Origin of the sequence: Limosilactobacillus gorillae, assembly GCF_001293735.1 — a bacterium.
GTDB lineage: Bacteria > Bacillota > Bacilli > Lactobacillales > Lactobacillaceae > Limosilactobacillus > Limosilactobacillus gorillae.
Genome location: NZ_BCAH01000005.1, coordinates 1 through 57446 on the forward strand (window position 1 = coordinate 1; position 57446 = coordinate 57446).

Annotated in this window: 55 protein-coding genes and 1 riboswitch (1 of these 56 running past the window's edge); of the genes, 26 read left to right on the forward strand and 29 right to left on the reverse strand. The window is 48.3% G+C overall.

What is annotated here, in order from left to right; all coding sequences use genetic code 11:
• Positions 1-13: 13 nt before the first annotated feature.
• Positions 14-868 (reverse strand): SDR family oxidoreductase, encoded by an 855-nt coding sequence (locus tag AOQ57_RS00520; RefSeq protein ID WP_093624150.1) that lies wholly within the window; start codon positions 866-868, stop codon positions 14-16.
• Between the two features lie 232 nt (positions 869-1100).
• The gene (locus AOQ57_RS00525) at positions 1101-1754 is read right to left on the reverse strand and encodes a histidine phosphatase family protein (RefSeq protein ID WP_093624152.1); all 654 of its coding nucleotides are present in this window, start codon (positions 1752-1754) and stop codon (positions 1101-1103) included.
• Positions 1755-1975: 221 nt separating this feature from the next.
• Between AOQ57_RS00525 and AOQ57_RS00530 the strand changes: the two genes are divergently transcribed.
• Positions 1976-4105 carry an LTA synthase family protein gene (locus tag AOQ57_RS00530; protein WP_093624154.1) on the forward strand — a complete coding sequence of 710 codons (2130 nt, stop codon included), beginning with the start codon at positions 1976-1978 and terminating at the stop codon, positions 4103-4105.
• A gap of 75 nt (positions 4106-4180) precedes the next feature.
• Positions 4181-4666 (forward strand): DUF7679 family protein, encoded by a 486-nt coding sequence (locus tag AOQ57_RS00535; RefSeq protein WP_093624156.1) that lies wholly within the window; start codon positions 4181-4183, stop codon positions 4664-4666.
• A 48-nt stretch (positions 4667-4714) separates the two neighbouring features.
• Here AOQ57_RS00535 and AOQ57_RS00540 read toward each other — a convergent pair whose 3' ends face one another.
• The 5 genes from AOQ57_RS00540 to AOQ57_RS00560 all read right to left on the reverse strand — a co-directional run bounded on the left by AOQ57_RS00540 (position 4715) and on the right by AOQ57_RS00560 (position 9346).
• Positions 4715-5365 (reverse strand): Crp/Fnr family transcriptional regulator, encoded by a 651-nt coding sequence (locus tag AOQ57_RS00540; RefSeq protein WP_093624158.1) that lies wholly within the window; start codon positions 5363-5365, stop codon positions 4715-4717.
• Positions 5343-5891 carry a ferritin family protein gene (locus AOQ57_RS00545; RefSeq protein ID WP_093624160.1) on the reverse strand — a complete coding sequence of 183 codons (549 nt, stop codon included), beginning with the start codon at positions 5889-5891 and terminating at the stop codon, positions 5343-5345. Before AOQ57_RS00545 ends, AOQ57_RS00540 begins: the two co-directional genes overlap by 23 nt.
• Positions 5891-6124 (reverse strand): heavy-metal-associated domain-containing protein, encoded by a 234-nt coding sequence (locus AOQ57_RS00550; protein ID WP_093624162.1) that lies wholly within the window; start codon positions 6122-6124, stop codon positions 5891-5893. Before AOQ57_RS00550 ends, AOQ57_RS00545 begins: the two co-directional genes overlap by 1 nt.
• A 66-nt stretch (positions 6125-6190) precedes the next feature.
• Positions 6191-8035 (reverse strand): heavy metal translocating P-type ATPase, encoded by a 1845-nt coding sequence (locus AOQ57_RS00555; RefSeq protein ID WP_093624164.1) that lies wholly within the window; start codon positions 8033-8035, stop codon positions 6191-6193.
• 312 nt (positions 8036-8347) lie between these two features.
• The gene (locus tag AOQ57_RS00560; protein ID WP_093624166.1) at positions 8348-9346 is read right to left on the reverse strand and encodes an NAD(P)/FAD-dependent oxidoreductase; all 999 of its coding nucleotides are present in this window, start codon (positions 9344-9346) and stop codon (positions 8348-8350) included.
• Between the two features lie 163 nt (positions 9347-9509).
• On the opposite strand from AOQ57_RS00560, the gene AOQ57_RS00565 reads away from it, so the two are divergent.
• The 6 genes from AOQ57_RS00565 to AOQ57_RS00590 all read left to right on the forward strand — a co-directional run bounded on the left by AOQ57_RS00565 (position 9510) and on the right by AOQ57_RS00590 (position 15984).
• Positions 9510-10469: a nucleoside hydrolase gene (locus AOQ57_RS00565; RefSeq protein WP_093624168.1), complete on the forward strand. Its 960-nt coding sequence runs from the start codon at positions 9510-9512 to the stop codon at positions 10467-10469.
• 323 nt (positions 10470-10792) lie between these two features.
• Positions 10793-10882, forward strand: a riboswitch (TPP riboswitch).
• A gap of 80 nt (positions 10883-10962) precedes the next feature.
• Positions 10963-11532: an ECF transporter S component gene (locus AOQ57_RS00570; RefSeq protein WP_093624170.1), complete on the forward strand. Its 570-nt coding sequence runs from the start codon at positions 10963-10965 to the stop codon at positions 11530-11532.
• Positions 11533-11536: 4 nt separating this feature from the next.
• Complete coding sequence (locus tag AOQ57_RS00575; RefSeq protein WP_093624172.1) at positions 11537-12919, forward strand: ATP-binding cassette domain-containing protein; 1383 nt, start codon at positions 11537-11539, stop codon at positions 12917-12919.
• Positions 12909-13562, forward strand: a complete 654-nt coding sequence (locus tag AOQ57_RS00580; protein WP_093624174.1) for an energy-coupling factor transporter transmembrane component T family protein — start codon at positions 12909-12911, stop codon at positions 13560-13562. The genes AOQ57_RS00575 and AOQ57_RS00580 overlap by 11 nt, the downstream gene beginning before the upstream one ends.
• 45 nt (positions 13563-13607) lie before the next feature.
• The gene (locus AOQ57_RS00585; RefSeq protein ID WP_093624176.1) at positions 13608-13955 is read left to right on the forward strand and encodes a magnetosome magnetite crystal formation protein family; all 348 of its coding nucleotides are present in this window, start codon (positions 13608-13610) and stop codon (positions 13953-13955) included.
• Between the two features lie 67 nt (positions 13956-14022).
• The gene (locus tag AOQ57_RS00590; RefSeq protein WP_093624178.1) at positions 14023-15984 is read left to right on the forward strand and encodes a cation:proton antiporter; all 1962 of its coding nucleotides are present in this window, start codon (positions 14023-14025) and stop codon (positions 15982-15984) included.
• A 64-nt stretch (positions 15985-16048) separates the two neighbouring features.
• On the opposite strand, the gene AOQ57_RS00595 is transcribed toward AOQ57_RS00590, so the two are convergent.
• A complete protein-coding gene (locus tag AOQ57_RS00595; RefSeq protein WP_093624180.1) occupies positions 16049-17011 on the reverse strand; it encodes an alpha/beta hydrolase in 963 nt (320 codons plus the stop codon).
• Positions 17012-17143: 132 nt separating this feature from the next.
• On the opposite strand from AOQ57_RS00595, the gene AOQ57_RS00600 reads away from it, so the two are divergent.
• The gene (locus tag AOQ57_RS00600; RefSeq protein WP_093624182.1) at positions 17144-17563 is read left to right on the forward strand and encodes a helix-turn-helix domain-containing protein; all 420 of its coding nucleotides are present in this window, start codon (positions 17144-17146) and stop codon (positions 17561-17563) included.
• A 2-nt stretch (positions 17564-17565) separates the two neighbouring features.
• Complete coding sequence (locus AOQ57_RS00605; protein ID WP_093624184.1) at positions 17566-18417, forward strand: SAM-dependent methyltransferase; 852 nt, start codon at positions 17566-17568, stop codon at positions 18415-18417.
• A gap of 272 nt (positions 18418-18689) precedes the next feature.
• On the opposite strand, the gene AOQ57_RS00610 is transcribed toward AOQ57_RS00605, so the two are convergent.
• Together AOQ57_RS00610 and AOQ57_RS00615 are read right to left on the reverse strand one after the other, a co-directional pair.
• Positions 18690-19154: a hypothetical protein gene (locus AOQ57_RS00610; protein WP_093624186.1), complete on the reverse strand. Its 465-nt coding sequence runs from the start codon at positions 19152-19154 to the stop codon at positions 18690-18692.
• A gap of 6 nt (positions 19155-19160) precedes the next feature.
• On the reverse strand, positions 19161-19559 hold the full coding sequence (locus AOQ57_RS00615) for a hypothetical protein (RefSeq protein ID WP_093624188.1): 399 nt from the start codon (positions 19557-19559) through the stop codon (positions 19161-19163).
• A 116-nt stretch (positions 19560-19675) separates the two neighbouring features.
• Between AOQ57_RS00615 and AOQ57_RS00620 the strand changes: the two genes are divergently transcribed.
• Positions 19676-20128 carry a universal stress protein gene (locus AOQ57_RS00620; protein ID WP_167336619.1) on the forward strand — a complete coding sequence of 151 codons (453 nt, stop codon included), beginning with the start codon at positions 19676-19678 and terminating at the stop codon, positions 20126-20128.
• Positions 20129-20295: 167 nt separating this feature from the next.
• Here the strand turns inward: AOQ57_RS00620 and AOQ57_RS00625 are convergent, their stop codons facing one another.
• The 5 genes from AOQ57_RS00625 to AOQ57_RS00645 form a co-directional block, all read right to left on the reverse strand.
• Entirely contained in the window at positions 20296-21657 is a 1362-nt protein-coding gene (locus AOQ57_RS00625; RefSeq protein WP_093624192.1) for an MFS transporter, read from the reverse strand.
• Between the two features lie 363 nt (positions 21658-22020).
• The gene (aroD, locus tag AOQ57_RS00630; protein ID WP_093624194.1) at positions 22021-22779 is read right to left on the reverse strand and encodes a type I 3-dehydroquinate dehydratase; all 759 of its coding nucleotides are present in this window, start codon (positions 22777-22779) and stop codon (positions 22021-22023) included.
• Positions 22779-23657: a shikimate dehydrogenase gene (locus AOQ57_RS00635; protein ID WP_093624196.1), complete on the reverse strand. Its 879-nt coding sequence runs from the start codon at positions 23655-23657 to the stop codon at positions 22779-22781. Before AOQ57_RS00635 ends, aroD begins: the two co-directional genes overlap by 1 nt.
• Before the next feature lie 28 nt (positions 23658-23685).
• Positions 23686-25380: an FAD-dependent oxidoreductase gene (locus AOQ57_RS00640; protein WP_093624198.1), complete on the reverse strand. Its 1695-nt coding sequence runs from the start codon at positions 25378-25380 to the stop codon at positions 23686-23688.
• A 149-nt stretch (positions 25381-25529) separates the two neighbouring features.
• Complete coding sequence (locus AOQ57_RS00645) at positions 25530-26417, reverse strand: LysR family transcriptional regulator (protein ID WP_093624200.1); 888 nt, start codon at positions 26415-26417, stop codon at positions 25530-25532.
• Positions 26418-26578: 161 nt separating this feature from the next.
• Between AOQ57_RS00645 and AOQ57_RS00650 the strand changes: the two genes are divergently transcribed.
• The 3 genes from AOQ57_RS00650 (at position 26579) to AOQ57_RS00660 (ending at position 29522) form a co-directional block, all read left to right on the forward strand.
• A complete protein-coding gene (locus tag AOQ57_RS00650; protein WP_093624202.1) occupies positions 26579-27418 on the forward strand; it encodes a sugar phosphate isomerase/epimerase family protein in 840 nt (279 codons plus the stop codon).
• 16 nt (positions 27419-27434) lie between these two features.
• Positions 27435-28262, forward strand: a complete 828-nt coding sequence (locus tag AOQ57_RS00655; RefSeq protein ID WP_093624204.1) for an SDR family NAD(P)-dependent oxidoreductase — start codon at positions 27435-27437, stop codon at positions 28260-28262.
• A gap of 63 nt (positions 28263-28325) precedes the next feature.
• Entirely contained in the window at positions 28326-29522 is a 1197-nt protein-coding gene (locus AOQ57_RS00660; protein ID WP_093624206.1) for an MFS transporter, read from the forward strand.
• A gap of 144 nt (positions 29523-29666) precedes the next feature.
• Here the strand turns inward: AOQ57_RS00660 and ptsP are convergent, their stop codons facing one another.
• The 5 genes from ptsP to AOQ57_RS00685 all read right to left on the reverse strand — a co-directional run bounded on the left by ptsP (position 29667) and on the right by AOQ57_RS00685 (position 35455).
• Positions 29667-31388 (reverse strand): phosphoenolpyruvate--protein phosphotransferase, encoded by a 1722-nt coding sequence (gene ptsP, locus AOQ57_RS00665; RefSeq protein ID WP_093624208.1) that lies wholly within the window; start codon positions 31386-31388, stop codon positions 29667-29669.
• A gap of 187 nt (positions 31389-31575) precedes the next feature.
• Positions 31576-32904, reverse strand: a complete 1329-nt coding sequence (fucP, locus tag AOQ57_RS00670) for an L-fucose:H+ symporter permease (protein ID WP_093624210.1) — start codon at positions 32902-32904, stop codon at positions 31576-31578.
• A gap of 11 nt (positions 32905-32915) precedes the next feature.
• Positions 32916-33311 (reverse strand): D-ribose pyranase, encoded by a 396-nt coding sequence (gene rbsD / locus AOQ57_RS00675; protein WP_093624212.1) that lies wholly within the window; start codon positions 33309-33311, stop codon positions 32916-32918.
• A gap of 20 nt (positions 33312-33331) precedes the next feature.
• Positions 33332-34255, reverse strand: coding sequence for a ribokinase (rbsK, locus tag AOQ57_RS00680; protein ID WP_093624214.1), 924 nt, complete (start codon positions 34253-34255; stop codon positions 33332-33334).
• 246 nt (positions 34256-34501) lie between these two features.
• Positions 34502-35455: a sugar-binding transcriptional regulator gene (locus AOQ57_RS00685; RefSeq protein WP_093624216.1), complete on the reverse strand. Its 954-nt coding sequence runs from the start codon at positions 35453-35455 to the stop codon at positions 34502-34504.
• Between the two features lie 110 nt (positions 35456-35565).
• Here AOQ57_RS00685 and deoC point away from each other — a divergent pair, with 110 nt between their 5' ends.
• Genes deoC through rbsK (AOQ57_RS00700) form a run of 3 tightly spaced genes read left to right on the forward strand, consistent with a single transcriptional unit; the run spans position 35566 to position 38228 of the window.
• Positions 35566-36219: a deoxyribose-phosphate aldolase gene (gene deoC, locus AOQ57_RS00690; RefSeq protein ID WP_093624218.1), complete on the forward strand. Its 654-nt coding sequence runs from the start codon at positions 35566-35568 to the stop codon at positions 36217-36219.
• Positions 36220-36232: 13 nt separating this feature from the next.
• Entirely contained in the window at positions 36233-37249 is a 1017-nt protein-coding gene (locus tag AOQ57_RS00695; protein WP_093624220.1) for an aldose 1-epimerase family protein, read from the forward strand.
• Positions 37250-37298: 49 nt separating this feature from the next.
• Positions 37299-38228: a ribokinase gene (gene rbsK / locus AOQ57_RS00700; protein WP_093624222.1), complete on the forward strand. Its 930-nt coding sequence runs from the start codon at positions 37299-37301 to the stop codon at positions 38226-38228.
• A 93-nt stretch (positions 38229-38321) separates the two neighbouring features.
• Here the strand turns inward: rbsK (AOQ57_RS00700) and AOQ57_RS00705 are convergent, their stop codons facing one another.
• From AOQ57_RS00705 to AOQ57_RS00720, 4 genes are all read right to left on the reverse strand, one after another.
• The gene (locus AOQ57_RS00705; RefSeq protein WP_093624224.1) at positions 38322-39746 is read right to left on the reverse strand and encodes a PTS galactitol transporter subunit IIC; all 1425 of its coding nucleotides are present in this window, start codon (positions 39744-39746) and stop codon (positions 38322-38324) included.
• Between the two features lie 277 nt (positions 39747-40023).
• The gene (locus tag AOQ57_RS00710; protein WP_093624226.1) at positions 40024-42417 is read right to left on the reverse strand and encodes a phosphoketolase family protein; all 2394 of its coding nucleotides are present in this window, start codon (positions 42415-42417) and stop codon (positions 40024-40026) included.
• A 198-nt stretch (positions 42418-42615) separates the two neighbouring features.
• Positions 42616-43416, reverse strand: coding sequence for a Cof-type HAD-IIB family hydrolase (locus tag AOQ57_RS00715; RefSeq protein ID WP_235788977.1), 801 nt, complete (start codon positions 43414-43416; stop codon positions 42616-42618).
• Positions 43417-44145, reverse strand: a complete 729-nt coding sequence (locus tag AOQ57_RS00720; RefSeq protein WP_093624230.1) for a GntR family transcriptional regulator — start codon at positions 44143-44145, stop codon at positions 43417-43419. It abuts the gene before it with no gap.
• Between the two features lie 150 nt (positions 44146-44295).
• Here AOQ57_RS00720 and ybaK point away from each other — a divergent pair, with 150 nt between their 5' ends.
• The 3 genes from ybaK (at position 44296) to AOQ57_RS00735 (ending at position 47052) form a co-directional block, all read left to right on the forward strand.
• Positions 44296-44796 (forward strand): Cys-tRNA(Pro) deacylase, encoded by a 501-nt coding sequence (gene ybaK / locus AOQ57_RS00725; RefSeq protein WP_093624232.1) that lies wholly within the window; start codon positions 44296-44298, stop codon positions 44794-44796.
• Between the two features lie 13 nt (positions 44797-44809).
• Positions 44810-45541 carry a hypothetical protein gene (locus AOQ57_RS00730; protein WP_235788978.1) on the forward strand — a complete coding sequence of 244 codons (732 nt, stop codon included), beginning with the start codon at positions 44810-44812 and terminating at the stop codon, positions 45539-45541.
• Between the two features lie 74 nt (positions 45542-45615).
• Positions 45616-47052, forward strand: coding sequence for a C69 family dipeptidase (locus tag AOQ57_RS00735; RefSeq protein WP_093624236.1), 1437 nt, complete (start codon positions 45616-45618; stop codon positions 47050-47052).
• A gap of 81 nt (positions 47053-47133) precedes the next feature.
• Here the strand turns inward: AOQ57_RS00735 and AOQ57_RS00740 are convergent, their stop codons facing one another.
• Positions 47134-47670: a DUF1836 domain-containing protein gene (locus tag AOQ57_RS00740; protein WP_093624238.1), complete on the reverse strand. Its 537-nt coding sequence runs from the start codon at positions 47668-47670 to the stop codon at positions 47134-47136.
• A gap of 9 nt (positions 47671-47679) precedes the next feature.
• The gene (locus AOQ57_RS00745) at positions 47680-48195 is read right to left on the reverse strand and encodes a hypothetical protein (protein ID WP_235788979.1); all 516 of its coding nucleotides are present in this window, start codon (positions 48193-48195) and stop codon (positions 47680-47682) included.
• Positions 48196-48322: 127 nt separating this feature from the next.
• Between AOQ57_RS00745 and AOQ57_RS00750 the strand changes: the two genes are divergently transcribed.
• Together AOQ57_RS00750 and nrdI are read left to right on the forward strand one after the other, a co-directional pair.
• Positions 48323-49696, forward strand: coding sequence for a hemolysin family protein (locus AOQ57_RS00750; protein WP_093624242.1), 1374 nt, complete (start codon positions 48323-48325; stop codon positions 49694-49696).
• A gap of 85 nt (positions 49697-49781) precedes the next feature.
• On the forward strand, positions 49782-50252 hold the full coding sequence (gene nrdI, locus AOQ57_RS00755) for a class Ib ribonucleoside-diphosphate reductase assembly flavoprotein NrdI (RefSeq protein ID WP_093624244.1): 471 nt from the start codon (positions 49782-49784) through the stop codon (positions 50250-50252).
• Positions 50253-50294: 42 nt separating this feature from the next.
• On the opposite strand, the gene AOQ57_RS00760 is transcribed toward nrdI, so the two are convergent.
• Positions 50295-50723: a VOC family protein gene (locus AOQ57_RS00760; protein ID WP_093624246.1), complete on the reverse strand. Its 429-nt coding sequence runs from the start codon at positions 50721-50723 to the stop codon at positions 50295-50297.
• A 192-nt stretch (positions 50724-50915) separates the two neighbouring features.
• Between AOQ57_RS00760 and AOQ57_RS00765 the strand changes: the two genes are divergently transcribed.
• The 3 genes from AOQ57_RS00765 to gnd all read left to right on the forward strand — a co-directional run bounded on the left by AOQ57_RS00765 (position 50916) and on the right by gnd (position 55368).
• Positions 50916-52085 carry a CynX/NimT family MFS transporter gene (locus AOQ57_RS00765; RefSeq protein WP_093624248.1) on the forward strand — a complete coding sequence of 390 codons (1170 nt, stop codon included), beginning with the start codon at positions 50916-50918 and terminating at the stop codon, positions 52083-52085.
• A 225-nt stretch (positions 52086-52310) separates the two neighbouring features.
• Positions 52311-53792, forward strand: a complete 1482-nt coding sequence (zwf, locus tag AOQ57_RS00770; RefSeq protein ID WP_093624250.1) for a glucose-6-phosphate dehydrogenase — start codon at positions 52311-52313, stop codon at positions 53790-53792.
• A 136-nt stretch (positions 53793-53928) separates the two neighbouring features.
• Positions 53929-55368, forward strand: a complete 1440-nt coding sequence (gnd, locus tag AOQ57_RS00775; RefSeq protein ID WP_093624252.1) for an NADP-dependent phosphogluconate dehydrogenase — start codon at positions 53929-53931, stop codon at positions 55366-55368.
• 110 nt (positions 55369-55478) lie between these two features.
• Here gnd and AOQ57_RS00780 read toward each other — a convergent pair whose 3' ends face one another.
• Complete coding sequence (locus AOQ57_RS00780; RefSeq protein WP_093624254.1) at positions 55479-55952, reverse strand: universal stress protein; 474 nt, start codon at positions 55950-55952, stop codon at positions 55479-55481.
• A gap of 428 nt (positions 55953-56380) precedes the next feature.
• Between AOQ57_RS00780 and AOQ57_RS00785 the strand changes: the two genes are divergently transcribed.
• Complete coding sequence (locus tag AOQ57_RS00785; protein WP_093624256.1) at positions 56381-56836, forward strand: Lrp/AsnC family transcriptional regulator; 456 nt, start codon at positions 56381-56383, stop codon at positions 56834-56836.
• Between the two features lie 167 nt (positions 56837-57003).
• On the opposite strand, the gene pepF is transcribed toward AOQ57_RS00785, so the two are convergent.
• A protein-coding gene (gene pepF, locus AOQ57_RS00790) for an oligoendopeptidase F (RefSeq protein WP_093624258.1) crosses the window boundary here: on the reverse strand, positions 57004-57446 show its 3' portion. It continues 1363 nt past the right edge of the window; 443 of the gene's 1806 nt are visible here — the last part of the coding sequence; its start codon lies off the right edge, out of view; it ends in the stop codon at positions 57004-57006.

Here is a 57446-nt window from a genome sequence, read left to right on the forward strand (position 1 = left end):
GCCTTTTTGATATTTAGTTATTCAATAATTGTTTAATACTCTCAACTAGGCTCGGCAGCGGGTAGCCCAAGACGGTCGCAAGGTCGTTACTTGAAACATCCAGGTCACCGTGTTGGTGAGGCTCTTCAAAGGAGGCAAACTGGCTTGCCGTTTGCTCGTCCATACCCGATGCTACCAGTGCAGCTTCGTACTCGGGCCGACTCAACTTGGTGATCTTTACCTTCTTACCCAGGGCCTCTTCTAAGGCTGCCCCGAGTTCCTTGTAGCTAACCGGCTGGCCACCAAACTCGTAAACCTCCTTGGGAGCACTGGTGATCAGAACCTTAGCGGCGGCCGTGGCGTAGAGAGCTTCTGGCGCCCACGCGGCCTTACCGTCGGTCCAGTAAATGGCTGGCTGTCCCGCCTGGCCGGCCAAAAGGAAACTGAGATCATTTTCCAAGTACCAGTTGTCGCGCAAGAAGACATGAGCTAACCCGCTTTTCTTAAGCGCCTCTTCAGTCGCCTGATGGTCGTGGGCTAACGGCGCCGTGGCCTGGTCGGCGTTCGGATAACTGGTGTAGGCAACCAAGCTGACCCCGGCTGCCTTAGCAGCTTTGACCACGTTACAATGTTGAATTTCCCGGTTAACCGCCCCACCCGGCTGCGAAGAGATAAAGAGCAAGCGGTCGATTCCAGCTAGGGCCTCTTGCATCCCGGCTGGGTCGGTGTAATCCCCTTGGCGAATCTCCACGCCTGCCGGCAGGATCTCTTCACCCTTAGCGACGTTACGCACGATAGCAACCACTTGTTCCTTGCCAACCAAATTAGTCAGTTGTTTAACGGCTACCCGGCCAAAGTGACCGGTCGCAGCGGTAACGGCATACTTCATTATTTAACCCCCTCATTCTTGTTACTTTATATATCACATAGTTAATTATACCAACTGTTATTTTATTATCAACAGGCATAGCCAAAAAAAGCGCCCGGTAACGGCATACTTCATTATTTAACCCCCTCATTCTTGTTACTTTATATATCACATAGTTAATTATACCAACTGTTATTTTATTATCAACAGGCATAGCCAAAAAAAGCGCCCGGTAACGGCGCTATAATGATCATTAATGGTTATAAAACTCGACCGTTACCTGGTCGCCGTCCATCACTAATTTAGACAAACTACCGTTGGCTGGACGCTCAGTGATGTCATACTTACCAGCTCCAAAACGTTCGATTAGGGACAGGCAGGTATTGCCGTGCGACACCAACAAGACGTTAGCACCATCCGGCAAACCAGCGTTTTGAATCAAAGCCAGACCCTGGTTCATCCGCGCCCAGTATTCCTGACTATTTTCGGCATCGTGAAAAGGATCAGCATCCTTGAGCCAATCCTTGGCCGTATCGATGCTATGCTCAGTAACAATGTCCTTAAAGCTCTTCAGACCGTGGGGTGCTCCGGCGTTGTACCAGGCCTGATCCATGAAGGTTCCCTCGTAGGAGCCGTAAAATTCCTCGCGGAAGTAAGCGGCCGTCACCGGCTTTTCAACCGAGGCGGCCTGATTTTCATCTAGGATTACCTGGGCAGTTTCCACTGCCCGGGTTAGATCGGAACAAAAGGCAGCATCAAAGTGGATATCCTTGAGGCGTACGCCAGCCTGTTTTGCGTCTTCTACCCCCTTAGCAGTCAAAGGCGAATTACTCCAGCCCTGAAGCTTGTTGTAAATGTTATAGTAGGTTTGTCCATGGCGAACGAGGTAAATGTTAATCTTAGTCATCATTATCCCTCCAATGTTGGTTCTTTCAATTTCCCCCATTGTACCCCATCTTCCGTTTAATACGGCAGCATCTAACTATCTATTCCGTTAAGTTTCTTCAACGATTCTTCAAATTGCCCCGGTCACCCGGTATCTTGTGATAAAATGTTGTGCATTACCGGCTAATTTATTAGCCCTTCGTTTATACAAAATTATTCTATGTCTGCGAGGATCACTCTACGATGAAACGACTCGGAAAATTCGTGAACACCCGGATTGGCTTTTTCACCCTTCTGGTGGTTCTTTTTTGGTTAAAGACCCTGGTGGCCTACTTTACCGACTTTAAATTGGGTGCCGAAGGGATTATTCAGTACGCAATTTTACTGTTTAACCCACTAGGGACGACCCTACTCTTATTTGGGATCGCCTTTTACTTCAAGCGTTCGCGCTTCTTCTACCCAATTTTGATAGGGATTGACGTTTTAAATACGGTCCTCTTGTACCTAAACGTTATCTACTACCGAGAATTCACTGACTTCATGACAATCGCTACCATGACGGGTTACTCCAAGGTTAATCAGGGGTTGTCGGGAAGCTCAATCGCCTTGACCGCCCCTCACGACGTCATTTACTGGCTTGACATCGTGGTTATCCTGATTCTAATGCTCTTTCGTAAGATTAGGTTTGACCCCCGCGCGCTCAGCCACCGAGTTGCCTTTGCGTTCACCTCAGTGGCCCTGGTTGTCTTCGGGGTTAATCTGGCGGTAGCGGAAATGGACCGGCCCCAATTGCTCGGCCGGACGTTTGATCGGACCTACATCGTTAAGTACCTGGGCTTAGATACCTTCACGGCTTACGACCTAATCAAGACAGAGCACGTTAACGACATGCGTAAGTCCGCTACTAAATCGGAGCTAGAAAAGGTTAAGGAGTTTACTGACTCCCACTACGCCGCCCCTAACGTTAAAATGTACGGGATCGCCAAGGGACGCAACGTGATCGTAATTCACCTAGAGAGCTTCCAGCAGTTCTTGATCAACTTAAAGGTCAACGGCCAGGAGGTAACGCCGTTCTTAAACTCCCTGTACAGAAGCAAGGATACCTACGCTTTTGACAATTTCTTCCACCAGGTTGGCCAAGGGAAGACCTCAGATGCCGAAAACATGCTGGAAACTTCTACTTTCGGTCTGTCGCAAGGATCTTTGTTTGCTACCCTGGGGAGCGACAACACCTTTGAAGCGGCGCCGGCCATTTTGGCACAGCGGGCCGGCTATTCATCAGCCGTCTTCCACGGTAACGTCGCCTCATTTTGGAACCGTAACAACGTCTACAAAAACATGGGCTACCAGTACTTCTTTGATGCCTCTTATTACGACACCTCCGGCGACAAGTCGACTGGCTACGGCTTAAAGGATAAACTGCTTTTCAATGATTCAATTAAGTACCTAGAAAACCTGCAGCAGCCGTTTTACGTTAAGTACATCACGGTTACTAACCACTTCCCGTTCGACCTCGATAGTGAAGACACCGATCCTAACTTTACTGCCCCTAATACCGACAACACCACGGTTAACAACTACTTTGTGACCGCCCACTACCTCGACCAGGCAGTCCAGGAATTCTTCAATTACCTGAATAAGTCGGGACTGGCTAAAAAGTCGATCATCGTCTTGTACGGGGACCACTACGGAATCTCCAACAGTGAAAACCCAGACCTGGCCTCTGTTCTAGGCAAGAACAGTGATGACTGGACCGACTTCGACAATGCCCAACTCCAGCGGGTACCGCTGATGTTTGTCATTCCAGGGACCAACAAGGGTGGTGTTTATCATACCTACGGAGGGGAGATTGACGTCCTACCAACTCTCTTGCACCTACTGGGGATCTCAACCAAACGTTACATCATGTTTGGAACCGACCTTTTCTCCAGCCAGCACAGTCAAGTGGTGGCCTTCCGTAACCGTGACTTCGTGACGCCAAATTACACTTCACTCTCTGGGACGGTCTACAGTAATAAGACTGGTAAAGTTGCTAAGTTGACCAAGGCCGAACAAAAAAAGGTAGATGCCGACAGCGAATTGGTCAACGAGGAGCTATCCCTGTCCGATTCGCTCAATCAAAAGAACCTCCTGCGCTTTTACACGCCGAAGGGCTTCACCAAGGTCAACCCAAGCAAATATAACTATGCCAACGGATTGAAGAAGGAAAAAGAAATCGAGAAGAAGCTTGGTAACAAGTCCACCTCTTTGATCAGCGAGAACGGGGGTAAGACGACCGCCGACGTCTTCAGTACCGACGCACCTGAATTGAACCACTCTTCAACAACTTCCAACCGAATCAAGATTACCAATCCAGACGCCAACAACAACTAACAGTTAAGCGGGTCAGCATATGCTGACCCGCTTTTGTTGTATAATCAAATTAATAAAAAAAGGGGGGTGAATCAAATGTCAACCGTTTTTATCGCTCACGTCAAGCTAAGCTGGGGAAAAGCGGCCGATTACTTAATCGCTAACGATGTTGAACCTGGCCTTGCCGAGCGCTGGGACCAGGGGGATCAAAATTGGAACGCCGTTATGGTCCGAGCTTTGATCAACGTTCCGGTTGCCCCCTACCTCAAAAGTAACCGGGTAACGCCGCCGATTGCCACGGGGATTATTACCAGCCTAACCGCTGTGGAGGCCGGCCCGGCCACCGATCAACTTTTACGGACCAGGAGCCAGTTCATCATGGCTGAAATATGGCAAAGACAAGACGTTACCGTCAACACAACTTTCCTGCACCACGACCACCCCAAGTGGAGCCAACGCCAGATCCACGCCGATGTCGACTACTGGGTTAATCACCGCCGCCATCCACTGATTACTTTGATTACCAAGTGGCGGATTCAACTGCAACTGGCCCGAATTCGTAAGGAGTCCAGGCAGAAGTAAGTTCACCTGCTGAAATAAAAAAGCTGTGACGGTTTTGTCACAGCTTTTTTATTTCATAATCGTCACCACCCGGCGGTGACGCACAATTCGTCCGGTAGCCTGGAGACGCCGAAACTTACGCGATAAGGTTTCTGGCGTTGTCCCCAGGTAGGCAGCCAAATCCTTCATCTTCATTGGCAGGGTGAACCTTTTTTGTCCGCCGTGCTCAGCCTGGCGAGTCAAATAAGACCACAAGCGCTCTTCAACCGAATCCATCACCAAGTACTGGTTCTGAACCGTTAACTCTTGGACCTTGGCCATTGTTAGCTGTAAAAGCCGGGATGCCAACTCTGGGTAGTCAGCCAAGAGATTAGTGAAGTCCTCATAGCTGATTGTACAGATGGCGGCGTCTTTTTGAACCACAGCAAAGGTTGTTTCATTTTCGGTCCCGTAAAGCCACTGCTCGCCAACGTAATCACCAGTGTTCATCACAGAAAGGACCTGCTCTTCACCCTCCGCGCTAAGCTGGTAGAGCTTCACCTGACCATCCTCTACAATTACTAAGCGTCCACTGTCACCTGGGGCCAAAATAACTTGGCCGCGCTGATAACGATGATGAACCACTACCGACTCAATTCGCCGCTGGTCTTGCAATGGTAGCTGGTTAAAGAGGGGCACTAGCGAAACACAAAGATGCTCACCATTCGTCGTCTTCATCATCCTCTTGATACCTTCCCGTCATCAAATCATTACCCAGGAAATTTTGACCGGCTAAAATCTGAGCACGCATCCATTCGTCCAAATCAACCAAGGTGTGCACTAATTTCATCAGTCCTTCCTGCTTTCCTAGTGCAATTGCCTTTTGGATAAAGAGCAGTTGGGTATCAAAGTCCTTAATCAGGTCAAAGAGCTGATCCTTTCCCGGGAAATACTTAGCCGCACCGTCTTCCTTTAGCATCGTGTACTCTGTGAACTGAGCGGTTACGGTTGGTACCGCCTCACCACGCTGGACCAAGAGGTCATTGATCCGATCAAAGTAGCGGCGTTCCATTGTCAACCAATCACCTGCGTACTGAGTCAAAAACAGGCTGGCACACCCCTTAGCAAAAAGACGGGCTTGGTTAATCTTTTGTTGGTGTAACCACAGGTTGGCCAGAATGTGGCCAGTCATCGCCCCGGCTGTCGGAGTATGGTGATCGACATCAGCCTGCTTGAGTTCCGCTTGGTAGCATTCTTCGGGCGTCATTACTGAGTGACCTCCTTTTCCTTAACGTTTTTAACTTGGTATCCCAAGTTTTCAATGACCTGTTTTAAGACCGGTGCCGTCACTTGATTCGTATCCAGAGTGGCCTTGAGTTTGCCAGCGTTGAAGAGGACTTTGACCTCACTGACCCCGGCTTGGTGCTCGACCGCTGTTTTAATCTTTTCCAAGCAGGACGGACAAGACAGCCCGCCCAGTTCCATCATTATCTTCTTCATGTTTCATCCTCCTTTTTCCTTCAGTATAAACGTCTCAAATGATAAAATAATTGACCACCGTCAAGATTAACGAACTTTTAGTAACCGCATCCCATTTAAAATTACGATCAAAATGCTCAGCTCATGAATCAACATCCCCAAGGCTATATGAACGTAGCCGGCAAGGAGGCCGCCAAACAAGAGGGCAACGGTCAAAAGGGCGATCGTGATGTTTTGAGTCATGTTGGCGGACGTCTTCTTGGCAATCGTAAGTGCCAGCGGTAGCTTGGTCAAATCGGAATGAAGTAAAACGATGTCGGAAACGTCTAGGGCCACGTCGGTCCCATTGCCCATCGCAATTCCAACCTCGGCCAGTGCCAGGGCTGGGCTGTCATTAATTCCATCCCCTAAAAGGGCGACCACATGCCCACGGGCCTGTAGCTCCTTAATGATTTCAGCCTTATCAGCTGGTAGAAGGTCTCCTCTCACCTCTGTCATTCCCACCGCTCGGCCAACCTGCTCGGCGGTCGTCTGGTTGTCCCCGCTCAACATGATCAGGTTGGTGTAGCCAAGCGTCCGAAGCTTTTTAAACGTAGCCTGGGCCCCATCTTTGAGTGGATCGGTAATGGCAAGACTCCCCCTCAACACTCCGTCGACAGCCAGGTAAACCAGGGAGTAGCCCGCCGTTTGCCAGGCCTGGGTAACTTCCTTTACCGCTCCCAGACTAATTTGAAACTCACCTAGTAGCTTGGCATTGCCGACTAAGACCTGATGGCCAGCAACTTCAGCTACCATCCCCTGCCCAAGGCGCACTCTGCTTTTATCCACCGGCTGGGGGGTGGCAGCCACACCATTGAGCACTGCCTTGGCCAGCGGATGATTGGCAATTGTTTCCACGCTGACCAGCAGCTGACGATCTTCTTCACTAGCTCCGGGAGCCCACCACTGGTCAACCACTTCCGGCTGACCCTTAGTAACCGTACCGGTCTTGTCAAAAACCAGGGTATCGACCCGGTTTAAGGCGCTCAGGCTGGCACTCCCCTTGGCCAGGATTCCACGCCGGGCCGCCTGGCCAATCCCAGCAACGGTCGAAACCGGCACCCCGATCACCAGGGCCCCAGGGCAGCCCAACACCAGGATCGTGATCGCAAACGCCAAATCCCGAGTAACCAGGCCAACCAAGAGAGCTAGCACTAACACCAAGGGGGTGTAATACTTTGCAAACCGGTCAATCACCCGCTGGGCCTTGGACTTGCTATCCTGGGCCTCTTCAACCAGCTCAATAATCCGGCCGAAAGTGGTGTCTTCCCCAACCCGGCTGGCCGCAACCACTAGTAGACCATCCTCTAGAATTGTGCCGGCGCTGACGGTTTGCTCAACCATCTTTTGAATTGGCCGGGCTTCCCCGGTTAGGCTGGCCTCATTGACCACTCCGGTCCCCTTCTTGACTGTCCCGTCAACTGGGATCCGGTCACCGGCCCTAACCAAGACCAAATCACCTTGTTCAACAAAGTCAATCTCCTCAACCTCCCCGACGGTATCGTTAATGTCAGCAAGCACTTCCGCGGTTTGGGGCGCCAATTCGGTCAGTGATTTGACGGCCGCCCGGGTCTTCTTTAAGGTCACCTCCTCCAAGACGTCGCCAAGGTTAAAGAGCCACACGACGATGGCGGCTTCGTTAAACTCGCCAATAATGGCGGCACCTATGATCGCTACGGCTACCAGTAGCTCAATTGAAACCACCCGGTAGGCCAAAGCGCTCGCTGCCCGTAAGATGATCGGCACACCCCCGATAACGGCGGCGGCAATCATAAGCGGAGTGACTACCTCAAAGCTTGTCAAGCGGCTAAGCTCGGCAAGTATGATTAATAACGTCATCGCCCCAACGTTAACCCGCTGGTGGCGGCTAAAGAATGTTTGAAGCTTTCCCATCGATTATCACTGCTATATAAAATGTGAACCAAGGTAAAATTTCATAAGTCCTACCCTGTCAAAAAGAAATATAGCTTCTCCTTTCTAAATTTTATGTTCAACGACGACCTAGTCCTCGCTTCACATTATTTGACCTTCCTGACGAAAATTAGGTCTCACTAGTTGATATCTTCATATCATTCCACGTTCTTGATAACAATTACCTTCTCCCTTACCCTCCTTAGCATATCCGACAAGGCCCCACTTTAAATTGATCCATATCAAGAATCTAAAAAAACCGCCCCGGTGTTACGGAGCGGTTTTAGCCCAATATTACTGCTGGTTGATCTTCATCGAGGAACTGTGGGTGGCCATCTTTTTCTTAGGATAGAGTTCTTTAGCCAGGTTGGTGATCGCTGTTGGCGCCTCACCGAAACCAGTTGCGATCAAGTCCACCTTCCCCTCGTAAGTGGCCCCATCACCAATCGCATAAACCCCCGGCACCGAGGTCTGCATGGTAGCGTCAACCTTAATCTGTCCTCGTTCACTGGCCAAATCCAGGGACCACTCCTTTAGGGCGGCGTTGTTGGAAGTAAAGCCGTAGTTGACCAGGACCTTGTCAACTTCAAGCGGCCGTTCCTCATCGGTACGCATCTTCTTGAGGTTTAAGGTTACTGACTGATCCGCGTTAACCACCAGGTCCTTTGGCAGGAAAGGGGTCAGCTTCTCAACCGTTGATTCCTCCAGTTGCTCGACAGTTAGCGGTAAGGCGCGGAACTCATTGCGGCGGTGGACTAGGTAAACCTGCTTAGCAACGTCCTCTAGCATCAGGGCCATATCAATGGCGGCGTCCCCACCACCTAAGACGGCCACTCGTTGATCCTTGAAGTCCTTCTTGTGGTTGACAAAGTAGCGTACCTGGCGGCCTTCCAGTTCTTTGGACCCCGCTAGGGCCAGCTGACGCGGACTAAAGGCCCCATTGCCCATTGCGATCACCACTGCCTTAGACGAGGAGGTCCGCTGTTTGCTTTGGATCGTGAAAGTTCCATCTACTTCTTTGATCACGTTGGTCACCTTCTCACCCAAAAACTGGTCAACTGGAGCAACCGCAAGCTGGGCAATCAAGTCGTCAACCAGCTCTTGGCCGGTAACCCCAGCCTTCCCGGCCACATCCCAGACCCGTTTTTCTGGGTAGAGGGCGGCTGGCTGGCCCCCTAGCTGAGGGAGCGCCTCAATTAACTGAGCCTTAAGCTGGTGTAAGCCACAATAAAAGGCCGCAAACATCCCGGTGGGGCCCCCACCGATAATTGTCACGTCGTAGCATTCTTCCATGAATAATTCCTCCTCGTTTAGCTTGTTCCGCATTATACCACGTTCCCTTCAAAGCACCGTTTTCCGAACGTTCGTCCTATTTGGAATTTCGTTTGTGTTTACCCCTTGATTCAAGTATTATTGAAAACGGAATCACAAAATGTACATTACGGAGGGTTTTATAATGGCACAAAAGAAAATGATTTTGGACTTGGATACTGGGGTTGATGATGCATTGGCAATTGCTTATGCGGTTGCCGCCCCTGACGTTGACTTGATCGGGATTGTCTCCTCTTACGGGAATAACTTGATGGACGTCTGCGCTAAAAACAGCCTTAAGTTACTGGAACTGCTCGGTCAGACCGATGTTCCTGTTTACAAGGGTTTACCTCACTCCAGTACCAGTGATCATTTCGATGTAATGCAGGTTTCTAAGGATATCCATGGTAATAACGGGATCGGTGATGTTAACCTGCCAGAACCAAACCGGGCCTTAGAAGAAATGTCTGGGGTTGACTTTTACATTGAAGCCGCTCATAAATACGGTCAAGATCTAATCATCATCCCAACCGGCCCAATGACCAACCTGGCAGCCGCCCTTGAAAAGGACCCGGCAATTGCCCACTTGATTGGCAACGTTACCTTCATGGGTGGAGCCTTAACCGTTGAAGGTAACGTTACCGATGTGGCCGAAGCCAACATCAACCAGGACGCCAAAGCTGCCGACGTGGTCTTGAGAAGCGACCTGCCGCTGACGATGGTTGGTTTGGACGTAACCCTAAGAACCCTCCTAACCAAGAAGGAAACCCAACAGTGGCGTGACCTAGGCACCAAGTCTGGGATCGCCTTTGCCGATATCACCGACTTTTACATCGATGCCTATTACAACTTAGACATCGACAAGAACGGCTGTGCCTTACACGACCCGCTGGCCGTTGGGGTATCTTTGGACCCATCCTTTGTAACCACGATCTCCTTATTCATGAAGGTCATCTACGACGAACACAATTACGGCCGTACAGTTGGCGACAAGGATCGCTTAAATGACCCAAATCCGAACACCAAGGTTGCTGTGGACGTGGATAAAGATCGTTACCTCGCCACCTTCATGAACTACCTGACCAACTTGTTCAAGGAACACTAAACCTAACCTTCCCGGGTGCTCCCATCGTGGAGCACTTTTTTTATCCATTGCACCACGGATCGTTACCCTCTAATGTAACGTTAATTCCGAACACCACGGAACGTGGTCAAGATTAATTAACCCTTGGCCTTTAGTTTTCCACTTTTACCCAAGGTCTTGTGGATAAATCATGATTTATCCACAAGATATGGGAATCCCTCTTCAAGACTAGATCAAAGTCCTTTCATTTTGAACAAGGCGTGGTACCACAAACCGTTTAGACCAAGCAATCATCCCCCATTTCTTGCCCTTATCTCCAAAAACGGGTATGATGGTTACAAATCATATCTTGTCTGGGGTGCCATTGGCTGAGAAATACCCATTGAACCTGCTTTGGTTAGTACCAACGAAGGGAGCGACAGGTTAAATCCGTCAAAAATCAGCCACCCCAAAACCAGGGGTGGCTTTTTCTTTGGGCAAGGATGGTAAATACTTTTTTGGAGGATTGTTTCTCATGAACAAATCACACTTTGGTTTACGCGATGTTATCTTACTTGCCCTTATTGGAATCATCTTCGGGGTGATTTACTTTGCCGGTGACTTCGTTTATAACGCCGTCACGTTACTCTTAACCCCACTGGGTCTTGGGGCAGCCGGCAATGACTTCACCATGGGCCTGTGGTGCATGGCCGGTCCCTTAGCCGGCTTTATGCTCAAGCGACCGGGATCTGCCTTCCTAGGTGAATTTCTCGGCGCAGCCGGCGAAATGTTTTTGGGTGGCCAGTGGGGGGCAGCCAACTTGATCTCCGGGGCTGTTCAAGGGGTCGCCACTGAGCTGGGATTTACCCTGGTTGGCTATCGCTTTTACAACTGGGTAACGATCCTGTCAACCACGCTCACCACCACCATCGTAACCTTTGCCTGGGATTGGTTTAGGAACGGTTACAGCCACTTTGCCCTGCCAATCCTCTTGGCCTGCTTTGCAATTCGCTTAATCTCGATGTTTCTCTTCTGCGGGGTCTTAGTCAAGTTGATCACCAGACTCTTGGAGCGGGCCCACGTCATCCCAAACGCCCAGGTTTAAGCCCATGGAATACCGCATTCACCAACTGACCTTTACCTACCAAGAGCAGCCGGTCTTGGTTGACCTAGAACTCACCCTTAATTCCGGTACACTCTACCTCTTTTCCGGCCGTTCAGGTAGTGGTAAGTCAACCCTCTTGAAAATCCTGGCTGGCCTCTTGCCCCGCTACGGGGGAAACCTGCACGGGGAGATAACCGGAGCAGTTCCCGGAAGTGCCGCGTTGATGTTTCAAGACCCAAGCCTTCAGTTTGCCTTGGACACCCCGCGCCACGAGATTGAATTTGCTTTAGAAAACCTGGCCACTCCGCCAGATAAAATCCCGCAAAGAGTTGCCGACGCCCTAAATTTCTGTCAGGCCACCCACCTAGCCGACCGGCGACTGGTAACCCTGTCCGGGGGAGAGCAACAGCTCGTCGCCCTTGCGATCATCGTCGCCATGGACAGTCAATTGATCCTTTTAGATGAACCCTTCGCCTCCTTGGATCACAACCACCGGGCCCAGTTACTAGCTCGCCTGGTTGAGCTCAAGAATCAGGGAAAGACCATTATCATCGCTGACCACGACCTACAGGGCTATCGCCAGTACAAGCCGACCGTGATTGCCTTTGAAAAGGGGCACTGCCACGTCCTTACCGACCAAGAAGCCAATCGGCGTTTTGATCAGGCCGATGAATTAGCCAAACCACTTCTCGCCCACCTTCCGGACGAAAATGGAGCCCCCCTCTTTTCATTTGACGCCTTTGAGCTAACCACAAACGGCGCTACACTGTTAACCATCGACAAGCTCAAGCTCTTTAAGGACCGGATCACCCTCCTGACTGGAGAATCTGGTAGCGGTAAGACGACCCTCTTTAAGGCCCTAACTAAGCTACACCCCTACGTCGGTTCGGTCACCCACCAAGGCCAGGAAGTTCGAACAATTAAGGCGGCCCCTTACGCCCGTCAGGTTGGTCTAGTCTTTCAGCGAGCCAGCAACCAATACTTAAACGTAACCGTCAATGAGGAACTAGAACTCAGTCAAAAACAGGGACAAAACCCCTTCTTTACTCCCGTCCGGGTGCAAATGGCTCTGGAGAAGCTGGGCCTGGCCAAAATGGGCGAGCGGGTTGTCTATTCGCTTTCTGGCGGTCAACAAAAGAAGCTTCAGCTACTGGTGATGCTAATGATGGGCCAAGCAACCCTTCTGTTGGACGAACCCTTCGCCGGGCTGGATAACCAGTCAATCGACGTTGTTTGGCAATTAATTGAACAAAGCCGGGCAGTTTGCCCTCAGACTTTGATTATCATCAGCCACCAGTCGGCCGGGCTAGCCAGTCACATTGACTACCGCCTCCACCTCGCTGATCACCACCTCACTTACCAAGGGGAGCAACGCCATGAATCCTAGTCTACAACTACTATTAGTCCTTTGGATCTCCTTTGAGGTCTCCTTCACCAGTCGCTTAACTGCTAACCTGGTTTTCTTAATTCTCGCCATTATCGTCTTATTATTCCACCACCTCCGCTTTCGCCAGTGGCTGTGGCTAATCTGTGGTCCCTTCTTACCGGCCCTAGCCCTCTTCGTCACGATTGTTGCCTATAGCCCGGGCCACGATCTACACTTCGGCTTGGTCCTGGTTTCCCGGATCTACCTCTATGTGATGGCCGGAGCGACGGTAACCTTCACCACCACCCCACTCAAGCTCGCTCAATCCTTAGAGCAAACCGCTCACTTGCCAGCTAAGTTTGCCTACGGGACTCTTTCGGCGGTTAACCTATTACCAAAAATCAAGCAAGAGGTCACCCAGATTAAAGCAGCCGCCTTGATGCGCGGCGTCACCCTTCACTTGTGGTCACCAACCCTGTACTTTAAGGCGATCCTGGTGGCGATTAACTGGTCCGACCAGCTGGCCCAAGCCATTGAATCACACGGTTTTGTCGAGGGGCATCCCCGTACGGCAGCCCACCCGATCACCGTTCACTGGTACGACTGGGTGCTCCTTACTTCGGGAATTATAATTTTACAAGTACTCTTGATCGCCTTTCCCTAAGCTTTTCGGTATACTAGAAGAAAAGCGTTTGGGAGGAGATTTTCAATGAACGAGCAAGCCCTTACGACCCGCTTTATGGGCGGCCTTAGCTACCTGAGCATTATGTTTTTACCGGTCCTATTCCCACTAATTGTCTGGATCGTAGCCCGAAGTGACAATCCGAACCTTGCCTCCCACGCCAGAATGGCCTTTTGGACGCAGCTTGTCCCCCTAATCATGGTCCTCGTTCTCCTACTGGGCTATGGTATCCTCGGGGTAGCGAACATGATCAGCTTAAATGCCTCATCTAGCTGGTTCGTGGTTCTTTGGATCACCCTACTGTGCCTGGTCAGCCTGGTCCTCTACATTTATAACATTGCCATGGCCGTCCTGGTCTTTTTAGGACGGCGCTAGGCCCTGACGCTTCTGAACCTTGGTCCAGGAGCGTTTTTTACATAAATCACAGAAAGGATGATCATTTTTGTCGACGGTTTTTGGAATCTTACTGCTCCTAATCGCCGTGGTGGCCGCTAATATTTTGCACCTGCTCTGGCCCCGGTTACCACTGGCCATCTACCAAATTTTAGCCGGGGTTATTTTAGCCCTAATTCCGGTCCAGTCGCATACCTTTGAACTGGAGCCGGAAACCTTCTTACTCTTAATCATCGCCCCCTTACTCTTCAATGACGGGCAATCCACCGCCCTGCGCGAGCTTTCTCACGGAATCAGGCAGATGCTTTCAATGGCTGTCTTCCTGGCGGTTGTTTCAGTCCTGGTCGTTGGGGTTGGCTTACACCTAACGATGGCGGCGACCTTCTCCTTACCCCTGGCCTTTATGCTGGGATCAATCATTGCCCCGACCGATGCAGTTGCCGTTAAGTCACTATCAGCCACGGTTGCCATGCCCGAAAACGTCAACCGGACCCTGGAGCACGAGGCCCTCTTCAACGATGCCTCCGGGCTGGTCTTGTTTGGTCTAGCCACTAGTACCCTTTCCTCGGGCCACTTTTCGCTCAGCCAGGGGATCTTCACCTTCCTCTATGTCTTTTTGGGCGGGATTATCTTTGGGGCAATCATTGGCTTCTTGGTCATCAATCTGCGAACAACATTAATGCGCTCCCACGTTGACATCGGCCGGATTGTCATCCCGATCAACCTGATGACCCCGATCGTCACCTACTGGTTTGCTGAAGAACTGCATCTTTCTGGTATTCTGGCCGTGGTAGCCGCTGGACTCGTCCACGCTCTCCTGTACACCCGGTTACGACTAACCTCAGCCAAAGTCCAAATCGCCTCTACTACGATCTGGTCAATGGCCTCAGACATCTTAAACGGACTGGTTTTCGTCTTCTTGGGGGTTACCCTCCCCGGGGTCTTGGGTCACACCGCCATCGGCCATTTAGCTGAGATTTTCGTGGTCGCCGTTGTCCTCTACCTGGTAATGGGGCTCTTACGCTACTTGTGGAGTCAGCTCAAGTTCGTCGACTTAAACTCTAAACCCAAGCGCAGAAAAAAGGACAGCTTCCTCTTAGCCTTAGGGGGAATCCACGGGACAATCACTTTGGCAATGGCCTTTTCAATTCCACATACTATCAACGGGCAGCCCCTGGCCGCTCGTACCACCATGATCTTAATCGCTGCCTTTGTGATCATCATTAGTATTACCGTTGGAACGCTGGCCTTTCCCCGTGTCCTACCTAAAAAGAAGAAGAGCTACCGGCAGAGTGACTTCCAAGACCAGCTCAATAAGACCGTCCACTACGCCATTGACCAGCTAGCCGACGAACCCGGCGGGGCGGCCGAAAAGGCGGTTGTCATCAACGGGCTAGCCAGCCAAAATACCTTAACCTTCAAGACCCACCAGGCCCTCTTTCAAAAAATTTACGACCAGGCCCATGAAGTTGAGCTTGAAGCGATCGCCAAACTCAACGAAGAGGGCAAGGTGACCGACAAGATTGCCCGCCTCTACGTAGGATTAATTTCCCGGGAATTAGCCGGTCGCGGTGAGGGCCTGTTCAGTCTGTGGCGGGCGGCCTACTACCGCTTCAAGTGGCACCGGGTTCGCCACAAGGTCTCCCGGATTCCCCCAGCTCAGGCCGAGTACTTTAAGCATGAAGTTGCTTCAATCCAGCAGCAGATTGCCCAAGTCTTTGATCTGGTCTATCCCCAAGTGAACACCTACCTAAAGGAGATCCAGACCACAAAAAACATTCACGAAGTCACGATGGTCAGGCGGTCCTACTTTAACCGTCAGCGCCTCTTCCGTCGGCATGAACATCTCGACAACGAGCAGATCGATACCCTCTTCGTTGCGGCCTTCCAGTTTGAACATTCCTATATTCAGCAGGCGGCCGCCAATGGCGTGATCTCAATTGAACTGGCCAACGCCCTTAATGAACATATCTCCACCGACCAACTGGTTTACATCCAGTCTTCAAACTAACCGTGGCCCTCTTGAATATTTAATGAAAAAGCTTCCGCCTGTAAACAGGGCGGAAGCTTTTTAGTTACTTAACATACTTGGCTAAGAAGTCTTTAATGTGTGCTTGGTAAGCGGCTGGGGCGGTCGCAAACGACTTAGCGTGCACGGCCCCCTTGACCAGCCATAACTGTTTTGCCCCCCGGGTAGCGGCGTAGTTTTGGTAGACCATCGCCGTTGGAACAAAGGTGTCCTTAGTACCATGGATAAAGAGCATTGGGCGCTTATTATGGTGCAGGGCGTTGACCGCACTGGCCTGGCCGATGAAAAAGCCGTTAGCTATCCGGTTAATCCCGCTCATCGTCTTAATTAACGGCCAGGCAACCCAGCCAGGCAGGTGGTAAAGATCCTTGGCCTCGTGCATTAGTTCAGCGTTGACACTGATATAGCCACAGTCTTCCACAAAGGCCTTGACCTGACGCGGGAGTTTAAGGCCCGACGTCATCATTGTCGTAGCGCCCCCCATTGAAACTCCAAACATCACAATTTGACTATTTTGACCGTTCTTTTCAATCAGCCGGTCAATCCACTTGCGCTCGTCAAAACGTTCCGGCCAGCCATAGCCAATGTATTTCCCCTGGCTCTTGCCGTGAGCCCGGGCATCAGGGATCAAGACGTTGTAGCCTAGTTGATGGAACATGGCTGCGTAGGCTCCCATCGATTCCTTATTGTTCATATAGCCGTGAGCAATTAGGACCGATTTGGTGGTCTTCTTTGCCGCCGGGATGTAGTCAGCGTCCAGCTTCAGATGATCACTAGCTGATTCCATCGTCCACACCTGCTTAGTGGCCGTCTTAAACCACCGCTTCTGAGTGTAAAGCGGGTCGGACTTCTCCAGACGGACGTTGTTGTTAATAAAGGACTTGTGTCCGGCGACCATTGCCACATTAAAAAAGTAGACTGCCGCCCCTAAAAAGCCCCCCACCAAGAGGAAGGCAATGACACCGACCACTAAGGGCCAGTGTCGCTTTTTGGTTATTGTTTTCTTCATCAATTTCTCTCCTCAATCATTGCGCCTATCAATTCTACCACGCTCGGTGGGGCAACGCCATTTGCTTTTCCTGGGCCACGAGGCGTGGTGTGAATGGTATAATGTTCTTGAATTGAGGAAGGAAGTGTTGAAATGTTTCCAGAACGTCTCCGGGCCCTACGCACCGGACAAAAAATTACCCTCCAAGAACTTGCCAACGGCTTAAGCCAGCACCTGGCCCCGGGCGAAAAGCCCAATACCCCTTCTCAGTTGGGAAACTGGGAACGAGGAATCCGGACTCCATCATACGTGGAGGTCCGTAAGTTAGCCGAGTATTTTAACGTCAGCCTCGACTACCTAACTGGGCGCGCTGACCATGACGAGACCGACCTGGCGAAGCTCTTTTTCGATACCAAAAAAGAATTAACCTTCAACCAACGCACCCTAACCGGCGAGGATCGTTACGAAATCTTCCAACTGATCGACGGTTACTTTAAGGGTCGCGACAACCGTCATGAAACGGCCACCTTCTACGGTCAACAAGAGGAACTAAACTTAAACTTTAAGGACTAATTATGAACCCCAAAAAACTACGCCAATTAAAAAAGGCCACTAAAAAGGCCCACTCCAATTCTCCCGCCCCCTATATCGAGCAACTAACCCACTATCGAGACCTATTTGATGCTGTACCTCAGGTTAAATACCTACTCAACGCCGCTTTGTTAGACGATCAACTATTAAAATCGGGTCTCTTACCCCAGCCATTGCCTAAGTTACTGTTACCCGATGACATTCAGACCACGATTTACAACCAGCTGGCGGCTAAGTACCCGCAGGGCGATGTCAAAGGAGACCGTTTGTGGGATCAGTATACGGCTGCCCTCCCCAAGGTCGACCACCTCTTGCGCGATTATCGTGATTACCTGGAGGAAACTTACGGGCTGTGGTCCTTCACCAACGTTGCCTTTGTGGCCAGCCTGAGTGATTACTTAAAGGGTGCACCGGTCTTGGAAGTGATGGCCGGCAACGGTTACCTATCCAAGGGTCTAAAGGACAAACGCCCCACCCAAACCGTAATTACCACCGATAGTACCGCCTGGGTTAAGGAAAACCAGACGGGGCGCCGACCAGTCACCCAGATTGAGCCCCTGGATGCCATTGCTGCTGTCGACAAGTATGCCAGTAAGGTTAAGTACGTACTAATGTCATGGGCCCCAGACAAGGGCGAGGCCGATTGGGATTTACTCAACCACCTACGCACCAACTACCCCGATGTCAAGTTGTTAGTGATTGGTGAAAAGAACGGCGCCACTAATTCCAAGCGCTTTTGGAAGGAAGCTCGGTTAACCCAAGTTGGACTGGAAAAAGTTAACGCCGATCTAAGGTCCTTTGACTTGATTGACGAACAAGTTTACCTTGTTGAGTAATAAGAAACGCCCCCTGAATGTGGATTCAGGGGGCGTTTTGTTTGGCAAAGCGTAGCTTAATAGCTACGCCGGTGTGTATTGATACTATCTCAGGTCGTACCGGTCGTCCACTACCAGTTTGACCAGGCACCCTACAATCCGGTAGGTTAACGTGCCCCACTCGAGAATCATTACCGCTCGCGCGGGGTAACCAAATTAGGGTCGGTTACCAGACCTCTCGACTCATCGCAATGTTTACCATACCACGGCTTAACAACTTAATCAAGAACGGGCTAACCTTTTTGTTCCTGACTGCGGTTTTCGATCAGGGCGCTGAGCTGTTGAGTAACCCATTCGCTTAGCTTACCAGTGTCTTGTTCGCTTACGTCATCGGCGTCGGCCAGGTAATCAATTCGTAAGTTCGACTTATTGAGATCTTCTCCTTCCGCAACCATGTACACCTTAACCGGGTAAGGTTGCTCCCGTTCCAACATCTTAGGATCTAACCGCTCGGCCTCAGCCATTGGTACATTGATCAGATTCATCTCCAAACGGACACTGACCGAGTCACCAATTGGTACCTTGACCTCCCAGTTATACTGACACAAGTGGCCGGTGGCAATCTGTTCGGCCATGGAGGTTAGACCAGCCTTCAAGGTAGCTACTTGTTGCAGGGTCGCAGCATCAACTTGGCCGCTTGTTACCTGTACCCGTTCACTAGTTAGTTCCCCCAAGTATTGTTCATAGGTCATTTCCATTGCTCGTTACTTCCCTTCTAAACGCGAATACGTGTAGTCCATCCGTTGGTGGATCCCTTGAATTAACCCGGCTAAGGCGATCACCACCCCAACAGTAGCAATTAGTTGAATAACCAGCCCACTGATCGTCATCCGGTTATGAACTTGTAGGAGGCCACCGAGGCTGATGATCCCCATGTACAAGTTAACCAGGATCGTCACGTAACTGGATAGCCGGACCCGCAGGGCAACAAAGATTACTACCAAGACTGTTAAGACGACTAAAAAGCCCACCCGGCCCAAGACAGCTAGCGAGGTTAACGACCGCCCCACCTGGTAAAACATACAAAATTCGATAATCACCGCGGCCACCATTGCTAAGATTGTGTAGGCAATGATTTTATTCGCGTTCGTTGTTTTTTTCATGTTGACCCCCTTTTGATAATCTCCCTCTATTCTAACTGATCAGTTTGTAAAGCTCAATTTCCCTTCCCCTTCTAAAAAGGTATAATCAAACCAAAAGCATAAATGGAGGAATCACTATGACAAACGGAACTTACCAATGCATCCTGGCCCCAGTTGATGGTTCCCGAGCCACCCCAGTAGTAATCGAAAAGGCGATCGCGGTTGCTAAGAAGCACCAGGCCCACTTAGACATCTTAAACGTCGCTCAGGTTAACCAACTGACCGATAACTATGCAATTGCCAGCTCGCTGAGTGCTAGTCAGACCTTTGATCTGGTTAAGACAACCCAGGAACGGCTTAACGACTTGAAAAAGCACGCCGAAGAGAGCGGTGTCGAATCAGTCGCCATCCACATCCGCTTCGGCAATCCCAAGCAAGTGATTGCCCACGATTTTGTTGCCAACCACCACAACGATTTGATCGTGATTGGGACCACTGGGCTGTCAATGGTTGAACGCCTAATTGTCGGATCGGTTACCGACTATGTAGTCCGCAACGCAACGTGCGACGTACAGGTTGTTCGCGTCTAGCCTTCAGTCAACTAAGTAGGTGAGCTCTTAGCCTGAGTAAGGTTTTGATAGTAAAGCAAAGGATTTTGGGGTTATTAACTAAGATTAAGCAACTAAGGGGCTGTGACAGTTTTTTTGTCACAGCCCCTTTTGAATTATTAATTAGATTTCTGTCACATTTTCGAAGATTAGTTGCCGTTGGTAATGTTGGCCTTGGCTTCCATTTGCATGATCTTACGTTCCTTGAAGACGAGGTAAATCAAGAGCAGGAAGGCTGCCGCCGCGGCAACGTAGATAGTCGTGGCCGAAGCATGCCAACCAAAACGGTCAACTAGTTGTCCGATCAAAGCCGTGGCAGCCGTTTCACCGAAGACGTACTGGAAAAAGCCCATAAATCCTGTCGATAACCCGACAGCATAGTTCGGTACTGCTTCGTTGACCATTAGCCCAACTAAAGATAGCGGAGCATAGATCAGACTCCCCATGATGAAGAGGACCACGGTAATTACAGCTTGGTTAGTGCTGGTAAAGTAGGTTACTAAACAGACAATCAGGCCAATCACACAGACGAAACAAACTAAGGAACGACGGCCCTTCAAGAAGTCAGACACCAACCCGAGGATAATCACCCCTGGTACGGCCGACAGTTCAAAAATTCCGACTAACCACTTGGCCCAGTCAGTAGAGAAGCCTTTGGTCGGTAGGTAACTTGGGATCCAACTCATAACCCCATAACGAACGATATAGATCGACATCGAAGTTAAAGTAACAGCCCAAACAACTTTATTGGTTAAGATATCTTGGATAAGAATTTGGGTAAAGGACTTGTGGGAAAGTTCTTGAAAAGTCGCCTCCCCCTTTTCATCCAGTTCCACGTAACCGGAATATTCAGCCATGTTTGGCAAGCCAACCGCTTCTGGCCGTTCGGAATTAATAAGCAACATCAAAGTTGCGATAATGGCTGAGATTACGGATGCAGTTAGGAAGACCGCCGTTAATGAGCCAGAGAACAGTAGGGTAGCCATTTGAATACAGGCAACACAGGCGAAGGCCCCAGCGTTGTGCGCAGAAGACCAGATTGAGAACATCGTCCCCCGGTTTTTCTTAGCAAACCATAGGGAGATTTCCCGTTGACAGGCCGGCGCCCCCATTGCTTGGGTTACAGCCACCAAGAGCATCAAAAATAGGATAACGTAGAAGTTTTTGGTAAAGCCTAGAAGGGCGTTAAAGATACAGGACAAGTATAAACCGAACGCCAAGAAGCGCTTAGTGTTGGACTTATCGGCTAGTCCGCCCATGAATAGCTTAGCAATCCCATAACCAATCCCGAAGGTCGATAGGATTAGCCCAATTTGCCCAATTGAGAAGCCGTACGCTTCCATAATTGGCTTTTGCTCGGTAGTGAAAATTAAACGAATAATGTAGTAAGCAAGGTAGGTAATACAGGTGGCAACCAAAACCCCCACTTGTCGTCTTCGGTATGTCTCGGTTACCTTTTCCTTGGGAACTAGGTTTTTAGCATCCGGTGACGGCTTTAGAAAATTAAACACAATATCACTCCCTTATCCCGCAAAATGGTACTTTGGGTAAACCATTTCTTAGGTCACTAGTTGAACCAGTTTAACGTCCCTCCTTAACCTTAAATTTATCTATGTATTTCCCGGGAAATGATCCCGGGACCATAAATATAGCGGTTAAATAAGTTACCCTAATAAATTGGTCTACCTTTGGTAGCGCTTTCGTTAACCGCATTATATCCAACTAATCAAGTGACTACAACCCCATTTATCAATTAACTAGTTTTCTAATCGTGACAAATTATGTTCTCATTCAACCAATTGGACTAGCTAATAATCTATTTCGGTGTGAAGGCAAGGATCACCATAACTTACTTTTCAACGCTCTTTCTGCAACTAATTCAATTTGAGGTCCTCTAGGTCGTGGCGAAGGTCCACCAAGCCAATCTGCCCCGGAGCTGAAGTCTTACCAACCGCAGCGAAGGTTAACGCTGAACCGAAGACCTGGCCACTAACCCGACTGACCTTCCCCAAGTCCCCCATCGACATGGTGATGATCGGCAGGTTCAACTTGGTATTTGCTTCAATTGTGGTGGCAAGAACCGTTAAGACATCGATGGATGATTGCGGCATTGAAGCAATCTTCGCCACGTCAGCACCAAGGCTGGCCATTGCTGTCAGTCGCTTGACCTGCTCTTCTTTGCTTGGTGTCTTAGCAAAGTCGTGATTACTCATAACCACCTTAACCCCGTTTTGATGGGCGGTTTCCACCACGGCTTGTACCGCTGCTTGATCATGACCTAACTCCACATCGACTAGGTCACCCATTTTCTGTTTAGCGACCGTCTTTAAAAGGGCGAAGTATTTATCATCAACCAAAGCTAATTCGCCCCCCTCGCCCTCCGTTCGGAAGGTAACCAGCAGAGCAATATCACCAATGACTTGACGAATGACCCGGGCAGTTTGGGCTAGCTTATCTTCGTCCAGGACGTCTTGGTAAAAGTCAATGCGCCATTCAATCACGTCCGGGGCTAAGGCGGCCACTTTTTTAGCCTGGGCAATCAACTCATCCGCCGAGGCATCAACTAAAGGAACCGCTACTTTAGGCAGACCACTGCCAAGGGTTACATTACGAACGGTTACTGTCTTCATCATTAATCCTCATCCTTAAAAAGTAGGTCCCGAATGTAGTCAACTGGCATGTCTTCGCCGGTCCAAAGCTTAAAGGCTTCGGCTCCCTGTTCCAGCATCATCCCCAGCCCATTAAAGACATGCTCAACACCTGCACTCTTAGCAATCTTCATCAACTTGGTTTCTCGTGGGGAGTAAACCGTGTCAAAGACAATCATATCCTTATGGAACCAGGTTGGATCGTTGACCAAGGACAGGTCGGCCAATTCACCCATCCCAACTGAAGTGGCATCACAGTAGATATCACAGTTAGCTAAGCTTTCCCGAAATTCGTCTTGGTCTGCCAGGCGGTGAAGGGTGGCCTTACAACTAGTTTCGCTATTAATAATATCGACGTTCTTTTTGGCTTGTTCCCATTGGGGGTCGGTATCACGGTTAAAGATATCGATCTCCGCAACCCCATCCAACGCGGCCTGAATGGCGATTGGCGTACCAGCGCCACCGCCACCGGTGATTGTCATCTTCTTGCCGATAATGTTCAAGTTCTCATCTTCTAAGGCCTTCATGAAGCCAGTTCCGTCGGTGGTATAGCCCGTTAAAACCCCGTTATCATTAACAACTGTATTAACGGCACCAGTTAGCCTAGAAGCCGGGGAAAGCTTGTCCAAGTATGGCAGGATCTTTTGCTTGTTCGGCATCGAAATATTTGAACCCCGCATATCCAGCGTCCGAATTGCGTCAACTGCCTTTTCCAGCTTATCATTATCGATTTCAAAAGCTAAGTAAGCGTAGTTCAAGCCCAACTTAGCAAAGGCGTTATTGTGCATCGTTGGTGACATTGAGTGCCGAATTGGATAAGCCATTAATCCAATTAGCAAGGTGTGTCCGTCAATTCTTTCCATGATTGATTCCTCCTGAAGATTGTAAAAACTAGACTTTAGCGGCACTGGTCCCAGCCACGTAACCGGACGCAAAACTCCACGAATTCATCATACTTGGCATCGAATCCCGGCCGTTGGCCCCCCCAACAATTTCACCAGCCCCGTAAAGATGGGTTACCGGCTGATTATCTTTGTTTAGTAGGTGCATATTATCGTCGGCCATGTAGCCTCCAAGCGAAGTGGCAAACCGGTCACGTTGTTCAACCAAGTAGTAGGTGTCGCCCTCAAACTGATGCATATATTCAGCAGCACGTCCAAACTCAGGGTCCTCCCCCTGTGCAGCAAACGATTCGTAATCCGTAACCGTCTTGGCTAAGTTCTGCGCGTCCACCCCGGCTTTTTGAGCAACTTCTTGCAGGCTCCCCTTAACTAAAATCGGCCGCTTCTTTCCATCATTAGCCAAGTAGTCAGCAATTTCTTGTTCGGAGAAGTCGTGCAAAATTAACAGCTTGTAGACCTCGTCCCAAGTTCGTTGATCCATTAACAGGTAAGCCACCCGTCCTGGTTGCTTGAGAACCTGATTCCGCAGCTTGGTGTAAACATCAGATTCGTTGACAATCCGCTGACCAGCTTGGTTAACGTAGATCGCCCCCATGTCAGTGGCTAACTTGGAAGCGTAAGTAGTTAACTTAGCAATACCGGGTTCAACTTCCAGCCCATGCGGGTAAACCTTATACCAGTTAAGGTCATGTGTCTTCAAGTGAAGATCCTTAGCAAAGGTATAGGAGTCCCCCGTCGACGTTAGCGGTCCATAATAATCTATTCCTGTATTCCATCCTTCGTTATAGGCCTTGGCACCATAACCGCCAGAAGCCAAGACCACGCTCTTTGCGTAGATCTTAGTTTCGGTATTCTTACCACCACACCAGAGTCCCACTAAGGAGCCATCATCATTTTGCAGTATTCCCTCAACCCGGCAGTCAGTTAAAATCGTTCCGCCCTTTTTAACAAAGGCGTCGGCAACCTTAGTGATGAATTCATAACTACTTGAGGATGGCAACTCAATTTGGCGATTAACAGAGTGCTCTGGTGTTTGAGTTTGGGCCTTTTGGTAATCTAGATCAGCAAAGTCAGCAATAAAATCAATTGCGGCGCCGACGTTATTCGCCAACAGCCGTGACAATGCCGGGTAGTTGGTCTGCTCGCTTTCCCGGGCAATGTCATCGACCAATCGTTCAGGGCTATCTTGGTCCGCAACGGCCCCAAAAATCCGCTTAGCAGTTTTCGAACCCGTTGCTACCACGTTAGAACCGTTTAAAATGGTTGCCCCACCAAGGTAGCCATTCTTTTCGACAAGAATAACCTTTTTCCCAAGGCTTAATGCTCGACAAGCCGCCATCAGCCCAGCTCCCCCCGAGCCAACTACTAAGACATCGGTAGTCAGGGTCTGTTCCTGTTTACTTTGGGGAGCAGGAGCCGGGAAGTTATAACCCTGCTCCTCCAACACTTTATCGGCAGAATCAAGGATCGACTGGGTCATTTGGCTGGCTCCGGCAATGGCATCGATCTTAAAGGATTGTTCTTGCAAGACGTTGTTCTTTAGCTTACCAAATACTTGCTTAAAAATAGCGGGCGTCTCGGTGTGTTTATCTACCGAAAGATCGCTAATTGTTTGGCCCTCAACTTCAACGGTTAAATCAATTTCGCCGTTATGTCCAAAGGCCTTAACGGGATACTTACTCATTCCAAAATCCTCCTGATTACGAAATGCTACCTTCTGTTGCACGGTCATTGTAAACCACCTTTCCCCAGGAAAACTAATTGAGGAATTCGATACCTATAATCAAAAAAATCTATGAAAGAACCCTTAAAAAGGTTCCCTCATAGACATAACTAAACAAATCTTTGTTTTTTGACATAATCAATGAACTTTTGGGCGGCCGGGCTTTGATAGTGCTCCTTTAGTACCGCCATGTAGACAAAACGATGCCACTGTGGGTAGGCAATCGGAATTTTAACTAAATCTAAGCGATCCATGTTGTCCATCTGCGGAACAATCCCAATCCCAAAGCCAGCCGCAACTAACCCCGCTACTTCAATATCTTCCGACACCGAGTACGAAGACATCGGCGACCGGCCACACAGCGCGTATAGGTTATTAAGCTCACTGGATAGGCCAGTGTTAGAAGCATAAGTAATATGGGGGTATGCAAAGGTATCTTGAAGGTTAACAGACTTTAGCTTAGCAAGCGGGTGATCCTTTGGGGTAATTAAGTACAGTTTCTGTTCTAAAACAGGATAGTAGTCGATATCAGTTTGGGTATCGACTTTTGAACAAAAGCAAATATCATACTGTTCATTACGAAGTCCTTCAATGATAGCTTGGGAAAAACCAGGCGTCGGAGCGAACTCAAAGTGGATTGAATCGTCCTGGGTAGCATCCAAAAAGTCCCGTAATAAGTGCGGTAAAAAGTAGCTTCCCAAAATCCGTAGGGAAGAGATTCGAACACGAAACCCCTCCTGTTCAATTTGGTGGATCCGTTCAACGGCGCGATTAATCACTTCAACGGCCTTATCGCTTTCCTGAACAAAAATCCGCCCATTGGTGGTCAACTTAACGTTCCGCCCTGTCTTTTCAAACAAGGTGATCCCTAGTTGGCTCTCAAGAGTTTTAATCGCGTAGGAGAGGGTTGGCTGAGTGATGTTTAACATCTTAGCAGCCTTAGTATAGTTCTCCGTTTGTGCAAGAATGCTCAAATAGTGGAGTTGGTCAAGATTCATAGAAAAAATGCCCTCCTTTACGGTACAAAACCAGTTAACCTATAGAAATTTTAAAATTTAACACTCAATAAATCAATTAGACCTTAGCTAAGAAAGCGTTTTATATTAGGACATATAGAACCATTGATAACTAAATCACAAATGCTTGGAGGTACCTAACATTGAGTAAAACATATCCAATTACCGTTAGTTCATGGACTTTAGGTGACCAATGCTCATTTGCAGACCGGTGTCGTGCCGCTGTGCAGGCCGGCTACGACGGAATTGGTCTGCGGGCCGAAACCTACGTGGATGCCTTAAATGAGGGTTTAACTGACCAGGATATCTTAAATCTCTTGGCCGAAAATAACCTTCGCTGTACCGAAGTCGAGTACATCGTTCAATGGTGTGAAGAACCCCGCTCCTATGAAGAAAAGTATAAGGAACAGGTTTGCTTTCACATGTGTGATCTCTTCGGGGTGGAACACATTAACACTGGGCTGATGGAGAACTATTCTGTTGACTACATGGCTAAAAAACTCCAAGAACTTGCCAAACGGGCCGGTAAGTACACCATCGCCTTAGAACCAATGCCTTACAGTGGAATGAACGACCTAAAGAAGACCTGGGCAATCGTTCAAAAGGCTGACTGCGACAATGTCAAAATGTTACTTGATACTTGGCACTGGTACCGGGCCGGTCAACCTTACGACCTCTTAACCAAGGAACAGGCTAAAAAGGTCGTTTCAATCCAACTAGATGATGCTTACGAACGCCCTTACGCCGAGACAGTCTTGCGAGACGAGTCAATGCACGACCGTTTAGCACCTGGTGTCGGCTCTGCTGGTACCGAAGCCTTCATTAAAATGATCAAAGATGCTGGCGTTGATCCAAAGGTAATCGGGGTCGAAGTTATTTCTGACCAATACATGGCTAAGGGAATCGACTGGGTTGCTAAGTACACTTACGACAATACAATTCGTGCCCTGCAAAACGCCTGGCCGGAAATCTTAACGGATTAGATAGGAGGAATGCAATATGACAAAATGGCTAAACTTACAGGATAAAGTTGTCGTTGTCACAGGAGCCGTTGGTGGTATGGGAACCAAGTTTACCGAGGACTTTGCTGCCCAAGGATCTAAGGTGGTCTTAATGGACCTGTTAGAAGACAAGTTAAATACCCGGGCCAAGGAGTTAGCTGATCGTTACGGGATTGAAACTCTGGCAATTGTTGCCAACGCAACTAAAGAAGATGAAGTCAATGCCGCCGTGGCCAAGGTGGTTGCTACTTTTGGCCGGGTTGACATTCTGGTTAACACCGCCTCAATTCTGCGCTTCTCACCACTAGAAGATTTATCAGTTGATGAATGGCAAACCGCCGTGGACATTAACTTGAACGGCTACTTCATCACCTCCCAAGCCTTTGGTAAGCAAATGATTAAGCAAAAGTCAGGGACCATGGTCCACATCTCTACAGTTGCCGGGATCTTCCCGGAAACTTATTCTGGTGCCTACTCTACCACTAAGGCCGGTGTTTTAATGATGTCTAAACAAATGGCTGCTGAATGGGGACAGTTTGGGATCCGTAGCAACTGTGTTCTTCCATGTCTGGTGGAAACTCCAATGTCACACGCCTTTTACACGGATCCCGAGGTCCAAAAAGGGCGCTCCCGCCTCGTTGCCAGCAAGCGAATTGGTAAGTTAGAGGATATTTCTAACGCTGTCTTGTACCTCGCTAGCGACCGCTCTGACTACACAAACGGAGCCGAACTCCGAGTTGATGGTGGTTTAAGTATTATGATGCAGGATATGATTCCAAAACCGGGTGGTCGTCGTCAGTACGCGATTGACCACCACCAGAAGTAAAACGTAACAAAAAAGCGGCCAGTTAATTTGAAGGTCGCTTTTTTTCAACAAGAGGTATCAAAAATGAAAAAGCAAAGCTACGCCGGTGTCGCCATCGCCGTTTACATTAACTACGCAATCGTGGGAATGGCCACGATCTTCATCTCCCAGTACAGTACCTACTTTCAAAAAGCATGGCATACCAACGTCAAAGGCATTTCCCTGGTATTAGCCGCCGTAGGATTAGGGCGACTATTCACCATCTTCTTAGCCGGCTCCGTTTCCGATAGGATTGGGCGACGTAAAACCATGTTAATCTCCATGATTTCTGACGTTATCTTCTTATTAGGAGCGGCCCTCGCTCATAACATGATCGTTGCTGCCATTGCCGCTATCTTCTTCGGTTTCACCAACTCGTTTGGGGATACCTCCAGTTACCCGGCACTTACTGACGCCTTTCCAACCAGGGCAGCCACAATGAACTCCTTAGTTAAGGCCTTCATGTCCTTAGCCCAGTTTCTCTTCCCATTTTGGGTCTCAACCGTCAGCAATGCTTTCGTTACAGCCGTTTGCCTATCTATTTTCTTAGTCCTTGATATGCTCTATATCTGTAAAATTCAATTTGCTTCCCAGGATAAGGAAGAACAACTCGAAAAAATCAAAAACGACGAACACATTGAAGAACCATCTAGTAAGGTTAAGCCATCCATGGCCATTGACGGTGCCCTTCTTATTGCAATGGGGTTCACAATCTGTTTCACCTTCTATGTTTTCTCTCAATACCTTCCAAACTTTGGAACAAGCGTGTTAGGGGTATCTCCCAACCAGGCCAAAACTTTAGTTTCCTTTTACGCCATGGCTTCTATGATTTCCGTCTTCGTCACGGCCTTCCTAGTTACCAGGATCAAGCACCTGGTCTTGATTAGTATCTATGGTACAGTTTCAGCCTTGGCTCTGTTTATGATGATTTTAACACCATCCCTAACAACCGCCCGAATCGGAAGCATTGTCATTGGCTTCTTTGCAGCTGGCGGGATTTGGCAAGTCGGCTTAGCTATTTTGACTAGCTACTTCCCCACTGGGAATGGAAAGTTAACCTCCTATTATTCCTTCATGGCCTCCGTTACTTACTTTGTTGGCCCACTAGTCTCCAGCTTCGTAATTAGTGACACCGCAGCCAGTGTCCTGACGGTTTTCTGGATCACGGCAATTATTGCTGCCGCAACGATCGTAATTGCTGTATGGCTCTTAGTACGTAATACGCGTTACCATTTCGAATAAAAATAGCATAATAACTATCCCCGCTTTAGTTTTACCATCCGTATAAAAAGCACCCCAGGATTATTAGACAGAAATCTAATAATCCTGGGGTGCTTAATAATCGCCAGCAAGGATGTTGGTGCAAAAAGAGAGTTGCTTAGCAGATTAGTTTAACTTGCTCTTAACGAATTTTTGGACTTCCTCAACGGTTGCGCAGTTAGCAATAATTTCATCAACGTAACCCGCCCATTCCTTAGTATCAAGCTTCTTCATCATGCTCCGGGTGCGGAGGATGGAGGTTGCGGACATGGAGTATTCATCAAGCCCCATCCCCATCAGGAGTGGCAATGCCATTTCGTCACCGGCCATTTCACCACACATAGCAGCCTTAGCACCATGTTCGTGGGCAGAGGTAATGACGTGCTTAATCAGGGATAAGAAGGCCGGGTTCAGCGGTTGGTAAAGGTAGGAAACTGCTTCATTCCCACGATCAGCAGCAAAGCTGTATTGAATAAGGTCATTAGTCCCAATGGAGAAGAAATCAACTTCCTCGGCTAATTGACCGGCATTCAAAGCAGCCAGTGGGATTTCAATCATCATCCCAATCTTAACGTCATCGCCCAGGCCGGGGTGCTCCTTTTGAACTTCCGCCTTGGCTTCTTCAAAGATCGCCTTAGCTTGACGCAGTTCAGCAACCGTTGCGATCATTGGGAACATGATCGATACTGGACCGAACTCAGAAGCCCGTACCAGAGCCCGCAATTGGGTCTTGAAGAGTTCTGGCCGGTCCAGGCAAATCCGGATCGCCCGGTAACCAAGGAACGGGTTTTCTTCTTCTGGAAGTGGCATGTATTCCAATGGCTTGTCACCACCGATGTCCATGGTACGAACGACAACCGGCTTCCCATTCATACCAATCACAGCCTTCTTGTAGGCTTCAAACTGTTCGTCTTCACTTGGCATGTGGTCATTATCCATGTAGAGGAATTCACTCCGGAAAAGACCAACCCCATCAGCACCTTGCTTAACGGCGTCTTCCGTATCATCCGGCGTCCCAATGTTGGCGGCAATTTCAAATTCCTTACCATCCTTGGAAACGGATGGTGCATCAACCAGCTTAGCCCATTCAGCACGTTCTGCTTCAAAGGCGTCGGCCTTGGCTTCATATTCCTTAACTTGTTCGTCAGTTGGATCAACAATGGTGTCCCCGTTTAGCCCGTCGACGATCATCATTTGACCGTGTTCAACGGAGGTCGTGATGTTATTTGAACCAACAATAGCCGGAATCCGCAGGGTCCGGGACATGATTGCCGCGTGGCTGGTCCGACCACCAAGATCGGTCACAATCCCCTTCACAAACTTAGCATCCATTTGAGAAGTATCGGATGGTGTAATTTCGTGGGCCACGATAACAACCGGACTGCTAATTCCAGCAATGTTTGGTAGGCGCTTGCCCAACAAGTGACTCATTGCCCGCTTAGCAACGTCCTTAACGTCAGCTGCCCGTTCTTGCATATAAGCGTTATCGGTCATCGCTGCCAGCATGTCAGCAAAGGTCGTCGTTACCTTATCAACAGCTTCTTCAGCCCCAACGTGATTGTTTTCAATGTCATCCTTGATTTGTCCCAGCATTTCAGGATCAGAAAGGATCGCAATGTGCGCATCAAAGACCCCTAGTTCTTCTTCACCAAGCCGGTCCTTTGCATTTTCCTTAATCTGCGTTAATTCTTCGATCGAGTCTTGGAAAGCCTTTTCTACCCGAGCATATTCAGCCGCCGTGTCCTCGACTTTTTTCTTGTCGTAGGACAGATCTGGGTCAACTAATAAGTAGGCTGGGGCAATCCCAATCCCATCACTAGCTGCAATTCCCTTCACATCTTTTGACATATTATTGGTTCCTCCTAAAGTTTTAGTGTCAACCGTTTAACACTAATCAATACATCCCATTATAAACCGTTATCATTTTGAATGCTACCATATATTAAGCGGTTGCACGTAACCGGTTTATATGAAGTAACAAAAATAGGATGATTCCCTTTGAGAATCATCCTATCTTATAGTGGCTGAAAGATGACTACGCCTTAGCTGCTTCCTTCTTGCCAATCTTGTGTTCTGAAATAAAGAACCACAGAATCAAAGCAAAGCCGATTGCTGGAACAATGAAGGAGAATTGCATAGAACCAGTTAGGTCAGATACACGTCCCATGATAACTGGTAGGAAGGCCCCACCAACTAAGGACATAACCATCAGGGCCCCACCGGTTTCGGTGTGTTGCTTTTCCTTGATTTGGTCTAAACCATGAGCATAAACCGTTGGATAAACCGGGCCAAAGAAGAAGCTAGTTGCAACAGCCCCCCAGATTGCAATTGGGGAATGAATTGAGCAAGTAAGAAGTAAGACAATTGTTCCCAATACACAGTACCAAATCATTGTTTTAGTAATGGAGTAACGGTTCATAAACCAGTTGGCAAACAGCTTACCAACAAACCATACTATATAACTGATAATCATATAGTTAGTTGCGGCATGGTCAGAAATCCCTGGGATAATCCGAAGGGCCAAACGAATGGTGAATGACCATACACAGGTCTGGATCCCAACGTAAATAAATTGAGCCCCAACTGCCTTCATAAAGCGACGGTTGTGTAATAAGTAGCTAAGTGATTCCATCATACTTGGCTGATTAGCAGACTTAGCATCCGCCTTGGCCTTGGCATATGGCATCTTTGTGATGGCAACTAGTACTAACAGAACTAACAGGACAAATAGAATGTACTTGTATGGACGCAACGTTAAGGCAAGAACTTCTTTGTTCAAAGCCAGCTTTTGGGCTGCGTTTAACCCAGCAGATTCATGCTGTAAGTTACTATGACCACTGAAGATAAGGTACTTACCAAGGATAATTCCCATTGCATCTCCGAAAGGAATCAACGTCTGGGAAATGTTAATCCGCCGGTTAGCAAACTCACGAGGCCCCATCATCGTTGAGTAAGTATCACAAGAGGTTTCCAAGAAACTCAGACCAATGGCGATAACGAAGATCGCAGCTAAGAACATCCCATAAGTAGCCATATGAGAGGCCGGAAAGAACAGTGCACAACCAATGATAAAGAAGGTCAAACCAGTCATGATTGCAGTTTTGTACGTGTTCTTACGAATAATGTAGGATGCCGGTAAAGCAATCAGGAAGTAACCCCCGTAAAAGGCTGATTGAACGAAGGCAGTTGCCGTGTCACTTAAGGTAAATACCGTCTTAAATTGCGTGATTAAAATATCGTTAAGTGACGCTGCCATCCCCCACATTGGGAAGATTAAGGAAACTAAAATATATTGCCAAACCGGTGTCTTACTAAGGTAACCGTCATCGTATTGAACCCATGACTGCTTTCTTATTTTATCCATGTATCTTCCTCCTAAAAGGTAACCCCGGACTCAAGAATAATGTTTGAGTACGGCGTCATTTCACCAGTCCGAATGAACGCATGCGTCTTTACCAAATTCTTTTTAAGATCAGTGTGTGGCATAAATTCCACTTCAACATTAGGTAATGCCTTCCTAATGTTTTCCAATTGTTCTGGGTTTTGATCCTTAATTTCATCTGCTAAGTAGATCTTTTGAACCTTCATTTCCGTCAAAACGTTTTCTAAGACTTGCATAAACGTTGGTAATTCCTTATCAACACATAGGTCTATCTTCTTAGTTCCCATTGGAACCGGCATTCCAGCATCCCCAATTGAAAGCCAGTCCATATGCCCCATACCAGCAACAACAGATGCGACTTCCGAATTTAAAATTCCACTCTTCTTCATGCTAAATTTCCTCCAAAAAATTAATCTTGTTGCAAGGCATCCATTACATCGTCATACGCTGGAATTGAAGGCATTGCCCCCATCCCTTGAACTGTCAAACTTGAGGCGCGTTGTGCATAAATAATTGCCTCAGACAAGTTAGAGACGTCTTGGTTTAGTTGTGAAATTAAGGCCCCGATAAACGTATCCCCTGCAGCCGTGGTATCAACTGCCTTCACCTTAAACGCTGGAATAATTCCAGAACTATCCTTAGTTGAATAATAAGCACCCTTAGAACCTAAGGTCACCAAGGTCACGCTAACCCCCTTAGCCCTGAAAAATTCCGCTGTCTTTTTCAGGGAAGTTTCATCCGTAACCTCAATCCCCGTTAGCAATGCACTTTCCGTTTCGTTTGGTGCAATAATATCGGTATATTCCAGTAATTCTGGAAGAATCTCTTGGGCAGGCGCCGGGTTTAATACGGTCGTAACACCATTTGCCTTAGCCATCTTAAAGGCCGCCAGTGCGACTGCTTGCGGCGTTTCGAACTGGGTAATCAAGAAGTTAATGTCCTTCATCACCGCTTTACTCTTATTAAGAACATCCACCGTCATTGCTTGATTCGCGCCACCGTAAACCATGATGTTATTTTGTCCGTTCACATCCAACGTTACAAGCGCTGTTCCCGTTCCGTGACGAGTGTCATTTCCAACATTACTTGTGTCAATACCATCCTCTTGTAGGGCAGCACGCATAAACTTACCTTCAGAGTCAGCACCTACCATTCCGATAAAATAGGTTTTCGAACCGGATCGGGCAGCTGCTACGGCCTGGTTAGCGCCCTTTCCACCAGGAGCAGAACTCTTATCGGTTGCCGCTAGCGTCTCTCCTGGTTCCGGGAAACGCTGAACATGATAGGTTGTATCAACGTTAATGCTCCCCAAAACAGCAACTTTATTAGACATGCATTTTCCTCCTAAGTTACAACAATTCCATATAAAAGGTTTTATTAAAACCTTTTACTCATCGATTGACGCGTTCAGTTTAGCATTTAAAGAAAGCGGTTGCAATACAAAAATATACTTTCACTAATTCTAATTATCTAGTGAACTGCAAGCGTTTTCTTTGTTTGATTCCTAAAATAGTTGATCTTTCAACAATTCTATTAAAAAAAGGATTTTAGTCATTCACTAAAATCCTTTTTAATTTTTTTACATTTTCACAAGTTGCTTTGCATTTTCTAAATCAGTTACCAGCTCTTTAGCGTATCCACCTACTAAGGCAGCATGAAGCACTGGTAATTTAGTAATTCCCCCGGCAACTAATACCGAGTGCTTCTTAGTTTTTAACTTTTCAAGCGGTAAGGCCACCGTTCTTCTCGTTAACTCCGGATCAACAATTCGCCCATCTTGATCAACAAACTGCGAGATAATGTCACCCACGGCTTCTTTCTGAAGGTGGCGAATCATCATTGGATTTAGATACCCTAATTTAAACAGCATTGCATCATCCCGAGTTGTCCCAACTGTAAACACAGCTATTTCACAGTCAATGGCCTTTTGCATAACCTTACCAATAAATCGATCTTTTAAAACCACATCCCGGGTTGCTTGATTATCAAAGATTACTGGAACGGGTAAAATCTCGGTCTGTGTTTCAAAGGCCTGGTTAAAGCCGTTTGCAATCAAGCTAGCATAGTTGTTGCGAGAACTATTCGCTACAGTTCCCTTTAAATAAACCGTACAGACACCCTTCTTATCGCTAGGAAGAAGGTGGTTAGCTACCGCCGCCATCGTTCTTCCCCAACTCAAGCCAATTGTATCACCGTCTTCCACAATTTCCTGTAATAGCTTAGCTGCTGCTTCTCCCAGCTTATCTAAGATTTGGCTATTCGTTTCTCCTACCTGACTGGCAATCACAACGCGGCCTAAGTGATACTTCTCAGCTAGTTGTTGACTCAGTACAGTTACGCTATCGAATGGATCATTAATTTGGATATTAACGATCCCGTACTCACTAGCATGTTGTAAGTAACGTGAAACCGTTGGCCTTGAAATCCCCATCTGTTTAGCAATTTCTGTCTGACTAAGCTTATCAAGGTAGTAGAAACGGGCAATTTTAACCACCATTCTAAGTTGGTTATCGGTAAGCTTTTCGTTTCTCATCACCAAAATCCTCATTCCTGTATGTTTCTTATTTTCATTTTAATTATTTACAATCGTAAAAACAAGAAATATAATGAAAGCGTATTCAGAGAAAAGGGGGATTACTAAACATGGAATTTAATAGTTACATTGATCACACCCTATTAACACCCGATGCTACTGAACAACAAATCGACCGGGTCGTTAAAGAAGCAATTGATAACAACTTCCACACCGTCATGGTTAACCCATACTGGGTTACTAAGATTCACAAAAGACTGGCTTCAACCCCCGTTAAAACCGCTTGCGTAATTGGCTTCCCTCTTGGGGCCAACACTACTGCTACTAAGGTCTTTGAAGCTACAGATGCCATTCAAAACGGTGCTGATGAACTAGACATGGTTATGAATATCGGTGAAATGAAAGCAGGCCACTTCGATAAAGTAAGCCAAGACATCCAAGCCGTTGTTGATACCTGCCACAAAGCAGGTAAGCTTATTAAAGTGATTATTGAAACCTGCCTCTTAACCGATGACGAGATCTCCAAGGCTGCATCCATCGTTGCTAAGACGGGCGCTGACTTCGTTAAGACTTCCACTGGTTTTTCAACAGCCGGGGCAACTACTTCTGCCGTAAGAATCATGGCTGACGCCACCAGGGGAACGGGCACCGCTGTTAAAGCCTCTGGCGGCATTCACAGCCCTGAAGAAGCCCAGGCAATGATTGACGCCGGGGCAACTCGTCTCGGTGTTAGCCACAGCTTAGCAGTTATTAGAAAGGACTAAAAGGAGTTTCTGAATGAAAAAATTTAACCTCAGCCACGATATGTTCTCAAGTACGACTTTCCACCTATATGAAGACGATAACTTTCAGGTTGATACCTTTACGTACCCTTCCGGAGTCGAAGCAGTTAAAGTATCCAACAGTCGTGGCTACCTCACCCTCCTGCCGTTTTACGGTTTGATAATTTGGGACGCCGTTTTTGATGATATTACCTTGAAGGAAAAGGATGGTTTCAGCCAACCACTGTTTGGTAACCAAATTTCTGACACCTATGGAGCCTTTGAATTTACCTCTGGTCTACTTGCTAACGGAAATCCAAGTCTCGAAGATAACCATGTTCAACACGGTGAATTTGCCACTGCCCGTATGGATCACGCCGCCCTCATTATTGACGACGAAACCATCACTATTTCTAGCGATTATGAATACATCAAAGGTTTTGGTAACCACTACCTCGCTAATCCATCCGTAACAATGCACAGGAATAGTGGACTGTTTGACATTGACCAAAACGTAAAGAACTTATCCAACTACGCGCCAATGCCCCTACAATACATGTGTCACCTTTGCTACGCCTACATTGATAACGCAACAATGACCTCCAATATTCCTGACGAAGCATTCCAATTACGAACCTCCGTCCCAGTCCACGTTCACCCAACTCCTGAGTGGACGGCCTTTACCAACGAATTGGCGGAAAGTGGTAAGTTGATTGATAAGCTTGATGATCCCAGCCACTACGATCCAGAAATTGTTTTCTTCTCTTCTGATTTAACTAAATACACCGATACAGCTGAGTTCCGGGTCGACCTCGGTAATGGTCATAACTTCTTAACTACTTATAAGACCGCAGACTTACCGATTGTCACCCGCTGGATTCTTTATAACGGCGACCAACAAGTTAATGCCTTTGCCCTTCCTGGAACCTGCACACCAGAAGGACATACGGCCGCTAAAAATGCTGGTACATTGATTTACCTTGCCCCCCAAGCTGAACGGCACTTCCACGTTGTAACTGGTTTAGAAAAGTAACAATTTTTATTTGTTAGCGAATGGACTTTTGAACAGGGAGAGCGAAAACATGGCACACGATATTACCGTAATTGGCTCAAACATGATGGAACTCACGACCAATATCGAACGAATGCCTCAACTAGGTGAAACAGTCAGCGCCCCTAGTTTTCACATGGCCTTTGGGGGAAAGGGAGCTAACCAGGCTTTTGCCGCTGCCCAACTCGGTTCTGACGTTGCAATGATTTCAGTGGTCGGCTCCGACATACTAGGCAAGGAGTACCTCAACCACTTCAAAGAAAGTGGTATTGATATTTCTGGTGTCCAAATTGGCCACCAAAGTAATGGGGTTGCTCCCTGTTTTATCCAGGGAAACATGAACAGCATCATTGTTGTCCAGGGAGCTAACAGCGAGTTAACTCCTGCTGTCTTGGACCATTTCAGTAAACTAGTCCGAGACACCAAGATGATTGTCTTACAACAGGAAATCTCACTAAAAACCAACTACCATGCTATTGATATTGCAGAACAATATGGGATCCCAGTAATCCTCAACCCCGCTCCCGCCAATGATAATGTTGATATGGAGCACATAACTAAATGTGAATTTTACTCCCCAAACGAAACCGAGTTAAGTCACCTTACTAACATGCCCGTCGAAACAATTGATCAAATTAAAGAAGCCGCTCATTTTTTGGTTGACCAAGGGATCAAAAACTTAATCGTTACAATCGGCTCCCGGGGAGTCCTGTGGGTCACTAAAGATCAGGAAGAATTGATTCCTTCCTATAAGGTTGACGCCGTTGATTCAATTGGGGCTGGCGACTCATTTATTGGTGCCTTTGCCCATTACTACACCAGTGGTGATGGTATTCCAACTGCTCTTCGCCACGCCAATGCCTATGCAGCCGTTACCGTAACAATGTCGGGAAGCCAGGCTTCTTACCCAAGCATCAATGAGTTACCTAAACTTCAAGCTAAACTCGAAATTAACTATTAAAGCTAAATAGGCGCATCTAAAAGGACCCCCAGAGTTGAATTTTGTCCAGCTCCGGGGGGTCCTTTATTAGTAAACGACAGGCGCCATACTTATTTAGCTGGCATTCTTTTCGGCCATCCGCTTCAGGTAGGTCCAGATTTGCGGACGATAACGCCGTAAGCTAACTACCGCAATGAGGTAAATAATAATGCACAAACCAATCCAAATTGGACTTTGCGAAATAAAGGCTGCAAAGACCAGGGCGTTCAATGGCCGAGCAATTAAGTTAAAACTAGTTATCAAAACAACCCCGGTTGGAATTGCAACCCCATAGTGAGAAACAGCTCCGGTGTAAATACCAGCTAGCCAACTCGATGCATAAAGCCCCAGCGAGAACCAAACTATCCCGGTTGCAACTACCTTTAAAATATTCCCTCGGGTAATGGCAACAATCGATTCAACCATGAATGGTAGTGAAATTAGGTCCACAACTGGTAACGTCCGGTTCCCTGGTAGGATGAAGGCGATTAGCACCATAAATGGAATTAAGACCACCCCAGAAAGAATGGTTGCTGGTTCCCCATAGCCAACCCCATCATCGACGCCCAAGAACCAGCGTTTCTTATCGTAAATGATATTCGTGGCGTGCCCCGTTTCAGATGCGGTTTTTTGCCAGTTCTTATCGATTTCGTCCGCTAACGGAGAAAAGGCCTTGGCAAAAACCTTCGTTACCAATGGAAAAATCGTCATTACCGCGGATAACTGGATGGCAAATTGAAAGATTTGCCCCCAGGCCTTTATCGTGGTTAAGGAATGGAGATTTCCTAAAATACCAATTAATAAACCCAGTAGCGCCCCTAATGTCGTTGGTTCCCCAAAAACGCCAAGCCGATTTTTGAAGTACTCCGGGGTCATCTTAACCTTGTTAAAACCTAACAAATTCCACAACGGATCCAATAAAATTGCCGGTAACGTCTGTTCAATATTGTGCGGTGCTGCCACCGATGCGTTCTTCACCCCGTAATAGTCTGACCACCGGTCCGCTTGAGCCTCCGCTAAGACCAGCGAATACAGTAGCATAAAAAAGGCTAGACCAAGTGACAGCCAGTAGTTATGTGTAACATAGTAGGCTAGCGTAGCCCAAATCATTAAACCATAGTTATTCCAGAGGTTGGACGCCATAAATACCTTCGTAATCCCCAAAGCAAAGATCACCAACTCAAAAATAAGCCCAAACACAAAAAAGGATAACCCCACTGTGGAACCAAAGCTGGCAAGTGAGCCTGCTTGCCAGCCAATATCAACAACGGGAAGTTTTATCCCTGTCCCATTAACCATTTGTCTAATGATCTTGGTAACAACGGGGGTGAAGGCAGAAATGATCCAATCAAACCCGGTTAACCCCACTCCAGCATAAAAAGCACTCATCATTGCTTTTTTACTTGGGACTCGTAAGCAAAGGGCAACGATAAATATCATAATTGGCACAATCACGCTCGCCCCAAATGCTGAAAAAAAGTTGTTAACTTCCTCAAACATCTTCCTTCCCCCACTCTATACTTTTGCTAGCTAATCACTCAATATTGGTGTTATTTTAAACCTCACAGAAAGCGTTGCCAAACAAAAAGGTCGCTTAAACCAATCACTACTTGTGCCTTTGAAGGTCAGTTTCTTGATAAACACCAGAGCGGGATTAACAGTACTAAGCCAAAAAAATTGGGTATCCAACCTCCCCAGTTAGTTAAATGAAAAAAGGACCACCCCTTATGGGTGGTCCTTTTCCACATTTTTTACAATGCTATTAAGTCAATCGTTGTTACTTGAGGCCCTTCCAAGTCCATTCGCTAACTTCCGGCATGTCATCACCGTAAGTGCGGATGTAGTGGTAGTGCTTAGATACCATATCGTCCATCTTTTGGGCGAAGGCGGCACCCTTTTGTTCGTAACCAGCCACGCTCAGGATAGCATCCTTAGCAAGGTGGTAACGATCAAGTTCGTTCAGGACACGCATGTCAAATGGCGTCGTGATGTCCCCATTTTCCATGTAGCTGTGTACGTGAATGTTGTGGTTGTGACGTGGGAAGAAGAGGCTTTGAACCATGTCACGGAAACCGTGCCATGCAAAGACAACTGGCTTGTCGGCCGTGAAGTAACGGTCGAAGTCGGCGTCAGAAAGGCCTTCAGGGTTCTTGTCTAAGGTCATCAACTTCATAACGTCAACCACGTTCAGAACCCGGATCTTGAGTTCTGGGAAGGCGTCGTGCAGAAGTTCAACGGCTGCAAAGACTTCTTCCGTTGGTTCCGTACCAGAAGCAGCGAAGACAACATCTGGGTCTTCACCTTGGTCAGTTGATGCCCAGTCAATGTAGCCCAGCCCATTAGCAACCAATTCAGTTGCTTCATCAATGGAGAACCATTGTTGACGTGGGTGCTTGGAAGTAACCAGAACGTTGATCTTTTCCTTTTCACGGAAGATCTTGTCAGAAACGGCCAACAGAGTGTTGGTGTCCGCTGGCAGGTATTCACCGATCATGTCTGGACGTTCCTTTTCGTAAAGGTGAGTTAACAGACCTGGATCTTGGTGCGTGTAACCATTGTGGTCTTGTTGGAAGACCGTAGAAGTGTCCACGAAAGTCAATGCTGGGTAATCATTCCGCCAGTATTGTTCCTTGGCCTTACGCATCCACTTCATGTGTTGAGTCAGCATGGAGTCAACAACCCGACCGAATGATTCGTAGGTTGCGAAGAACCCGTGACGACCAGTCAGAGTGTAACCTTCCAGGAATCCTTCTGCTTGGTGTTCAGATAATTGAGAGTCAATGATCCGACCAGTAGTAGAAAGGTCTTCATCGTTAGGTTCGTGAACTTGGGCAGTCCAGTCCCGCTTAGCAGAGTCTAAGGCTGCGTAAAGACGGTTAGACTTGGATTCATCAGGACCGAAACCACGGAAGTTTTCTGGGTTGAGTTCCATCATCTTGGCGATGTACTTACCCCATTCGATCATGTCTTGGTGAGTCTTGCCATCGCGAACGTCAACGGCGAAGTCACGGTAGTTAGGCATCCGAAGCGCCTTTTGGTTTGCACCACCGTTAGTTTCTGGGTTAACAGCCATCCGCAGTTCAGCAGCCGGAACGTTTTCACGAACGGCGTCAACTGGGTAACCATTTTCATCAAATAGTTCTTCTGGCTTGTAGGACTTCATCCAGTCAACCAGCATGTCCTTGTGTTCCATGGCGCCTTGAGCTACCGGAATTGGAATTTGGTGAGCACGGAAGGAGTTTTCGATTGGGTCACCGTTCAAGTCCTTCGTTGGGCCAGTCCAACCCTTAGGTACCCGGAAGATGATAACTGGCCACTTAGCCATGGAACCATCCTTGGTGTCGCGAGCCTTCTTTTGGATTGCTTGGATTTCTTCAATGGCTTCGTCCATTACCTTAGCCATGTCAACGTGAACATCCATGTGGTCCCGAAGACCGTTGAATTCACCATCCTTGTAGGCAGTAACGAAGTAAGGCTTCCAGCCAAGACCTTCGAAGTACTTAGTAACTTCTTCGTCGCTCATGCGGGAAAGCATGGTTGGGTTAGAAATCTTGAACCCGTTAACTTGGAGGATTGGTAGAACAGCCCCGTCAGTAACTGGGTTGATGAAGCGGTTGGAGAACCAGGAAGCAGCCAGTGGGCCAGTTTCGAATTCACCGTCACCAATTTCAACAGCAGCGATTTGGTCTGGGTTGTCAAGGATTGCCCCAACACCGTGGGAAAGGGAGTAACCAAGTTCCCCACCTTCGTGAAGAGAACCTGGCGTTTCCGGTGCGGCGTGAGAAGCCGTCCCACCTGGGAAGGAGAAGTGCTTGAATAACTTAGCCATCCCGGCTTCATCTTGGGTAATTTCTGGGTAAATTTCCGTGTAGGAACCGTCCAAGTATGAGTTGTTAACCATTACTTGGCCACCGTGACCAGAACCTTCGATGTAGAACATCTTAACGCCGTACTTCTTGATAACCCGGTTTAAGTGGGCGTAAATGAAGTTTTGTGGAACAATCGTTCCCCAGTGACCGATTGGCTTTGGCTTAACGTCAGAAGCTTCTAGATCGCGACGTAACAATGGGTTGTTCATTAAGAACAGCGTCCCTACACTAAGGTAGTTAGCGGCACGCCAGTAAGCATCAACATTTTCCAAGTATGCCTTGGAATCGTAATCTACTGCCATTTAAATATACACTCCTTAATAAAGATAACTACGTTTGACTTAGATAACGCATTGTAAATCGTAGATCAATTTACGGTTACTATAATAAACGATTTTTAGTGAAAGTCAACCTTTTCAGAAATTGGACCGTATCAATTTCACCAAAATTTAACTTTCTTGGCTAAATCAAACCAATTTTATTAATTGGTTCGTGATTTTTTAGTCATTTAATAGTTTTTCGATTGTCTTCAAAACCCCGTTTTCATCATTGGTTGGCGCCACAAATTTAGCCACCTGACGGACCCGCTGATCCCCGTTGGCCATCCCGTAACTTTGACCCACGTACTTGAGCATCGAAAAGTCGTTTTGGCCGTCCCCAAAGGCAACCATGTCCGCGGGGTCCCAGCCCCGCCGCTTAGCTAGTGCCTTCAACCCGGTTGCCTTGTCCATTCCGGCCACAATAAGGTCTAAGTTACCGTAGCCAGACGAGACAGCCTCTAAACGTCCCGCAAAGTCACGGTTGATTTTCACCTGCAACTCACTGGTTCGCTCACCCGGCACGTCCATCATCATCTTGGTGACCTGGTCATCAATCTCATTCAGGCTATCAATCTGCTTCATGTGGGGGTAGTGGGCCAGGGCCCGGGCTACAAAATCCGGGGCTTCGCTCTTGAAGGTATAGGCCGTATCAAAAGCGGAAATAATGAAGTGACTCCCCTCAATCCGGCGGTGCAGAGCGGTTACTTTAGCCACCGTTTCCATATCAATCTCGCCGCAGTAAACCAGCTCGCCCCGATCAATCACCTCAACCCCATTTTCGGCCACGAAGGCCAATTGGTCAACGTAATTAGGAAAGCGGTTCTTTAACTGGTAGTGGGGATTCCCCGAGGCCACCACGAATTGGACATCGTGGGCCTGCATCAACTCAAAGACACGGGTAAAATAATCGTGGTCGTAATCACTTTTGGAATTCAAAAAGGTGCCATCCATGTCGACAGCAATCGCCTTAACCGTCATCATTTACTCCTTATTAATTGAAACAAAGGTGTTATAGCGCATGTACTTATAGTGCACCCGCATGTTGGAAACTTCAAAGGGTGTTCCATCGTCTAAAAAGAATACCCCTTCCATGATCCCTACCGGCTCAGTTGGTGTCAAGTTTAAGAGTTTTTGGTCGTTCTCCGTTGATGGTGCCACGGTTAAGGTCATATAGGAGCGAGTGACGGTCTTGTTCATCACCTCTTCCATGTGGTTGAAGATCGAGCCCCCCACCACCGCCGGCGAGAGAGTTGGGTTAATCTTAATCGGAATATAACCCGTTTCGATCATGAAGGGTTGATCATCAATTAGACGAAGCCGTTCGATTCGGTAGACGAAGTCGTCAGCGCTCAAGAAAAGGTCCTGTTGGATTTCCTCGTCGGCAGCAATCACCTGGTAGTTCAAGAGCTTAATTGATTGTTTGCGCCCTTCAAATTTAAAGCTGTCGGTAATTCCCAGGTTACTCCCTTCATAGGAGAACATGGCCTGGTTCTTTAAGTACAGCGGGTTAATAAAGGTCCCTGACCCACGCTTTTTAAAGATAATCCCCTCTTGGGCCAAAACATCTAAGGCACGCTTGATCGTACTCCGACTGACCCCATATTCTGCACTGAGGCTACGTTCATCGGGGAGCTTCATCTTTGGGTACTGGTGGGCCAGAATCTTATGTTTTAAATCACGCATCACGGCGCGGTATACTAGGTCTGCCATCTATTTAATCTTCCCCGTCCTTACATTTCCATTGAGTATGCTATGCTTATTGTATTTAGGATACCATACCTTTAGGGAATTGGTTACTTACTTTCAAATTATTGGGCCGTTCCAAAACCGAACCGCCCAGCAAAAAAGGAGTCCAATTTTATGAGTAAGAAAAAAAGTAAGCTAAAAAAGACCCAGGTCGAACAAATCCTTGATAAAAATGGGATCGCCTACAAACAGGCCCACTTTCCGACTAAGCAGGACGGTGATGTTCAAACCATGGTGGTTGACCACGGCGACGTCAATGAGCACCTCATCTATAAGACCTTAGTTCTAACCGGTAACACCACCGGTCCGTTAGTCGGAGTAGTCCCTGTTGATCGCCACCTAGACGAAAAGGCCCTGGCCCGGGTATCTGGCAATAAAAAGGTCGACATGGTGCCCTTAAAAAACCTCCTGAAGACCACCGGCTACGTCCACGGGGCCAACACCCCGGTTGGGATTTACGAGAAGCACCACTACCCGATCTTCATTGATAATGAAGCAAAGCAGACGCCGACCATCTTTGTCTCCTCTGGGCAGCTAGGACGATCAGTCGAACTAAATGCTGAGGACCTTGGCAAGCTGGTCAATGCCACCTTCGCTGACATCCAAGCCCAGTAAAATGACCGACTACTTGCAAAATTTCCTTACCGCCACCTGGTACTTGATCGCCATCCCGGCCCTCTTTGGTTGTGCTCTTTCGCTGATTTCCCACTGCAATAAGGCCCTGGTGGTCAAGCACTTTGGTTTCTTAGCCCAGGTGATCGGGGGCGGGATCGGGATCATTATCCACGAATTGAGCCACTTGATCGTCGCCCTGCTTTTTCGCCACCACATTCAGGGCGTTGCACTGTTACGCATCCCCAACTATAAGATCGAAGGTGACACCCAACTCGGCTACGTTCAACATACCTGGCAGCCAAGCTCACTTTACCAGCAAAGTGGCAACTTCTTCATTGGCCTCGCCCCACTAATTGGGGAAACCCTCTCCATAATTGCCCTAACCAAGCTCCTCGTTCCACCAGTCTTCTCCTGGTGGCTGGCAATTGAAAGTGGCAACCCCCAGGCCGACCCAAACGGCTTAGTCTGGTGGAAACTCTTAGTCTGGCTGATCCTGTTGGTCAACATCAGCGTTGGCGGCTTTGACCTGTCGCCGGCTGACCTTGCCAACAGCGGCCAAGGCGTCCTCAGTCTCTTGGTTATCTACCTAGCCGCCCTGGTTATCGTTACCTTAGCGCTATCGCCAGCTGCCTTTAAGGCAACTTTGCTTGCCATCATGATACCGGTTTACTGGGCACTGGGGCTTGCTTTAGCCATCAACATTGCTACCTGGGGGTTAGTTGTCATGCTCGGTAAGGTAGCCTAGTTTGACCGCCCCGCCAACGGCGCCTACAATATAACTAATAATTATTACAATAATTAAAAGAAGGAATAACTACTATGGAAAAGAGACTCTCTGCCTGCACCACCGTTCTGGTTGGAAAGGGCGCTACCATTGACGGTTCAACAATGGCCGCCAGAAATGATGACACCTACGGCCCGCTGACCCCGCAACGTTTTGTGGTTTACCCAGAATATAAGAACCACCAAAACCAAGTTAAGTCCTATCTCAACCACTTTGTTGGCGACCGGCCAGCTAATGGCTACCGCTACCAAGGGGTTCCCAACGTCAATCTAGTGACCGACGGGGTCTACGATGAAAACGGCTTTAACGACCACAACGTCGGGATGTCGGCAACCGAAAGCGTCTATGCTAACGAACGGGTACTGGCTTTTGATCCTTTAAACCTTGAATCAGGCTTAAACGAAGACGTAATTGTCGCCATGGTCCTCCCCTTCATCAACTCGGCCAAGGAAGGGGTCGCCTATCTCGGACAGCTCGTGGCCAAGTACGGCTCAGCCGAAGGAAACGGGGTCATCTTCTCTGATAAGGACGACGTTTGGTACATGGAAATTGTGACTGGTCATCACTGGGTTGCCCAACGGATCCCCGACGACGCCTATGCCGTGACCGGGAACCGGGTGGCCATCCAAGAGGTTGACTTTGATGACCAAGCTAACTTTATGTGGTCCGAGGGAATCCAAGAATTCGTCAGTGCTCACCACTTGAACCCGGACGTTGAAGGCTGGAACTTCCGCCACATCTTCGGGACCGCCACCACCTTTGACCAGCACTACAATACCCCACGCCAGTGGTATGGTCACCGCCTGCTGTCACCAGACATTAAGATGGACCCCCTGGACTTTGACCTGCCCTTCATCCTAAAGCCCGATCGCAAGATCACCTTAGAGGACGTCCAAGAAGTGCTGGCCAGTCACTACCAGGGGACGGTCTACGATCCACTGGGCCACGGGGGAACTGAGCAGGAAAAGCACCTCTTTCGGCCAATTTCTTTGAACCGGACCCAAAACTCCCACGTCCTTCAGGTTCGCAATGATCTGCCCGAAGCCGCCTCAACAATCATGTGGATGAGCTTTGGGATTCCAACCTTCACCCCTTACGTGCCATTCTTCGGGAACGCCGATGAAGTAGACGCCTCCTACCGTAACACGCCTAAGGAAATGGACGTTGACTTCAAGTCGGCCTACTGGATGTACCGGGCCCTTTCGATGCTAGTTGAATCCCACCACGCCGCATTCCTTCAGGACGACCTCGACTACCTAAAGGATGCCCGCGAATACTTCCACCGCTTCATTGATGAAGTAGCACCGCTTGTCAGCGGCATGTCCAACCAGGAGGCTACGGCAATCCTAAGTGCCAAGAACCAGGAACTGGTCGCCGAAATGGCCGCCCGGACCAAGAAACTGATGGCCAAGCTGATGATGAAGGGGCTAGAATTATCCAAGCTAACCTTCACGATGGACAAGAACTTATAAGCATCTAGCCCGGCACTTGGCAAGTTTGGTAGCGTAATGAAAAGGGAATGTATCAGAAATCACGGTTTCTGATATATTCCCTTATTTTTTAGGCCCCCCTTTAATTTTGGTCGGGGGTAGTTGTTCTTGTAAGACCATCAGCAGGGCCATTGTTTTAAGGCGGCCAATCGTGGTATCAACCGCTTGCTTTAGGAGCTCATCGATTGCTGGGTTCAGGATTGTCTTGGGTGCCGCTTCTTCTTTTAAAGCGGCGTTAAAAAGGTCAACAAACCGGTCGTAAGCAGCCTTCGGATAGTTATTAACGGTTGCCTGATCGATGGCCGCCCGAATCGTTGGCAGGGCAAATGAGCCCTTTAAAAGGGAGATCACCGTCACAGCTGCCAGCTGGTTTTGGGAGTACTTCTTCTTGACTGGGGCGGTAATGATCCCCTTTTTAACATAGTTGTTAATCATCGCTTTGGTTAAAGGCGTCACCGCCAGCGGGCGGAGGCGATCGTTAACCAGCCCAATAACCTGATCGGCGTACAGTTCCATGTCTGGAAACTCGTCCCAGTGCGGGAGTCGGACCTTACTTACCTGGTTTTTGAAGCGATCAAACTGTGCTTGTGATTGGGTCATCATTTCCTCCTAACCCAGCCCCACCGACTGGTTAACGTACGCGTCGTCTTGCACCGCTGTGACAAGTAAAGCGACTGTGGCCGCCCTGCTGACGGCGGAGCGTGTGATCGGCTGCCCCTCTGGCTTAATTTTTCCCCCGCTCCCACTCGTTGGTGGGGTACGAACAATCACGTAGGGGTACTCCAGTTCATCAATCATCTTAACGGCGTAAAGGTGCTCCATTACCAACGCCTTACCGTCAGTATGGTACCATGCTCCCACCTGTTCTGGTTCAGCGTCATCAGCGGTACCAACCACTCCATGCATCACAATCCGGGCGGGGGCCGGCGAACGGTCCACCAAAGCAACTAAATCACTCACCAAGTCTCCCACCGGCTCCAGTGGGTCCGGGAGCCAAACTAAAGTGGTGACCGGCTCTAAGGCCCCAGAAAAGTCAGTGGTCGCCTTCACGGCCACCCCTCGCTCTGAAAGAACTGCACTCAGGTCCGTCGCCATCTGACCCGTACCAACTATACGTACTTGCATTTTCATCCTCCGTTTTCTTCATTGTACCGCAAACGTCAGGGCGTTGCTGCTTTAACCAGCCCACAAATGTTATAATAATTAACAACACAGCGCCCTTACTAAGGGCCTACTCATTGGGGGACTTATCGTGACTCATCAGCAAATGATCACCAATTTTACCATTATTTTCATCACCTTTGTCTTCGCCGCCTTCTTCGTGGCCGCCGAGTTTGCCCTGGTCCAAACCCGAGTAACCGCCCTTCAAGAACTGCAAGAACAGGGGAACAAGCCACGTCTGAAGGTCCAGCGAGCGATCACCATGGTTTCCAACTTGACCGAGTACCTCTCAACCACCCAGGTCGGAACCTCGGTGTGCGGGATTATCCTTGGCTGGGTTGGTGAACAAACGATCGAAGAACTCCTAAGCGACCTCCTGAAGTGGCCGGCCCTGGCTCTACCTAACGCCGGAGTCCACGCTATTTCAGCTATTGTCGGGGTCTTAGTGCTAACCTACTTTGAGGTTGTCTTGACCGAAATTGTTCCTAAAAACATTTCAATTGATGTCCCGGTTAAAATGCTCCTCTTTACCGTCACCCCCCTGCACTACTTCCACCTGCTTTTTTATCCCTTCGTGTGGCTCTTGAACACCTCGGCCAACGGGATTGTCCGCCTACTGGGTATGAAGCCAGCCAACGAAACCGACGAGGTCTTGTCTCAGGGTGAAATCATTTCTTTATCACGCAATGCCGTCCGGAGTGGCCAACTCGGAAAAAACGACCTGGTCTACATGGAACGGGCCTTCGATTTTAACGATAAGGTCGCCAAAGACATCATGATTGATCGAACGCAGTTGACCGTTATTGACATCCAAGAAAGCGTCGGGGCCGCTCTGGATCTGTATATCTCCTCGCAGTATTCACGTCTGCCGGTGGTTGCCAACGGGGACAAAGATAAGATCTTAGGCTACGTCTTTAATTACGACTTGATCCGTCAGCAACGCGTTGACCCAACCGTCTCCTTAGCTAAGGTCTTACGCCACCTATCAACAACGGCAGAATCGACCCCCATCACTGAGGTCTTACAGATGATGATCCGTACCCGGGTCCCCATGGTTGTTGTAATCGACGAGTACGGTGGAACATCGGGAATTATCACGGATAAGGATATTTACGAAGAGCTCTTCGGCACCGTCCGCGATGAAATTGATAACGTTGCCGATAATCTGATTAAGAAGGGCGAACACGGTCAATTCGAAGTTGATGGCAAGACCACCACCTACGATTTTGAACGCTACTTTCATACTGACATCAAGGCCTTCGACCACTCTAACGCCGTTACCCTGGCCGGCTTTATTATGGAGACGACCCCCAAGGTCCATGAGGGTCAGGTCATCAACCTGGGTGAGTTTGAACTAACGGTGGCCGACTACCAGAACGCCTACATTGATCGCTTTATCGTCAGACGACGTTCCGATACTCCTAGTCAACCCACCAACACCCCAATCGACCCGGCAGAATCCTAGCACAGCATGAGATAAAGTAATCCTTTCCAATCCCTTTTCTGGCGGGTAAAATAGGGTCTATAACTTAACAGGAGGCGCTCGTCACATGACATCTATCAACGTTTTATACATTTCCATTGAAGGAAACACCCGCTCATTCTTGAAACGGATGCAAACCTACGCCAACCAAATGAACAGCATTGATTCTTCTAATCCCACCATAAACCTAAAGGAAGTCACTGCTCAAACGATCCCAGCCCACGAAGAAGAGCCCTTCTTTGCTTTTGTCCCAACCTACCTAGACGGCGGCGACGGCCTCACCTCTGGCTACACGGAAATGATGACTAACCCCTTAGGGGAGTACATTGCCGATGGCGACAACGCCGCTAACCTAATTGGTGTCGTCGGTAGTGGAAACAAGAACTTCAATGAGCAGTACTGCCTGACGGCCCGGATGTATGCCGAGGCCTTTGATGCCCCGTTCGTGGCTAATTACGAACTGCGTGGCACTAGCCAGGACTTAGAGGTTGTCTACGGACGCCTCAAGGACGCTGCCGCTAAATTCAATAAAGAATAACTAAAAAAGGACGAATGCCTAAGCATTCGTCCTTTTTAGTTATTAATGACTCATAAACCCAGCTGAAATTAGCCAGGTGATGCCGTAACGGTCCACGATTTGCCCTGCCTGGCTCCCAGAAGGCTGGGGGCTAAAGGGCAGGGTCACACGCTGATCGTCTGAGGCGGCCAGGTGTTCAAAGAAGTTGGCCGCTTCGGCGTTATCATCGGCAAAGTCAAGTAGGATCGAAACCAACGAAGACGTTTGTGGCATTGCCATCATGGCGTCGGCACAGGTAAAGGTTTGCCCAGCAATCGTAAATTCACCATAGGCAGTGGTGTCGTCTAAATTCGTTAGTTCCAGACCGTAACTTTCCACCTGATCCTTAGTTAAGCAGCGTCGATCAATGATTTGAGCGCCGAACTGCTGGACATAGTAGTCCATGGCCTCCTTAGCGTTTTCAAAGACCAGGTAGGGATATATGTCTGCCATCATGTTCCTCCGTTTATAAGTGTCACCTAAAAAATTATAAGGATGATTAATGAATTCGTCAAACGAGGTACCAACTGATTCCAGAAAAATCCCTGGTTTATTCGGACGTAAAACGATTTAAATACCGTCTAGTCATGCTATACTAGGTTGGCTTAACTTTTATTACGAATAATTAAAGAAAGGAACGCCCTTATGAAAAATGTACGCCAACACAGCGCGTTTCTGGTCATCGGAATCTTCTTACTCGGGGCTAGTATGCGCGCCCCCTTTACCTCAATTCCCTCGGTGATCAATGAAATCGCCGCTAGCTTCCACACCCCGGCCACCTCGCTGGGAATCTTGACCACCATTCCCCTCATCTGCTTCGGGCTTTGCTCAACCTTAGTTCCTGCCATCGCTCAGCGTCTGGGAAACGAGTTAACCCTCTTTGTTGCTTTGATCATGCTTTCAATTGGGTCCTTCTTGCGGATCTACGGCTTCTCGGCTCTGATGATCGGAACTCTGATGATTGGGATTACCACCACCTTTATCAACGTCTTGCTTCCGGCTGTAATCTCGGAAAACCTACCGACTAAGATTGGCCCCGTTACTGGAACTTACAACGTGGCCCTCACACTGTTTTCAGCCATTGGGGCTTACGCGATTGCTCCGATCAGCGCCGCCACCAGCTGGCAATTTGCCGTTGAGCTCCTCTCCTTGTTGGTTTTAATCACCGCCCTTGTTTGGACTCCCAACTTACGCTTTAACTACCGGGCTAGCGCTACTGAACCAACCGAAGTCGGTGCCAACATGTGGAAGAATCGCCGGGCTTGGTACCTATTAATGTACTTTGCCGGCTCTTCATTTGTCTTTTACACGATCGTGGCCTGGCTGCCATCAATCGCAATGGCTAACGGCATGAGTAATAATTCCGCCAGCTTGATTGCCGGGCTCTTCCAGCTATTCTCAATTCCGACCGCCTTCGCCATCCCAGTCCTGGCCACCAAGCTAACTAACCGGATGCCGCTGGTGCTGTCGGCTGGGCTTATGACTGGCCTGGGCTTTTTAGCCATGCTGTTACCAATCCACCAGTTCTGGTTCTACGTCCTCATCGCCCTCCTATTGGGACTGGGGACAGCAGCCACCTTTGCATTAATCATGACCCTGTTTGGCTTAAAGACTCGTTCGGTCGCCGATACCCGTAATCTATCAGGGATGGTTCAGTCCCTGGGTTACCTGTTAGCCGCCTTCGGTCCGACCGTAACTGGAAACTTGAAGGCAATTACCCACTCTTGGAACGAGCCGATCATCGTTACCTTCATTGTGATCTGCTTATTTACCCTCTTTGGGGCCCTTTCCGAACACCACCGCTACGTTAACTAAGGTGGTTTTGGCGCCGGTTACCAACTAGTAAAATTTTATTTCTATCTAGACCAATCGTCTTAAAAACCTGTTTATAGATGAATTCAACGCCCTCGCTCATTGGTGATCCATTTCACGAAAAGGGCGCTTTCATGCCGGTCTGACCGTGCATTCAAATGTTAGAAAGTATATAATTCAATCTGTTAAGATTGTATTCTTTAGATCATTCTCAGAGGAGTGAACATTTTGGCTAAGGAAAATAAAGCTGTTATCACATTATTCGGGGCCACCGGTGACTTGGCCCAACGCAAGCTCTACCCTTCCCTGTTTAACTTATATCAAAAGGGTTACCTTGCAGACCACTTTGCATTGCTCGGAACTTCTCGGCGTCCAGTTTCAGACACTGACTTCCAAGCAATGGTGCTAAAGTCCATTTCAGGGATTGAAGAAATCAAGGCTGGCAACGCCCAAGCATTTGCTAAGCACTTCTTTTACCAATCTCACGACGTTACTAAGCCGGAACACTATAAAGTGTTAAAGGAACGCCTTGAAAAGTTAGACAAGCAATTTGAAACCGAAGGCAACCGCCTCTTTTACATGTCGATGGCCCCACAATTCTTTGGGACAATCGCTTTGAACTTAAAGAAGCAAGCCCTTTTAACCGACAATGGTTTCAACCGGCTGGTTATCGAAAAGCCGTTTGGGCGTGACTTTGCCTCCGCAAAGCAACTCAACGATGAACTGTCCCAAACCTTTAACGAAGACCAGATCTTCCGGATCGACCACTACCTGGGAAAGGAAATGATCCAAAACATCGAAGCCCTGCGTTTCGGGAACACGATCATTGAATCCATGTGGAACAACCGTTACATTGACAACATCCAGGTAACCTTATCCGAAAAGCTCGGGGTTGAAGAACGGGCTGGCTACTACGACCACTCCGGTGCCTTACGAGACATGGTTCAAAACCACATCATGCAAGTGGTTGCCCAACTAGCCATGGAACAACCCGTTGCCTTCACCGATTCCGATGTTCGGGTTGAAAAGATCAAGGCCCTGCGTTCCCTTCGCCTGTACACGCCGTCCGAAGCTGCTTCTAACTTCGTGCGTGGTCAATACGACGCGGGCAACAACACTAACGCCTACCGTAACGAAGAAGGGGTTGACCCAGAATCAACTACTGAAACGTTCGTAGCGGCCAAGCTGATGTTTGATAACTACCGCTGGTCTGGGGTTCCGTTCTACGTGCGGACCGGGAAGAAGCTGGCTGACAAGTTTACTCGAATCGACGTTGTCTTCCGTAAGCCATTGATTGACATCTTTGCCAACCCGCGGATGGCTTCTGAGCAATCCCTGAAGAGTAACGTCTTGACCATCTACGTTGAACCACAATCTGGCTTCGCCATGCGGGTTAACGCCAAGACGGCTGGCCAAGGTTTCCAGACCGAACCGGTTAACCTGGAATACATGCAAAACGACACCAGCAAGAAGGAAGCACCAGAACCATACGAACGGCTCTTCCACGACGCCCTGGAAGGCAACCACACTAACTTTGCCTCCTGGTCTGAAATTGCCTACGCATGGAAGTTTGTTGACGTTGTTCGCAAGCTTTGGGACATTGAAGAACCTCAATTCCCGAACTACAAACCAGGTACAATGGGCCCAGCTGCCTCCGACGAACTGCTGGCCCGTGATGGTCGTGCTTGGGTCTACAACCTAAACCGCTAATCGCATTTAGGGGGATCGTGAGGCGTTATAGTGGCTTTGTTCAAAGTTGCTCAAATTATATTCCCCCTACAGTTTCAATCTGTTATAATGGCACTTGTATGTAAGTAATTGTTTATTTAAGGAGTGTGACAACACAATGGCTGATCAAACGGCTCAAATTGGTGTAATCGGTCTTGCCGTCATGGGTAAGAACCTGGCATTGAACATCGAAAGTCGCGGTTTCACGGTTGGTGTATACAACCGTCACCGTGAACGGACTGACGAAATGATGCGCGATCACAGTGAGAAGAAGCTTGTTCCTTCTTACACGATCGAAGACTTCGTTAATTCCTTGGAAAAGCCACGTCGGATCCTGATGATGGTTCAAGCTGGTAAGGGTACTGACGCCGTTATCAACGAACTTCTTCCGCTACTGGACAAGGGTGACGTTTTAATTGACGGTGGGAACACTAACTTCCACGACACCATGGCCCGCAACGCTAAGCTGGACGAATCCGGCATCAACTTCATCGGAATGGGTGTTTCCGGTGGTGAATTGGGTGCCCTCCAAGGTCCTTCCCTGATGCCAGGTGGTCAAAAGGAGGCTTACGACCTGGTTGCCCCAATCCTGACGCAAATTGCTGCTAAGGCTGAAGACGGCAAGCCATGTGTTTCCTACATTGGCCCGAACGGTGCTGGTCACTACGTAAAGATGGTCCACAACGGGATCGAATACGGGGACGAAGAATTAATCGACGAAAGCTACAACGTTATGCGTAACGTTCTTGGTCTTTCCGTTGACGAAATGGCTGACATCTTTGCCGAATGGAACAAGGGCGAACTTGATTCCTACCTCGTTGAAATTACTGCCGACATCCTGACTCGTAAGGATGACTTAGGTGACGACAAGAACACGCCAATCGTTGACGTTATCTTGGACCGTGGTGCTAACAAGGGGACTGGTAAGTGGTCTTCTGAAACTGCCCTCGATGGTGGTGCCCCACAATCCGTGATCACCGAAGCTGTTTACGCTCGCTACATCTCCATGTTGAAGAACGAACGGGTTGCCGCAAGCAAGGAACTCCCAGAAGACGTTGAAAAGATTACTCTTTCTGACGACGAAAAGAAGGAATACATCGAAAAGATCCGTCAAGCCCTCTACTTCGGTAAGGTTATGTCTTACGCTCAAGGATTCGAACAAATGCGGATCGACTCCGAACGCTACGACTGGAACCTTCAATACGGTGAATTAGCTCAAATCTGGCGTGAAGGTTGCATCATCCGTGCCCAATTCCTTCAAAAGATCACGGATGCCTTTGAAAAGAACCCAGAACTCAAGAACTTACTTCTGGATGACTACTTCAAGGACATCGCTAAGAAGTACCAAAAGGCCATTCGTGAAGTTGTTGCCTTATCCGTCAAGGCCGGGATCCCGGTTCCTGCCTTGGCTGCAGCTATCAACTACTACGACTCCTACCGTGCAGAAGTTCTGCCTGCAAACCTCTTGCAAGCACAACGGGACTACTTTGGTGCCCACACTTACGAACGTACCGACCGTCCTGGGAACTTCCACTACCCATGGTACGAAGAACAATAAAAACTATTTTGATGGTTTTAACGGCTCCCAGTTGGGAGCTGTTTTTTTACTCAAAAAGGCACGCCCCCAATTGGGAGCGCGCCTTTTCACGATTCAAATTGTTTGTTAGTTTACTTTTCCGGAAGCTTGTTGTTAATGTCAGTACGAACCACTAACACGTCTACTTGAGCGTTACGCTTAACAAAGGAGGTTACTGAGCCAACCATTGCCCGTTGAACCCGGGAGAGGCCACTAGCTCCCATCATGATTAAGTCATTGTTATGGTCGCGCGGGAAATCAAAGGAAATTACCGTCTTGGGGTTCCCCAATCGGATGTGGATATCGATGTTGTCAAAGCCATCTTCATTCTTAGCCCGGTCAAGGAGTTCGTCTAGGTATTCCTTAGACTTATCAACCAACTGATAGGCAATACTTCCATCGGACATCCCGGCAAAGTTGTACGACATTGCCCGGGTGTCGATTACGTTCAGTAAATCAAGGTGGGCACCATTTCGCTTGGCCGTTGCCACCGCTTTGTTGAAGGCCAGTTCTGCTTGCTTAGATCCATCAACTGGAACTAGGATGTTTTCATATTCTTGACTCATAAAAGTAACCTCCATTCACTCAACTCTTTCACTCATTATACCATTGATAAAAGGCTTTCAAAAGGTAAGATCGCGCCGAACCATAACAAAATTGACTTTTGGATTAAAAGCGCCTAAAATTCTGACAAATATAATTTGTGTATAATTAGATCGTTCAGGGAATTGAAACAGGGCACACCTTCCCGAGTGACTGGAATTGCTAACTACCAGTCAGAAGGCATCTGGCTGGGCCTATGAACCAGTGTTTAAAACTGGCGCAGCGCTAGCCCTGAAAAAATATCCTCTTTAATTATTAGTACGCCAAATATCGGATGATCGTGCTACACACTGATTTCAATGTTCTAAATATCGTTTGGGTAGGGTTCCCCTTTTTACACAAAAATTTTGACGCTCTCAATGTAATTGATCACACGAAGGGATACTAACTTATGGATACTATCGATCAGAAAATCATCAACATGCTGCAAAAAAACGCCCGGGTTTCATTAAAGGAGCTTTCAGCAGCCTGCTTCATCTCCTCGCCTGCCATTGCCGCCCGAATCAACAAGCTTGAAAAAGGAGGAATTATCACTGGGTATCACACCGCAGTTAACCTTGAAAAACTCAACTATCACGTTAAGGCCTTTATTCAAGTTCAACTCGAACCCCACCAAAAAAAGGATTTCTACCCCTATATAGAATCGATTCCCAATGTGATCGAATGCAACTGTGTGACCGGCGATTACTCCGAGGTGATGGAGGTCGTCTTTGAGACCACCGCCACCCTTGATGAGTTTATCAACGACATCCAGAGCCGCTTTGGCAAAACTAGCACCCAAATCGTCTTCTCCACCAGCGTTGAGCACCGAGGCTTACGCTTGGAATCTAAAGATGAAGAAGAATAGCTTCTCCACTTTCTCCCCTTGCCTAACCACCTGGACGGTGGGGCTACCATGATAGTGGCGAATCAGGTTAAGGTTCGTAAGTCGCTGTAGTTACAAAACCATGCTTTCGTTGTCATACCTCAAATATAAAAGGGACTGTGATCTTTTTGTCACAGTCCCTTTAAACTTTATTTCAATAATTCTTCCACCTGGTCCAGGCGCTGCTTGAAGACGGCTAGAGCCTCTTTCAGATAGCGGCTATTGGTGGCATCGACACCGGCCTGCTTAAGGATTTTAAGCGGGGCAGCTGACCCGCCGGCGGACAGGAAGTTTAGGTAGGCTTCCCGGGCTCCCGGCTGCTTAGTCCAGACCGCATTAGCTAAGCTAGTCGATGCTGCCCAGGACGTTGCATACTGGTAGACGTAGTAGTTCATGTAGAAGTGCGGTACATAGGCCCAGGATTGGGTGGCTGCCTCCTTAAAAAGGACCACGTCTGGGCCGTAGTACTTGGCTAACAGATCAGTACTAGTTTGATCCAGAAAGTCGGCCGTTAGTGTCTGGCCGGTCTGCTCAGCCTGGTAGGCGGTGTGTTCGAACTCGGCAAACTGGGTCTGACGGAAGATCGTGCCGA

Excerpts from the sequence above, each read along its gene's own strand:
- AOQ57_RS00760 (WP_093624246.1), bottom strand. The coding sequence starts at position 50,723 with ATGGCAGACATATATCCCTACCTGGTCTTTGAAAACGCTAAGGAGGCC.
- AOQ57_RS00720 (WP_093624230.1), bottom strand. The coding sequence starts at position 44,145 with ATGGCAGACCTAGTATACCGCGCCGTGATGCGTGATTTAAAACATAAG.
- AOQ57_RS00715 (WP_235788977.1), bottom strand. The coding sequence starts at position 43,416 with ATGATGACGGTTAAGGCGATTGCTGTCGACATGGATGGCACCTTTTTG.
- AOQ57_RS00695 (WP_093624220.1), top strand. The coding sequence starts at position 36,233 with ATGAAAAAATTTAACCTCAGCCACGATATGTTCTCAAGTACGACTTTC.
- AOQ57_RS00645 (WP_093624200.1), bottom strand. The coding sequence starts at position 26,417 with ATGAATCTTGACCAACTCCACTATTTGAGCATTCTTGCACAAACGGAG.
- AOQ57_RS00635 (WP_093624196.1), bottom strand. The coding sequence starts at position 23,657 with ATGGAAAGAATTGACGGACACACCTTGCTAATTGGATTAATGGCTTAT.
- AOQ57_RS00570 (WP_093624170.1), top strand. The coding sequence starts at position 10,963 with ATGAACAAATCACACTTTGGTTTACGCGATGTTATCTTACTTGCCCTT.
- AOQ57_RS00705 (WP_093624224.1), bottom strand. The coding sequence starts at position 39,746 with ATGTTTGAGGAAGTTAACAACTTTTTTTCAGCATTTGGGGCGAGCGTG.
- ybaK (WP_093624232.1), top strand. The coding sequence starts at position 44,296 with ATGAGTAAGAAAAAAAGTAAGCTAAAAAAGACCCAGGTCGAACAAATC.
- AOQ57_RS00580 (WP_093624174.1), top strand. The coding sequence starts at position 12,909 with ATGAATCCTAGTCTACAACTACTATTAGTCCTTTGGATCTCCTTTGAG.
- AOQ57_RS00595 (WP_093624180.1), bottom strand. The coding sequence starts at position 17,011 with ATGAAGAAAACAATAACCAAAAAGCGACACTGGCCCTTAGTGGTCGGT.
- gnd (WP_093624252.1), top strand. The coding sequence starts at position 53,929 with ATGGCTGATCAAACGGCTCAAATTGGTGTAATCGGTCTTGCCGTCATG.
- AOQ57_RS00525 (WP_093624152.1), bottom strand. The coding sequence starts at position 1,754 with ATGACTAAGATTAACATTTACCTCGTTCGCCATGGACAAACCTACTAT.
- AOQ57_RS00605 (WP_093624184.1), top strand. The coding sequence starts at position 17,566 with ATGAACCCCAAAAAACTACGCCAATTAAAAAAGGCCACTAAAAAGGCC.
- AOQ57_RS00615 (WP_093624188.1), bottom strand. The coding sequence starts at position 19,559 with ATGAAAAAAACAACGAACGCGAATAAAATCATTGCCTACACAATCTTA.
- AOQ57_RS00660 (WP_093624206.1), top strand. The coding sequence starts at position 28,326 with ATGAAAAAGCAAAGCTACGCCGGTGTCGCCATCGCCGTTTACATTAAC.
- nrdI (WP_093624244.1), top strand. The coding sequence starts at position 49,782 with ATGACATCTATCAACGTTTTATACATTTCCATTGAAGGAAACACCCGC.
- AOQ57_RS00520 (WP_093624150.1), bottom strand. The coding sequence starts at position 868 with ATGAAGTATGCCGTTACCGCTGCGACCGGTCACTTTGGCCGGGTAGCC.
- AOQ57_RS00640 (WP_093624198.1), bottom strand. The coding sequence starts at position 25,380 with ATGAGTAAGTATCCCGTTAAGGCCTTTGGACATAACGGCGAAATTGAT.
- fucP (WP_093624210.1), bottom strand. The coding sequence starts at position 32,904 with ATGGATAAAATAAGAAAGCAGTCATGGGTTCAATACGATGACGGTTAC.
- deoC (WP_093624218.1), top strand. The coding sequence starts at position 35,566 with ATGGAATTTAATAGTTACATTGATCACACCCTATTAACACCCGATGCT.
- AOQ57_RS00600 (WP_093624182.1), top strand. The coding sequence starts at position 17,144 with ATGTTTCCAGAACGTCTCCGGGCCCTACGCACCGGACAAAAAATTACC.
- AOQ57_RS00545 (WP_093624160.1), bottom strand. The coding sequence starts at position 5,891 with ATGACGCCCGAAGAATGCTACCAAGCGGAACTCAAGCAGGCTGATGTC.
- AOQ57_RS00560 (WP_093624166.1), bottom strand. The coding sequence starts at position 9,346 with ATGGAAGAATGCTACGACGTGACAATTATCGGTGGGGGCCCCACCGGG.
- AOQ57_RS00535 (WP_093624156.1), top strand. The coding sequence starts at position 4,181 with ATGTCAACCGTTTTTATCGCTCACGTCAAGCTAAGCTGGGGAAAAGCG.
- AOQ57_RS00565 (WP_093624168.1), top strand. The coding sequence starts at position 9,510 with ATGGCACAAAAGAAAATGATTTTGGACTTGGATACTGGGGTTGATGAT.
- AOQ57_RS00620 (WP_167336619.1), top strand. The coding sequence starts at position 19,676 with ATGACAAACGGAACTTACCAATGCATCCTGGCCCCAGTTGATGGTTCC.
- AOQ57_RS00530 (WP_093624154.1), top strand. The coding sequence starts at position 1,976 with ATGAAACGACTCGGAAAATTCGTGAACACCCGGATTGGCTTTTTCACC.
- AOQ57_RS00555 (WP_093624164.1), bottom strand. The coding sequence starts at position 8,035 with ATGGGAAAGCTTCAAACATTCTTTAGCCGCCACCAGCGGGTTAACGTT.
- AOQ57_RS00575 (WP_093624172.1), top strand. The coding sequence starts at position 11,537 with ATGGAATACCGCATTCACCAACTGACCTTTACCTACCAAGAGCAGCCG.
- AOQ57_RS00540 (WP_093624158.1), bottom strand. The coding sequence starts at position 5,365 with ATGATGAAGACGACGAATGGTGAGCATCTTTGTGTTTCGCTAGTGCCC.
- AOQ57_RS00550 (WP_093624162.1), bottom strand. The coding sequence starts at position 6,124 with ATGAAGAAGATAATGATGGAACTGGGCGGGCTGTCTTGTCCGTCCTGC.
- AOQ57_RS00765 (WP_093624248.1), top strand. The coding sequence starts at position 50,916 with ATGAAAAATGTACGCCAACACAGCGCGTTTCTGGTCATCGGAATCTTC.
- rbsK (WP_093624222.1), top strand. The coding sequence starts at position 37,299 with ATGGCACACGATATTACCGTAATTGGCTCAAACATGATGGAACTCACG.
- AOQ57_RS00710 (WP_093624226.1), bottom strand. The coding sequence starts at position 42,417 with ATGGCAGTAGATTACGATTCCAAGGCATACTTGGAAAATGTTGATGCT.
- AOQ57_RS00685 (WP_093624216.1), bottom strand. The coding sequence starts at position 35,455 with ATGAGAAACGAAAAGCTTACCGATAACCAACTTAGAATGGTGGTTAAA.
- aroD (WP_093624194.1), bottom strand. The coding sequence starts at position 22,779 with ATGATGAAGACAGTAACCGTTCGTAATGTAACCCTTGGCAGTGGTCTG.
- AOQ57_RS00610 (WP_093624186.1), bottom strand. The coding sequence starts at position 19,154 with ATGGAAATGACCTATGAACAATACTTGGGGGAACTAACTAGTGAACGG.
- AOQ57_RS00655 (WP_093624204.1), top strand. The coding sequence starts at position 27,435 with ATGACAAAATGGCTAAACTTACAGGATAAAGTTGTCGTTGTCACAGGA.
- AOQ57_RS00780 (WP_093624254.1), bottom strand. The coding sequence starts at position 55,952 with ATGAGTCAAGAATATGAAAACATCCTAGTTCCAGTTGATGGATCTAAG.
- AOQ57_RS00745 (WP_235788979.1), bottom strand. The coding sequence starts at position 48,195 with ATGCAAGTACGTATAGTTGGTACGGGTCAGATGGCGACGGACCTGAGT.
- rbsK (WP_093624214.1), bottom strand. The coding sequence starts at position 34,255 with ATGTCTAATAAAGTTGCTGTTTTGGGGAGCATTAACGTTGATACAACC.
- rbsD (WP_093624212.1), bottom strand. The coding sequence starts at position 33,311 with ATGAAGAAGAGTGGAATTTTAAATTCGGAAGTCGCATCTGTTGTTGCT.
- AOQ57_RS00785 (WP_093624256.1), top strand. The coding sequence starts at position 56,381 with ATGGATACTATCGATCAGAAAATCATCAACATGCTGCAAAAAAACGCC.
- AOQ57_RS00735 (WP_093624236.1), top strand. The coding sequence starts at position 45,616 with ATGGAAAAGAGACTCTCTGCCTGCACCACCGTTCTGGTTGGAAAGGGC.
- AOQ57_RS00740 (WP_093624238.1), bottom strand. The coding sequence starts at position 47,670 with ATGACCCAATCACAAGCACAGTTTGATCGCTTCAAAAACCAGGTAAGT.
- ptsP (WP_093624208.1), bottom strand. The coding sequence starts at position 31,388 with ATGTCAAAAGATGTGAAGGGAATTGCAGCTAGTGATGGGATTGGGATT.
- AOQ57_RS00585 (WP_093624176.1), top strand. The coding sequence starts at position 13,608 with ATGAACGAGCAAGCCCTTACGACCCGCTTTATGGGCGGCCTTAGCTAC.